Annotated in this window: 53 protein-coding genes and 1 pseudogene (2 of these 54 running past the window's edge); 38 read left to right on the top strand and 16 right to left on the bottom strand. The window is 67.0% G+C overall.

Translation table 11 applies throughout. The features are described 5' to 3' along the window. From H977_RS34260 to H977_RS0130865, 3 genes and pseudogenes are all read left to right on the top strand, one after another. Window positions 1-6,019: pseudogene (locus H977_RS34260) on the top strand (non-ribosomal peptide synthetase) (it extends 1,658 nt beyond the left edge of the window). A 68-nt stretch (window positions 6,020-6,087) separates the two neighbouring features. After that, on the top strand, window positions 6,088-6,441 hold the full coding sequence (locus tag H977_RS0130870) for a cupin domain-containing protein (protein WP_029111482.1): 354 nt from the start codon (window positions 6,088-6,090) through the stop codon (window positions 6,439-6,441). Between the two features lie 101 nt (window positions 6,442-6,542). Next, on the top strand, window positions 6,543-7,379 hold the full coding sequence (locus H977_RS0130865) for a GNAT family N-acetyltransferase (RefSeq protein ID WP_029111481.1): 837 nt from the start codon (window positions 6,543-6,545) through the stop codon (window positions 7,377-7,379). A 70-nt stretch (window positions 7,380-7,449) separates the two neighbouring features. On the opposite strand, the gene H977_RS0130860 is transcribed toward H977_RS0130865, so the two are convergent. Beyond that, window positions 7,450-8,628 (bottom strand): NAD(P)/FAD-dependent oxidoreductase, encoded by a 1,179-nt coding sequence (locus H977_RS0130860; RefSeq protein WP_029111480.1) that lies wholly within the window; start codon window positions 8,626-8,628, stop codon window positions 7,450-7,452. A 151-nt stretch (window positions 8,629-8,779) separates the two neighbouring features. Between H977_RS0130860 and H977_RS0130855 the strand changes: the two genes are divergently transcribed. From H977_RS0130855 to nrdF, 3 genes are all read left to right on the top strand, one after another. Next, window positions 8,780-9,520, top strand: coding sequence for a TetR/AcrR family transcriptional regulator (locus tag H977_RS0130855; protein WP_029111479.1), 741 nt, complete (start codon window positions 8,780-8,782; stop codon window positions 9,518-9,520). Between the two features lie 80 nt (window positions 9,521-9,600). Continuing rightward, window positions 9,601-11,142 carry a flavin-containing monooxygenase gene (locus tag H977_RS0130850; protein WP_029111478.1) on the top strand — a complete coding sequence of 514 codons (1,542 nt, stop codon included), beginning with the start codon at window positions 9,601-9,603 and terminating at the stop codon, window positions 11,140-11,142. A gap of 75 nt (window positions 11,143-11,217) precedes the next feature. Further along, on the top strand, window positions 11,218-12,180 hold the full coding sequence (nrdF, locus tag H977_RS0130845; protein WP_036477774.1) for a class 1b ribonucleoside-diphosphate reductase subunit beta: 963 nt from the start codon (window positions 11,218-11,220) through the stop codon (window positions 12,178-12,180). 52 nt (window positions 12,181-12,232) lie between these two features. On the opposite strand, the gene H977_RS0130840 is transcribed toward nrdF, so the two are convergent. Next, window positions 12,233-12,886 carry a response regulator gene (locus H977_RS0130840; RefSeq protein ID WP_029111476.1) on the bottom strand — a complete coding sequence of 218 codons (654 nt, stop codon included), beginning with the start codon at window positions 12,884-12,886 and terminating at the stop codon, window positions 12,233-12,235. Window positions 12,887-13,081: 195 nt separating this feature from the next. On the opposite strand from H977_RS0130840, the gene H977_RS0130835 reads away from it, so the two are divergent. Further along, window positions 13,082-14,143 (top strand): cupin domain-containing protein, encoded by a 1,062-nt coding sequence (locus H977_RS0130835; RefSeq protein WP_029111475.1) that lies wholly within the window; start codon window positions 13,082-13,084, stop codon window positions 14,141-14,143. Window positions 14,144-14,174: 31 nt separating this feature from the next. Here the strand turns inward: H977_RS0130835 and H977_RS0130830 are convergent, their stop codons facing one another. Continuing rightward, window positions 14,175-14,717, bottom strand: coding sequence for a hypothetical protein (locus H977_RS0130830; RefSeq protein WP_231396101.1), 543 nt, complete (start codon window positions 14,715-14,717; stop codon window positions 14,175-14,177). Between the two features lie 123 nt (window positions 14,718-14,840). Here H977_RS0130830 and H977_RS0130825 point away from each other — a divergent pair, with 123 nt between their 5' ends. Further along, window positions 14,841-16,214, top strand: a complete 1,374-nt coding sequence (locus tag H977_RS0130825; protein WP_029111473.1) for an alpha/beta hydrolase — start codon at window positions 14,841-14,843, stop codon at window positions 16,212-16,214. Between the two features lie 75 nt (window positions 16,215-16,289). Here H977_RS0130825 and H977_RS0130820 read toward each other — a convergent pair whose 3' ends face one another. After that, complete coding sequence (locus H977_RS0130820) at window positions 16,290-17,741, bottom strand: LLM class flavin-dependent oxidoreductase (protein ID WP_029111472.1); 1,452 nt, start codon at window positions 17,739-17,741, stop codon at window positions 16,290-16,292. Between the two features lie 143 nt (window positions 17,742-17,884). Between H977_RS0130820 and H977_RS0130815 the strand changes: the two genes are divergently transcribed. After that, window positions 17,885-18,235, top strand: coding sequence for a DUF3349 domain-containing protein (locus H977_RS0130815; RefSeq protein WP_029111471.1), 351 nt, complete (start codon window positions 17,885-17,887; stop codon window positions 18,233-18,235). Between the two features lie 63 nt (window positions 18,236-18,298). On the opposite strand, the gene H977_RS0130810 is transcribed toward H977_RS0130815, so the two are convergent. The 3 genes from H977_RS0130810 to H977_RS34255 all read right to left on the bottom strand — a co-directional run bounded on the left by H977_RS0130810 (window position 18,299) and on the right by H977_RS34255 (window position 20,480). Beyond that, the gene (locus tag H977_RS0130810; RefSeq protein ID WP_029111470.1) at window positions 18,299-19,351 is read right to left on the bottom strand and encodes an NAD(P)-dependent alcohol dehydrogenase; all 1,053 of its coding nucleotides are present in this window, start codon (window positions 19,349-19,351) and stop codon (window positions 18,299-18,301) included. Window positions 19,352-19,513: 162 nt separating this feature from the next. Next, window positions 19,514-19,789, bottom strand: a complete 276-nt coding sequence (locus H977_RS0130805; RefSeq protein ID WP_029111469.1) for a YciI family protein — start codon at window positions 19,787-19,789, stop codon at window positions 19,514-19,516. Between the two features lie 10 nt (window positions 19,790-19,799). Further along, window positions 19,800-20,480: a TetR/AcrR family transcriptional regulator gene (locus tag H977_RS34255; protein ID WP_502691234.1), complete on the bottom strand. Its 681-nt coding sequence runs from the start codon at window positions 20,478-20,480 to the stop codon at window positions 19,800-19,802. Between the two features lie 299 nt (window positions 20,481-20,779). On the opposite strand from H977_RS34255, the gene H977_RS0130795 reads away from it, so the two are divergent. Genes H977_RS0130795 through H977_RS0130750 form a run of 10 tightly spaced genes read left to right on the top strand, consistent with a single transcriptional unit; the run spans window position 20,780 to window position 31,658 of the window. Beyond that, window positions 20,780-22,756, top strand: coding sequence for an ABC transporter ATP-binding protein (locus H977_RS0130795; protein ID WP_036477970.1), 1,977 nt, complete (start codon window positions 20,780-20,782; stop codon window positions 22,754-22,756). After that, on the top strand, window positions 22,756-23,628 hold the full coding sequence (locus H977_RS0130790; protein ID WP_196808356.1) for an ABC transporter permease: 873 nt from the start codon (window positions 22,756-22,758) through the stop codon (window positions 23,626-23,628). The genes H977_RS0130795 and H977_RS0130790 overlap by 1 nt, the downstream gene beginning before the upstream one ends. 28 nt (window positions 23,629-23,656) lie before the next feature. After that, window positions 23,657-24,661: an ABC transporter permease gene (locus H977_RS0130785; RefSeq protein ID WP_029111466.1), complete on the top strand. Its 1,005-nt coding sequence runs from the start codon at window positions 23,657-23,659 to the stop codon at window positions 24,659-24,661. Then, on the top strand, window positions 24,662-25,297 hold the full coding sequence (locus H977_RS0130780; RefSeq protein ID WP_029111465.1) for a cysteine hydrolase family protein: 636 nt from the start codon (window positions 24,662-24,664) through the stop codon (window positions 25,295-25,297). Further along, entirely contained in the window at window positions 25,294-26,874 is a 1,581-nt protein-coding gene (locus tag H977_RS0130775; RefSeq protein ID WP_029111464.1) for an ABC transporter substrate-binding protein, read from the top strand. Before H977_RS0130780 ends, H977_RS0130775 begins: the two co-directional genes overlap by 4 nt. Continuing rightward, a complete protein-coding gene (locus H977_RS0130770; protein ID WP_029111463.1) occupies window positions 26,874-27,725 on the top strand; it encodes an N-acyl homoserine lactonase family protein in 852 nt (283 codons plus the stop codon). Before H977_RS0130775 ends, H977_RS0130770 begins: the two co-directional genes overlap by 1 nt. Further along, on the top strand, window positions 27,718-29,019 hold the full coding sequence (gene allB / locus H977_RS0130765) for an allantoinase AllB (protein ID WP_029111462.1): 1,302 nt from the start codon (window positions 27,718-27,720) through the stop codon (window positions 29,017-29,019). Before H977_RS0130770 ends, allB begins: the two co-directional genes overlap by 8 nt. A 25-nt stretch (window positions 29,020-29,044) precedes the next feature. After that, window positions 29,045-30,070: an allantoicase gene (gene alc, locus H977_RS0130760; RefSeq protein ID WP_029111461.1), complete on the top strand. Its 1,026-nt coding sequence runs from the start codon at window positions 29,045-29,047 to the stop codon at window positions 30,068-30,070. Further along, entirely contained in the window at window positions 30,067-30,600 is a 534-nt protein-coding gene (locus H977_RS0130755) for a hypothetical protein (protein ID WP_231396099.1), read from the top strand. Before alc ends, H977_RS0130755 begins: the two co-directional genes overlap by 4 nt. Next, the gene (locus H977_RS0130750; protein WP_029111459.1) at window positions 30,597-31,658 is read left to right on the top strand and encodes an isopenicillin N synthase family dioxygenase; all 1,062 of its coding nucleotides are present in this window, start codon (window positions 30,597-30,599) and stop codon (window positions 31,656-31,658) included. The genes H977_RS0130755 and H977_RS0130750 overlap by 4 nt, the downstream gene beginning before the upstream one ends. On the opposite strand, the gene H977_RS0130745 is transcribed toward H977_RS0130750, so the two are convergent. Beyond that, window positions 31,651-32,724, bottom strand: coding sequence for an iron-siderophore ABC transporter substrate-binding protein (locus H977_RS0130745; RefSeq protein WP_029111458.1), 1,074 nt, complete (start codon window positions 32,722-32,724; stop codon window positions 31,651-31,653). The genes H977_RS0130750 and H977_RS0130745 overlap by 8 nt on opposite strands. A 176-nt stretch (window positions 32,725-32,900) precedes the next feature. Here H977_RS0130745 and ctaD point away from each other — a divergent pair, with 176 nt between their 5' ends. The 3 genes from ctaD to H977_RS0130730 are packed head-to-tail and all read left to right on the top strand — an operon-like array spanning window position 32,901 to window position 36,259. Beyond that, complete coding sequence (gene ctaD, locus H977_RS0130740; RefSeq protein WP_029111457.1) at window positions 32,901-34,628, top strand: aa3-type cytochrome oxidase subunit I; 1,728 nt, start codon at window positions 32,901-32,903, stop codon at window positions 34,626-34,628. A gap of 42 nt (window positions 34,629-34,670) precedes the next feature. After that, window positions 34,671-35,915 (top strand): phosphoserine phosphatase SerB, encoded by a 1,245-nt coding sequence (gene serB, locus H977_RS0130735; protein ID WP_029111456.1) that lies wholly within the window; start codon window positions 34,671-34,673, stop codon window positions 35,913-35,915. Between the two features lie 38 nt (window positions 35,916-35,953). Then, window positions 35,954-36,259 (top strand): hypothetical protein, encoded by a 306-nt coding sequence (locus H977_RS0130730; protein ID WP_029111455.1) that lies wholly within the window; start codon window positions 35,954-35,956, stop codon window positions 36,257-36,259. A 9-nt stretch (window positions 36,260-36,268) separates the two neighbouring features. Here H977_RS0130730 and yczR read toward each other — a convergent pair whose 3' ends face one another. Further along, window positions 36,269-37,708 carry a MocR-like transcription factor YczR gene (gene yczR, locus H977_RS0130725; RefSeq protein ID WP_029111454.1) on the bottom strand — a complete coding sequence of 480 codons (1,440 nt, stop codon included), beginning with the start codon at window positions 37,706-37,708 and terminating at the stop codon, window positions 36,269-36,271. 64 nt (window positions 37,709-37,772) lie between these two features. Here yczR and H977_RS35720 point away from each other — a divergent pair, with 64 nt between their 5' ends. From H977_RS35720 to H977_RS0130685, 8 genes are all read left to right on the top strand, one after another. Beyond that, on the top strand, window positions 37,773-37,919 hold the full coding sequence (locus tag H977_RS35720; protein WP_196808355.1) for a hypothetical protein: 147 nt from the start codon (window positions 37,773-37,775) through the stop codon (window positions 37,917-37,919). Next, the gene (gene yczE, locus H977_RS0130715) at window positions 37,916-38,662 is read left to right on the top strand and encodes a membrane protein YczE (RefSeq protein ID WP_051289243.1); all 747 of its coding nucleotides are present in this window, start codon (window positions 37,916-37,918) and stop codon (window positions 38,660-38,662) included. Before H977_RS35720 ends, yczE begins: the two co-directional genes overlap by 4 nt. Further along, a complete protein-coding gene (locus H977_RS0130710; protein WP_036477769.1) occupies window positions 38,593-39,462 on the top strand; it encodes an ABC transporter ATP-binding protein in 870 nt (289 codons plus the stop codon). The genes yczE and H977_RS0130710 overlap by 70 nt, the downstream gene beginning before the upstream one ends. Next, on the top strand, window positions 39,459-40,337 hold the full coding sequence (locus H977_RS0130705; protein ID WP_036477767.1) for an NUDIX hydrolase: 879 nt from the start codon (window positions 39,459-39,461) through the stop codon (window positions 40,335-40,337). The genes H977_RS0130710 and H977_RS0130705 overlap by 4 nt, the downstream gene beginning before the upstream one ends. Further along, entirely contained in the window at window positions 40,334-41,005 is a 672-nt protein-coding gene (locus H977_RS0130700) for an enoyl-CoA hydratase (protein WP_029111450.1), read from the top strand. Before H977_RS0130705 ends, H977_RS0130700 begins: the two co-directional genes overlap by 4 nt. Before the next feature lie 91 nt (window positions 41,006-41,096). Continuing rightward, complete coding sequence (locus H977_RS0130695) at window positions 41,097-42,053, top strand: class I SAM-dependent methyltransferase (protein ID WP_155946913.1); 957 nt, start codon at window positions 41,097-41,099, stop codon at window positions 42,051-42,053. A gap of 12 nt (window positions 42,054-42,065) precedes the next feature. Beyond that, window positions 42,066-43,238: a THUMP-like domain-containing protein gene (locus H977_RS0130690; RefSeq protein ID WP_155946896.1), complete on the top strand. Its 1,173-nt coding sequence runs from the start codon at window positions 42,066-42,068 to the stop codon at window positions 43,236-43,238. Window positions 43,239-43,312: 74 nt separating this feature from the next. Further along, window positions 43,313-44,002, top strand: a complete 690-nt coding sequence (locus tag H977_RS0130685) for an esterase (RefSeq protein ID WP_029111447.1) — start codon at window positions 43,313-43,315, stop codon at window positions 44,000-44,002. A gap of 5 nt (window positions 44,003-44,007) precedes the next feature. Here the strand turns inward: H977_RS0130685 and H977_RS0130680 are convergent, their stop codons facing one another. Continuing rightward, on the bottom strand, window positions 44,008-45,291 hold the full coding sequence (locus tag H977_RS0130680) for an outer membrane protein assembly factor BamB family protein (RefSeq protein WP_029111446.1): 1,284 nt from the start codon (window positions 45,289-45,291) through the stop codon (window positions 44,008-44,010). A 164-nt stretch (window positions 45,292-45,455) separates the two neighbouring features. Between H977_RS0130680 and H977_RS0130675 the strand changes: the two genes are divergently transcribed. Next, window positions 45,456-46,199, top strand: coding sequence for an acyltransferase (locus H977_RS0130675; protein WP_029111445.1), 744 nt, complete (start codon window positions 45,456-45,458; stop codon window positions 46,197-46,199). A gap of 8 nt (window positions 46,200-46,207) precedes the next feature. On the opposite strand, the gene H977_RS0130670 is transcribed toward H977_RS0130675, so the two are convergent. The 6 genes from H977_RS0130670 to H977_RS0130645 all read right to left on the bottom strand — a co-directional run bounded on the left by H977_RS0130670 (window position 46,208) and on the right by H977_RS0130645 (window position 52,722). Then, window positions 46,208-46,807: a hypothetical protein gene (locus H977_RS0130670; protein WP_502691233.1), complete on the bottom strand. Its 600-nt coding sequence runs from the start codon at window positions 46,805-46,807 to the stop codon at window positions 46,208-46,210. A 63-nt stretch (window positions 46,808-46,870) separates the two neighbouring features. Then, on the bottom strand, window positions 46,871-47,629 hold the full coding sequence (locus H977_RS0130665; protein WP_029111443.1) for an ArsR/SmtB family transcription factor: 759 nt from the start codon (window positions 47,627-47,629) through the stop codon (window positions 46,871-46,873). Further along, window positions 47,622-49,016: an MFS transporter gene (locus H977_RS0130660; protein ID WP_029111442.1), complete on the bottom strand. Its 1,395-nt coding sequence runs from the start codon at window positions 49,014-49,016 to the stop codon at window positions 47,622-47,624. The genes H977_RS0130665 and H977_RS0130660 overlap by 8 nt, the downstream gene beginning before the upstream one ends. A 40-nt stretch (window positions 49,017-49,056) precedes the next feature. Next, window positions 49,057-50,298 (bottom strand): glycosyltransferase family 4 protein, encoded by a 1,242-nt coding sequence (locus H977_RS0130655; protein WP_029111441.1) that lies wholly within the window; start codon window positions 50,296-50,298, stop codon window positions 49,057-49,059. 100 nt (window positions 50,299-50,398) lie between these two features. Continuing rightward, the gene (locus tag H977_RS0130650; RefSeq protein WP_029111440.1) at window positions 50,399-51,940 is read right to left on the bottom strand and encodes a 1,4-alpha-glucan branching protein domain-containing protein; all 1,542 of its coding nucleotides are present in this window, start codon (window positions 51,938-51,940) and stop codon (window positions 50,399-50,401) included. Further along, window positions 51,937-52,722, bottom strand: coding sequence for a class I SAM-dependent methyltransferase (locus H977_RS0130645; protein WP_029111439.1), 786 nt, complete (start codon window positions 52,720-52,722; stop codon window positions 51,937-51,939). Before H977_RS0130645 ends, H977_RS0130650 begins: the two co-directional genes overlap by 4 nt. A 228-nt stretch (window positions 52,723-52,950) precedes the next feature. Between H977_RS0130645 and H977_RS0130640 the strand changes: the two genes are divergently transcribed. From H977_RS0130640 to H977_RS0130610, 7 genes are all read left to right on the top strand, one after another. Beyond that, window positions 52,951-53,742: an electron transfer flavoprotein subunit beta/FixA family protein gene (locus tag H977_RS0130640; RefSeq protein ID WP_029111438.1), complete on the top strand. Its 792-nt coding sequence runs from the start codon at window positions 52,951-52,953 to the stop codon at window positions 53,740-53,742. 46 nt (window positions 53,743-53,788) lie between these two features. Then, window positions 53,789-54,745: an electron transfer flavoprotein subunit alpha/FixB family protein gene (locus tag H977_RS0130635; protein ID WP_029111437.1), complete on the top strand. Its 957-nt coding sequence runs from the start codon at window positions 53,789-53,791 to the stop codon at window positions 54,743-54,745. 168 nt (window positions 54,746-54,913) lie between these two features. After that, window positions 54,914-55,657: an SDR family oxidoreductase gene (locus H977_RS0130630; protein WP_029111436.1), complete on the top strand. Its 744-nt coding sequence runs from the start codon at window positions 54,914-54,916 to the stop codon at window positions 55,655-55,657. Window position 55,658: 1 nt separating this feature from the next. After that, a complete protein-coding gene (locus H977_RS0130625) occupies window positions 55,659-56,069 on the top strand; it encodes a cupin domain-containing protein (protein ID WP_029111435.1) in 411 nt (136 codons plus the stop codon). Next, on the top strand, window positions 56,069-56,728 hold the full coding sequence (locus tag H977_RS0130620) for a nitroreductase (RefSeq protein WP_029111434.1): 660 nt from the start codon (window positions 56,069-56,071) through the stop codon (window positions 56,726-56,728). Before H977_RS0130625 ends, H977_RS0130620 begins: the two co-directional genes overlap by 1 nt. An 86-nt stretch (window positions 56,729-56,814) precedes the next feature. Beyond that, window positions 56,815-57,663 carry a GNAT family N-acetyltransferase gene (locus tag H977_RS0130615; protein WP_029111433.1) on the top strand — a complete coding sequence of 283 codons (849 nt, stop codon included), beginning with the start codon at window positions 56,815-56,817 and terminating at the stop codon, window positions 57,661-57,663. After that, a protein-coding gene (locus H977_RS0130610; RefSeq protein ID WP_029111432.1) for a lysophospholipid acyltransferase family protein crosses the window boundary here: on the top strand, window positions 57,660-57,671 show its 5' portion. Its footprint extends 843 nt past the window's final position; 12 of the gene's 855 nt are visible here — the first part of the coding sequence; it begins with the start codon at window positions 57,660-57,662; its stop codon lies off the right edge, out of view. The genes H977_RS0130615 and H977_RS0130610 overlap by 4 nt, the downstream gene beginning before the upstream one ends.

Here is a 57,671-nt window from a genome sequence, read left to right as displayed (position 1 = left end):
CAGCATCCTGTCGATGCAAGTGGTCGCGCTGGCCCGGGCGCATGGCGTGCAGTTGCGGCCGCGCGATGTGTTCGTCGAGCAGACCGTGGCCCGGCTGGCGGCGGTGTGCCGCACGGTCGGCGCCGACGACGTCGTCGACGAAGGCCTCGGTCCGGTGGCTGCGACCCCGATTATTCGATGGTTGCAAACCGTCAACGGCCCGGTCGGACAGTTCAATCAGACGGTGGTGCTGCAAGCTCCCGGGAAAGCGACGGAGGCCGATCTGATCGCGGTGCTCCAAGCCCTGCTGGACCGCCACGCGATGTTGCGGCTGCGGGTCCGGGTGGAAGCAGACGGTTGGTCGCTGAGCGTGCCCGATCCGGGTTCGGTAGATGCCCGCGACTGTTTGCGCACCGTCGAGACGCTGTCGTATGAGGTGTTGGCCGCGGCGAGGGATCGACTTGATCTGCCTGCGGGCCGAATGCTCTCGGCATTGTGGGTGCCGGGCACCGGGAAACTGACGCTGCTCGTCCATCATCTGGCAATTGACGGGGTGTCGTGGCGAATCGTGCTGGAAGACTTCAATATTGCCTGGGCACAATTGCAGCGTGGTGAGCCGGTGCGGTTGCCGGGCGGTGGTACGTCCTTCGCCCGGTGGTCCGCGGCGCTGAACGACTATGCCGCCGGCGCCGAGGTGGTCGAGTTGGCCGAGGCCTGGCGCCGGGTGATGTCGAGCCCCCCGACGTTGGCCCGCATCGACCCTGCGCGTGACACCTACGCCAGCGCCGGACAGCTGTCGGTCTCACTGGATCCCAAGACCACCCGCCAATTACTCGGTGCGGTGCCTGCGGCGTTTCACGCTGGGGTACAGGACATTCTGTTGATCGCATTCGGATTGGCATGGAACGAATTCCTGGGAACGGGCCTGGGACCCGTCGGGATCGATGTCGAAGGCCACGGCCGGTGCGAAGAGCTGGCCCCCGACATCGACCTGTCCCGCACCGTGGGATGGTTCACCGCCAGGTATCCGGTCGCGCTGTCGACCGGGAGGCTGCCTTGGCAGCAGGTTGTCTCCGGTGCGGCGGGTCTCGGACCGATCGTCAAAGACGCCAAGGAGCAGTTGCGTGCCGTACCGAACGGCCTCACCTACGGATTGCTGCGACATCTGAATCCTGAGGTGGATCTGGATGGTTCGGAGCCGACCATCGGGTTCAACTATCTGGGGCGTGTCGGCGCCGGTGGGGTGGAGGCGCCGGAAGGTCTATGGCGCATCGATCAGGACGGGCTGGCGATCGCCGGCGCGGCCTCGGCGGTGGCCATGCCCCTGATGCACACGGTGGATCTCAACGCGGGTACCGAGGACAGCGATGAGGGCCCGAGCCTGAGGGCCGCATGGACCTGGGCGCCGTCACTGGTGGACGAGGCGCAAGTGCTTCGACTGAGCCGGTTGTGGTTCGACGCGTTGACCGGAATCTGCGCGCACGTGTCCGCCGGAGGCGGTGGCCTGACTCCCTCGGACATCGTGCCCGCGAGGCTGAGTCAGCAGGAGATCGACGAACTGGAGCAGCAGTACCGGATCGCCGACGTGCTGCCGCTGACCCCGGTCCAGAAAGGCCTGATCTTCCACACCGGCCTCGGCCACGGGTCCGATGCCGCCGCAGCGGCTGACGTCTACACGGTGCAGCTGGATCTCACGGCCAGTGGGGTACTGGATCGCGATCGGTTGCGAGACGCACTGCACACGGTGGTGAGCCGGCACCCCAACCTGACAGCCAGATTCTGCGTCGATACGGGTGAGCCGGTACAGGTCATTCCCCGCGACCCGGTGATGGCCTGGCGGTACCTGGATCTTCGGGAAGATGACCGCAAGCCCGACGCGGAGATCGAGCGGCTGTGCGCGGCCGAACGGGCCGCCGTTTGCGATCTGCGCGCGCGTCCGGCATTCCGGGCGGCGCTGATCCGGACCAGGGGCAATGAGCACCGGATCGTGTTGACCTTCCACCACATCGTCATCGACGGCTGGTCGCTGCCGATCCTGATGCAGGAGATCTGTGCCGGCTACTTCGGGCAGCGTTTGCCCGCGACCGGCACCTACCGGGATTTCGTGAGCTGGCTGGCAGAAAGGGATCTCGACGCGGCGCGAGCGGCCTGGCGCCATGTACTGCACGGATTCGAACATCCCACACTGGTCGCCGCCCCGGCCGAGCCCGGAGCACGCGGTGTGCAGACCTACCGAGTTGCCGCTGATGTCACCAAAGCCGTTGGGGAACTGGCACGCTCGTGTCACACCACCGTCAACACCGTCCTGCAGGCGGCGTGGGCGCAGTTGCTGATGACGATGACCGGCCGGCACGACGTGGTCTTCGGCACTGCGGTCTCCGGCCGCCCGGCGGAGTTGGCCGGGTCCGACACGATCGTGGGCTTGCTGATCAACACCGTGCCGGTCCGAGCCCGCGCCACAGCCGACGACACCGTGGGTGATCTGTTGAGCCGGTTGCAGAATGCCCACAACGACACCGTCGAGCATGAACATCTGTCGCTGAGCGAGATCCATCAGCTCACCGGTCACGACCGGCTGTTCGACACGCTGTTCCTCTACGAGAACTACCCGATGTACACCAGTACCTTCTCCAGCGCCCACGAATTGGCGTTCACCGACTTCAGCACCCGTGAGTTCAACCACTACGCGCTGTCGGTGGTCGTAATTCCCGGTCACGAGCTCGGCATTCGGGTGGAGTTCGACTCGGGCGCGTTCGAGGTGGCCAGCATCGATGCGTTGATCGAGCGGTTCCGCCGACTGCTGGCCGCCATGACCGCGGAACCTGCTCGGCGGTTGTGCTCCATCAGTGTGCTCGATGCGGCCGAGCGCGAGCGCCTCGACGAGTGGGCGCACCGGGACGTGTTGGATCCGCCGGTGAGCGCACCCTCCGCCATTCCGCAGCGGTTTGCCGAGCAGGTGGCGCGGGCCCCGCAGGCACCCGCGGTGACGTTCCGAGACCGCTCCATGAGCTATCGAGAACTCGACGAGGCGGCTGACCGGTTGGCGAACCAGTTGGCGGCGCGCGGTGCGGGACCAGGCGAATTCGTGGCACTGATGGTTCCCCGCTGCGCCGAGGCCATCGTGGCGATGCTCGCGGTGCTGAAAACCGGGGCGGCCTACCTGCCGATCGACCCAGCGGTGCCGGCCGCCCGGTTGAGTTTCATGATCGCCGATGCCGCGCCCGTCGTCGCGGTGACCACGAGCGAACTACGTCCACGGTTGGACTGCGTGGACGTGGCGGTCGTCGAAGCCGACGTCCCGGCCGGTGTCGTCGGCCGCGCCGCCCGGCTGCGGGCGCCCGGGCCCGGCGACATCGCGTACGCGATCTACACCTCGGGCACCACCGGAAATCCCAAAGGCGTTGCCGTCACTCATCACAACGTCACCCGGCTGTTCGATTCACTGGACGTCGGCGTCACGTCGGCGCCGGGACAGGTGTGGACGCAGTGCCATTCCTACGGATTCGATTACTCGGTCTGGGAGATCTGGGGTGCCCTGTTGCACGGAGCGCGGCTGGTGGTGGTCGCCGACTCGGTCGTCGCGTCACCGCGCGAGATGCAAGAGCTGGTGGTCACCGAAGGAGTCACCGTTCTGAGTCAGACGCCCGCCGCACTGGCGGCGCTCGAACAAGGGGGTCTGGAGTCGGCGGCGCTGATGGTGGCCGGCGAGGAGTGCCCGTCTGAGGTGGTGGGCCGGTGGGCCCCGGGGCGGGTGATGATCAACGGCTACGGTCCGACCGAGACCACGATCTATGCCGCGATCAGTGCACCTTTGGCGGCGGACGCGGCCGTCGTCCCGATCGGCTCTCCGGTACCCGGGGCGGCGTTGTTCGTTCTGGACGACTGGCTGCGGCCGGTGCCGGCCGGTGTGGCGGGCGAACTGTACGTGGCCGGACTCGGTGTGGCTGTCGGATATGTCCGCAGGCCCGAGCTGACCGCATCGCGATTTGTGGCATGCCCGTTCGGCGGCTCAGGAACCCGGATGTATCGAACCGGCGATCTGGTGCAGTGGGGCGAGGACGGGCAGCTGCGGTACCTGGGGCGGGCTGACGAGCAGGTCAAGATCCGCGGTTACCGGATCGAGCTGGGCGAGATCCGGGCGGCTCTGGCCGAACTCGACGGGGTGGGCCAAGCCGCGGTGATCGCCCGTGACGACGGTCCCGGCGGCAAGCGTCTGGTCGGCTATGTCACCGAAACATCCACCGGTAGCGTCGATTCCGCCGCGCTACGAGATTCGTTGGCCGAAAGGCTCCCGGCGTACATGGTGCCCGCAGCCATCGTGGTCCTCGATACGCTGCCGCTCACGGTCAACGGCAAACTCGACAAGCGGGCCCTGCCCGCCCCGGAGTTCCAGAGCGCCGATCCGTACCGCGCACCGGCCACCGAGACCGAGGCGACAGTGGCAGCCATCTATGCCCAGGTTCTCGGAGTCGACCGGGTCGGGGTCGATGATTCCTTCTTCGAACTGGGCGGTGACTCGATCACGGCGATGCGGGTCGTCGCCGCGGTGAACACCGCGCTGAAGGCAGACCTCGCTGTACGCACGCTGTTCGAGGCGCCCTCGGTGAGTGGTTTGTGCCGGCAGTTGGATCGCGACGCAGAATCGCGTGCCCGGCCCGGTGCCGGCGACATCACTTTCGAATCCGTGCACGGCGCCGGACGCGACGAACTGCGGGCCGGTGACCTGAAGTTGGAGAAGTTCATCGACGGACCCACCTTGCGGACTGCCCCAACTTTGCCGCGTCCCAACGACAAGCCACACACCGTTCTGCTGACCGGAGCCACCGGATTCCTCGGCCGCTATCTGCTGCTGGACTGGCTCAACCGCCTGCGCCGAGCCGACGACACCGTGATCTGTCTGGTGCGTGCGGACTCGGATGCCGAGGCGCGACGGAGACTCGAGGCGACGTTCGACACCGACCCCGTCCTGTACCGCCATTTCCGCGAACTGACCGACGGACGACTCAAGGTGATCGCCGGGGACAAGGGCGAACGCAATCTCGGGTTGGACGAATCTACCTGGCGTCAGTTGGCCGAAACCGTCGACGTGATCGTCGATTCGGCGGCGTTCGTCAATGGAATCCTCTCTTACAACGAGTTTTTCAGACCCAATGTGGTGGGCACCGCAGAGCTGATCCGGTTCGCGATCACCACGAAGCTGAAGCCTTAAACGTTCGTGTCGACTGCCGACGTTCGCCATCAGATCGAGCCCTCGGCGTTCACCGAGCACGCGGACATCCGGACCATCAGTCCGGTGCGTGCGCTCGACGGAAGCTTCGCCAACGGGTACGGCAACAGCAAGTGGGCCGGGGAAGTGCTGCTGCGCGAGGCGCACGATCTGTGCGGCCTGCCAGTCGCGGTGTTCCGTTGCGACATGATTCTGGCCGACACCAGCTACGCGGGTCAGCTCAACGTCCCGGACAATTTCACCCGAATGGTGCTGAGCGTGGTGGCCACCGGTCTGGCGCCGGCATCGTTCTATCAACTCGACGCCGACGGCAACCGTCAACGAGCCCACTACGACGCACTGCCCGTCGGGTTCGTCGCCGAGGCGATCGCCACGCTGGGCTGGCAGCTGGCCCGTGCAGGCTCGCCCGACTTCGAGACGTATCACGTGATGAATCCGCACGACGACGGCATCGGCATCGACGAATACGTCGACTGGCTGATCGAGGCCGGCTACCGGATCGAACGCGTCGCCGATTTCGGGGAATGGTTGCGGCGCTTCGAAACTGCTCTACGCGCGTTACCCGAGCGGCAGCGCCGGCATTCGGTGCTACAGATCTTGGCGTCGCAGTTCACCAGGGATCTGAAAGCTCCGGAGCCCACTCACGGATCCTACGGACCGACCGACCGATTCCAGGCCGCGGTGCGAGAAGCCGGGATCGGCCCTGACAACGAAGACCCCGATATTCCCCACATCTCGCCATCCATCATCACCAAGTACGTCACGGATCTGGAGCGGTTCGGCCTGCTTGCGCCGCTGCAATCGTCGGCCTAGAGGATGGCGCCTGAGCTGGGACGCTGCGGTTCGGGAATCGAGAGCCGGTGCGCTCGGTTCGTGCTCACATGACAACTGATGGTGACCTGGCGTCGTTCGGCCCCAACGCGCCCGGATATGTATGGAAATCAACGGCGGACGTCGAACCGAGCGAAGTCTCTCCAGGCATCACCGTCCAACTGCTCTGGCGGGGCGCCAACGGTGCCAAGGCGGCGGTGACAACGATCGCACCGGGCGCGACCTGGGCCGGGGAAGACCTGCACGACCCAGGCCCCGAAGAGGTCTACGTTGTTTCCGGCGTCTTCAACGACGGCGTCAATGACTATGCCGCAGGCACATTCCTGCATGCCCCGGCGGGCTCATGGCATGTACCGCAATCCACGCAGGGTTGTGTGTTGTTCCTGTTCTACCCGGAAGGCTAGGCAGAGCTCCGGGCCGACACCGGGCCGCCCAGGAGTCAGCGCTAGGCCGCCGGCCGGGAAAATCAGTAGCGATCGCCCGATTGAGCCCGCACCCTTGAGGCATGGAGGCCCATCTGCATCAGTCCCCGGCCGACTTCGAACCCTTCGAGCGGACGGTGTACCGCCGGGACCCGGTGCTGTTCACCTTGGAGCTGACGGTTCTGCGCACGGCGCCCTGGCCCACAGAACGAATCTTGTTGTCGGTCACCGACAAAAATGGTGTGGCGGGCGCGGCTGTGCAGACCCGGGATTCGGTGCTGTTGGTGAATGGCCTGCCGGCCGAGACGGCGACGACGGCGGTCGAGGCGCTCGCAGCGGCGCGGGCGAACCTGTCGGGGGCGCGTGGAACACCGGCGACAGCAACAGCTTTCACGCAGGCGTGGCACAGGGTCACGGGTGTGCAGGCCGCCGAGTCATCACGCGACGTGCTCTATCGACTGGGGGAGCTGACCCCACCGAGCGGCGTCGCGGGTACATGGCGAACTGCCGGAACCCGAGACGAGGAGACCGTCGTGCCGTGGCTGAACGAATTCTTCGTCGAGGCATTCGACGAGCCGTCGAATCTCGAGGCGAGCAAGGCCATGCTCACCTCGATGGGCGACGCCGGTGACCACGTCCTGCTGTGGGCGGTGAACGGGGAACCGGTCAGCATGGCCCGGGTGCGCGCAGCCGCCGTCGGCACGTCCCGTATCGGGCCGGTCTATACCCCGCCCGAACACCGTGGCCACGGGTACGCCGCCGCGGTCACCGCCGCCGCTGTGCAATTCGCCCACCGGGAAGGGGCGAGCGAGGTCGTGTTGTTCGCCGACTCCGCCAATCCGGTGTCCAACCGGGTGTACAGGCGCATCGGTTTCGAACCTGTCGCCGAGGACGTGCGATACACGTTGAACGGAAACTGAGGGCGCGGCAAGAATGAAGCCTCCGCGGAAAGATGTCTTTCGCGGAGGCCTCATTCTTGATGTCCAGCGGCTACGTGTGCTGCGGGCTCTGCGCCTTCTTGTAGAGCGACTTGAGCAGCATGTCGCGGAACGTGTGGTTGTCCAACGCCTTCAGGCCCGCGCCCGCGACGGCGGGCATCCCGGCGAGCTTGTTGAAGAACCGGCCGCGCCGGTACTCACGACCCCACGCCGCGCGCATCCGCTGCTCGTAGTTCGTGAAGTCGTCGGGTCCGCCGTTGGTCAGCGCGGCAATCGCGCATTCGCCTGCGGTCAAACCGGATTCGAGCGCCTTGGAGATGCCCGCCCCGGACACCGGCTTGCCGGCACCCAGCGAATCCCCGACGAACAGCACGCCCGGACGCCACGGCGGCCAGGCCGTGAAGCCCATCGGCAATCGCCAGGCCCGCACGCTCTTGTTCTTCTTCAGCTCCTCGATCGGGGGCAGCTCCCATTCGGCGGGCAAGGTCCGCAGGAAGTCGCCGAGGAACTGGGTGGCGTTGATGGACTGCCAGTTCTTGTAGCTGTTGACGTAGCCGAGACCGATGTTGAACCGGCCCCCGCCCATCGGGAAGACCCAGCCGTAACCAGGCAGCTGATCACCCTGGAACAGCAGCTTGAGGTAGATCTCAAAGGCGTCGCTGTCGGGGCGGTTGGCGTGCATCTCGGAACGGATGGCGATGGCCGAGTAGCCGTTGTACTCCGAGTCGATCTTCAGTGCCCGCTTGATGGGGGAGTAGGCACCGTCAGCCGCGATGACCGCGTCGCCGTAGAACTTCTCACCGTTCTTGAGCACCACGCCGACCACGCGCCCCTTGGCGTCGAACTCCGGGCCGGCGACCTCGGAGCCCTGACGCACCTCGGCACCGGCGGACTCGGCGTGCTTGAGCAGCAGGGTGTCCAGTTCGGTGCGGCTCACCGTATGGCCGTGGTCGGGCATCCCGGGGCGCCGCGGGAACGACAATTCCCACTCACTGGGGCTGAACACGGTCACCTTGTTGACCCGATGGAACTTGGCGACCTCGTCGGCCAGCCCCATCTTCTGCAGGTAGCTCACCGCGCGGGCGGTGAGCCCGTCGCCACAGGGCTTGTCGCGGGGGAACTCCGCCTTGTCCAGCACCAAAACCTTGGCGCCGGTCTGGGCGGCCTGCCACGCCGCGGCCGACCCCGATGGGCCGCCACCTGCTATGACCAGGTCGTATCGCTGCGTCATGAGCCTCGTCTCATAGGTTGACTGTGGCTGCGATAGTACCCAAGCGCAGTGTCGGTGGCTTGACGGGCGAACGCCCGGGTCAAACGGCAAAACCGCGTGTTGTGGGGCGGTCTGGGCAGGTCAGCGCTATCAGGACAGGTACAGTGATCGCGTGCGGCGAACGTCGAGATCACATTCCAGCGATGGCCCGGGCGTCAAGGTAGACGCCCGGAGCGAGCGCTGGCGTGAGCACCGTAAGAAGGTGCGCTCCGAAATCGTCGACGCATCGTTCCGGGCGATCGACCGGTTGGGCCCCGAACTCAGCCTGCGAGAGATCGCGGAAGAGGCCGGTACGGCCAAGCCCAAGATCTACCGTCACTTCGCCGACAAATCCGATCTGTTCCAGGCGATCGGTGAGCGGCTGCGCGACATGCTGTGGTCGGCGATCTTCCCGGCGATCAACCTCGGCGCCGACCCGGCCCGAGAAGTCATCCGGCGCAGCGTCGAACAGTACGTGCGGCTGGTCGACGAGCACCCCAACGTGCTGCGCTTCCTGATCCAGGGCCGGTTCGCCGAACAGAGCGAATCGACCATGCGGGCACTCAACGAAGGACGCGGCATCACCCTGGCGATGGCCGACATGTTCTCCAACGAGCTGCGCGAAATGGAACTCGACGGGGCCGCGATCGAGCTGGCCGCTTTTGCCACCTTCGGCGCATGCGCCTCGGCCACCGACTGGTGGCTGGGCACCGACGAAGACAGCCCGCGCCGGATGCCGGCCGAGGAATTCGTCAACCACCTGACCACGATCATGGTCGGTTCCATCAACGGCACCTGCGAACTGCTCGGCATCTGGATCGACCCGGATCTGCCGCTTCACGAGGGCGTCCAGCGTCGCCAGCACGCCAGCTGACCATCTCGTTGACAGTCGGGTCCCAGGTCCGGAGACTGGGAAGTATCCGGTACCGCCGTTCCCAGAAAAGGACCTGAGCTATGACGGCTGCCCAACCCTCGCCGCAGGGCCAGCAACCAATCCAGACCCGTGCCCTGATCATCGGCAGCGGGTTCTCGGGAATGGGAATGGCGATCGAGCTGCAACGCCGAGGCGTCGATTTCCTCATCCTGGAGAAGGCCGGTGAATTCGGCGGCACGTGGCGCGACAACACCTATCCGGGGTGTGCCTGCGACATCCCGTCGCACATGTACTCGTTCTCGTTCGAGCCCAAGGCGGACTGGAGCCACATGTGGTCGTTCCAGCCCGAGATCCAGGACTACCTGTTGGGGGTGGCGTCCAAGTACGGGCTGCGCCGCTACACCCGGTTCAACACCCACGTGGACCGCGCGCACTGGGACGACCAGGAGCTGCGCTGGCACGTGTTCAGCGACACCGGGCAGGAGTTCATCGCCCAGTTCCTGGTGTCGGGCGCCGGCGGCCTGCACATCCCGCAGATCCCCGACATCGAAGGACGCGAGGAATTTGCCGGTGCGGCTTTCCATTCCGCGCAGTGGGACCACAGCGTCGACATCAAAGGCAAGCGCGTCGCTGTCATCGGCACCGGTGCCAGCGCCATCCAGATCGTGCCCGAGATCGTCAAGGACGTCGCGGAGCTCCACCTGTACCAGCGCACCCCACCGTGGGTCATGCCGCGGGTGAACAACAAGTTCCCGCAATGGATCCGGCGCACGTTCTCCTACGTGCCCGGCACCCGCGCGGCGATGCGCGCCGCCATCTACTGGATTCACGAAGGCGTCGGCTTCGCCATGACGCAGCAGCCCTGGCTGCTCAAGATCGGCGAGGCGATGGGCCGGTACAACATCAACCGCAGCATCAAAGATCCCGAGCTGCGCCGCAAACTCACGCCGAGCTACCGCGCCGGCTGTAAACGAATCCTCAACTCCGACACCTACTACCGCGGGATCGCCAACCCCAAGACCCAGGTGATCACCGAGTCCATCACCCGGATGACGCCGGCCGGCATCGTCACCGCCGACGGTGTCGAGCACCCAGCCGACGTCGTGGTGTTCGCCACCGGCTTCCACGTCACGGATTCCTATACCTACGTCGACATCAAGGGTGCCGGCGGCGAGGACCTGGTGGACCGGTGGAACCGCGAGGGGATGTCCGCACACCGCGGCGTCGCCGTATCGGGGATGCCCAACCTGTTCTTCCTGCTCGGTCCCAACACCGCACTCGGGCACAACTCGGTGGTGTTCATGATCGAGCAGCAGATCCGGTACGTGGGCCAGGCGATCGCCGCCGTCGACAAGGCCGGAGCCCAGGCCCTGTCGCCCAGTCCCCGCGCCCAGGCCGAGTTCAACGCTGAGCTGCAACACGATCTGGCCGACACGGTGTTCAACACCGGAGGTTGCCGGAGCTGGTACATGGACAACCACGGCGTCAACCGCACGCTGTGGAGCGGCATGACCTGGCAGTACTGGCTGGCAACGCGGAAGCTGGACCCGAAGGAGTTCGATTTCATCCATGAGGCGCGCGACACGAAAACACAAGGTGTTGCGGTCACCGCGGGTCATTAGCCCCAGGGGTAGTGTCGTGGATACTGTCCGGCAAACACAACGACCTGGTGAAATGGGGTTCCGGTGAGCGAAGGCATGAAGCTGATCGACCGCGTGTCAGCGATCAACTGGAACCGGCTCCAGGATGAGAAGGACGCCGAAGTCTGGGATCGGCTCACCGGCAATTTCTGGTTGCCGGAGAAGGTGCCGGTGTCCAACGACATCCCGTCGTGGGGCACGCTGACCGCGCACGAGAAGCAGCTCACCATGCGGGTGTTCACCGGCCTGACACTGCTGGACACCATCCAGGGCACCGTCGGGGCGGTCAGCTTGATCCCCGATGCACTGACCCCGCACGAGGAAGCCGTCTACACCAACATCGCCTTCATGGAGTCGGTGCACGCCCGCAGCTACTCCAACATCTTCTCCACGCTGTGCTCGACAGCCGAGATCGATGATGCGTTCCGCTGGTCGGAGGAGAACCCGAACCTGCAGCGCAAGGCCGAGATCGTCATGCAGTACTACAAGGGTGACGAGCCGCTGAAGCGCAAGGTGGCCTCCACCCTGCTGGAGAGCTTCCTGTTCTACTCGGGCTTCTACCTGCCGATGTACTGGAGCAGCCGAGCCAAGCTGACCAACACCGCCGACATGATCCGGCTGATCATCCGCGACGAGGCCGTGCACGGCTACTACATCGGCTACAAATACCAGCGTGGCCTGGCCCTGGTCGACGAGCAAAAGCGTACGGAGCTCAAGGATTACACCTATGAGCTGCTCTTCGAGCTCTACGACAACGAGGTCGAATACACCCAGGACCTCTACGACGAGGTCGGTCTGACCGAGGACGTCAAGAAGTTCCTGCGCTACAACGCCAACAAGGCGCTGATGAACCTCGGCTACGAGGCGCTGTTCCCCAAGGACGAGACCGACGTGAACCCGGCGATCCTGTCCGCACTCTCACCGAACGCCGACGAGAACCACGACTTCTTCTCGGGCTCGGGTTCGAGCTACGTGATCGGCAAGGCCGTCAACACCGAAGACGAGGACTGGGACTTCTAGCTTTCCGAAGGATTCCGGCTGGCGCAGGCATCGGCGCGAAGCGGGGAGATGCTCAGCGAGCCTCGAGAAACATGATGACGGCCCGGACCCGGCGGTGGTCATCGCCGGTCTCGGGAAGGTTCAGTTTGGTGAGGATCGCGCGCACATGCTTTTCGACGGTGCCCTCGGTTACCCAGAGGCGACGCCCGATCGCGGCATTGGACAGTCCCTCCGCCATCAGCGTCAGCACCTCCCGTTCCCGGGTGCTGAGCGCCGCCAGCGGGTCATGACGGCGCCGCGCCGACACCAACTCAGCTACCAGGGCCGGATCGACCACCGAGGCGCCGTTGGCGATCCGCTGCACGGTATCGACGAAATCGGCGACATCGGTGACGCGGCTCTTCAGTAGGTATCCGATGCTCTGCCCACCGGCCAGCAGTTCCATCGCATGGTCGACATCGACATGGGCCGACAGCACCAGGATGGCCGTCTGCGGCCACCGCTGTCGGATTGCCCTGGCGGCATCAAGGCCTTCGGTGTGGTGATCCGGCGGCATGCGGATGTCGACAAGCACCAGCTGTGGCTGAGTCTCCTCGACGAGGCGCAGTAGTTCGGTCGCATCCCCGGCCTGGCCGGCGATCTCGAATCCCTCCCGCTGCAGGAGACTGGCAAGCCCTTCCCGCAGCAGCACGTCATCGTCGGCGATGGCCACCCGCAGCGCGCACATGACTACCTCCTTCAGCGCGGCTGCATTGTCGCACCCCGGCGCGATACCCGCGCGGCGCGTCACGGGAATGGTGGCTAGCCGGTAGTCGGGCCTATGGGCAACCGCCCCCAGATATGGATGCCAGCGTCGAGGACAGTGCGGCCGCCGGTTGCGACGCTGGAATGCAGCCACCACCGAACCGAGGAGGACATCCGCATGACCGCAGCATCCGTCCGGAGCGCACACGTCGTCTCGCTTCTCGCCAGCACCGATGTCGAACAGTCCGACCTCGGATCCATCCACCGGGTCACCGCCGACAGCTTTCCGATACTGCGGGGCATGTCGATCAAGCGGCTGGTGCTCAACCCCGGCGCCATGAGGACACCGCACTGGCACGCCAACGCCAACGAACTCACCTACTGTGTGTCCGGGACGGCGCTGGTGTCGGTTCTCGATGACGGCAGTCGCTTTTCGTCGTTCACCATCGGCGCGGGTGAGATGTTCCACATCGATTCCGGTGCACTGCACCACATCGAGAACATCGGCACCGAACCGGCCGAGTTCATCATCACCTTCCGGAACGAACGCCCCGAGGATTTCGGGCTGGCCGCCTCGTTGGGTGCAATGACGGATGCGGTGCTGGGCAACACCTACGACCTGGACACCGGCGATCTGTCCACACTGCGCCGCAGCACCGTTGACCGCACCTTGGCCGCCCGCACCGGTGACGCGGTCATCCCGTCCTCGGCCAGGTTCGGGGACCCGCACAAGTTCGGAGTGGAGGCGATGAGTGCCCCGGTGGCCGCGGAGTACGGGTCGGCGCGCACGGCCCGCAAGCAGTTCTGGCCGGCACTCAAGGATCTTTCGATGTACTCGCTGCGCATCCGCGAGGACGGTATGCGGGAGCCGCACTGGCATCCGGTCACCGCCGAAATGGGTTATGTGCAATCGGGTTCCGCGCGGATGACGGTTATGAACCCCGATGGTTCCCTGGACACGTGGCACCTGCGCCGCGGTGACGTCTACTTCGTGCCGCGGGCCTACCCGCACCACATTGAAGTTGTCGATTCACCCGATCTGCATTTCCTGATTTTTTTCGACCAGCCCACCCCGGCCGACATCGGCTACCGGGCATCGATGAGCGCCTACTCGCGCGCGACCTTGGCGGCCGTCTTCGACTGCCACATCGAGGATCTACCCGAATTCCCCTTCACCGCGGCCGATCCGTTGATCGTTCGCCGGCGCAACCCGGTCGACTCCTACGCCGTCGGCCAATGACGCCGGCGAGGGTCGATCGTGGGACTTCTCACTAGTTGGCGTACGGGTTGCGCCCCTCGCCGGTATTGAGCAGCAGTGGGTTGTTCGGATCGAGGACGTGGCTACTCCCCGGGCTGAGGACGAATCCCGCCCCGTCAAAGGAGTTACTGCACATCGTCACCGTGCCGTCGGTCCCGCAGGTCACGTTGCGGAAGCTGATGCGTGAACCGGGTGCCAACCGGTTGGGCAGCCCGTCGAAGACGAACAGCGGCCGGTTGTCGCTCAAGAACGTGGGCGGCCCCTGCTGTGCGCCCGTAACCGCGTTGGCCCCGTCGGGTGCTGCGGGCAACGGGCCGCTGCAGCCGTACTTGCCTGATCCGCGGCTGATCGCGCATGCGATATCACCCGGCACCGCGAACGCGTAGTACTCGCCGTTCTGCATCGCGAAGTCTGACGGCTTCACGGGTGTGAGTGCGTTGAGATTGAGCGGCGGCGGGGGTGGCGGTGGCGGTGGATCGCCTGCGGCCATACCGGGGACGCCGGCGCCGGCCCCGAGAGCCACGCTCATCACAGCCACCAGCATCCTCATGCGCATCGCATTACCTTAAAGCGTGCCTCCCTGGCACGCTGAACCACTTGCAAGATGCCGCCGGTGTGCGGCCGGCCGCTCAGCGTTCGCCCAGCGAGCTGACAGTTGGCGTTGATAAGAAAAGAGCTGATGCACCGGCTCATCGCGCAGATCTCACTGATCCACGGCTGGTTCCCATTTGCCGTGCAGGCGATCGCCGCACTGCTGCTGGGAACCGCCGTGGGTTGGCGTTCGCAGCGGTGGCGCCGCCGGTTGTTGCCCGCACTGGTGGTCGTAGCGGCCGCATTGGCGGGCGTGACGTACTGGTACATCGACTCGATCGGAGTGGCGGGCAACGCCGGGCCGCCCGAGCTGTGGGCCTGGATCGCGTTGAGCATGCTGGCTGTCGGTGTCGCACTGCTGGGCTGGGTGAGTGCTCGATGGTGGCGCCGCACCGTGTCGGTGGCCGCCGTCGGGGTGTGCGGTTTGGCCTGTGCGCTGACGCTCAACAGCTGGGTCGGATACTTCCCGACGGTCGACGGCATGTGGAAGCAGCTCACCTCGAGTCCACTGCCGGGGCAGACGGACCGGTTGACGGTGACCAAGATGCAACTGGCCCACTTCCGCCCGCCCAGCGGTGTCCTGGTCCCGGTGACCATCGACTCGGCGGCTTCAGGTTTCAGCCACCGCGGTGAGCTCGTCTACCTTCCGCCGGCCTGGTTCGCCAGTAATCCGCCACCGCAACTTCCGGCGGTCATGATGATCGGCTCACAACTGAACACCCCGGCCGACTGGCTGCGGGCGGGCAACGTGCTCGGCATCATCGACGGATTCGCAGCCGCACACGACGGCAACGCCCCGGTGTTCGTATTCGTCGACGCCACCGGCTCATTCACCAACGACACCGAGTGCGTCAACGGCGCTCGCGGAAACTCCGCGGACCACCTCACCAAAGACGTTGTCCCGTACCTGATATCAAACTTCGGGGTGCGTCCTGACCGTGACGGCTGGGGGATCGCGGGCTGGTCGATGGGCGGCACCTGCGCGGTGGACCTGACCCTGATGCACCCTGACATGTTCCGGTCGTTCGTCGACATCGCCGGTGATCTGCGCCCGAATGCGGGGGACAAGACACAAACGATCAATCGCCTGTTCGGCGGGGACGCCGATGCCTGGGCGGCGTACGACCCGATCACCATCATGCGCCGCCACGGCCGGTACTCCGATGTGTCGGCGTGGTTCGAGGTGCCGCACCACGGTGGGGTAACCCATGACCCCACGGCCAATCCTGAAGCCCAAGACGTCGCGGCGACCACGCTGTGCGAGGAGGCCCGCGCCGACGCGGTCAACTGCTCGGTGACCACCGCGCCGGGCCGCCACGATTGGGCGTTCGCGGCCAACGCCTTTGGTGCCGCTTTACCGTGGCTGGCCGGTCAGCTGAACACGCCCGGCGTCGCGGAATCCCAACTGCCGCCGTCGACGTTGGGGCCGCAACCCACGAACGTCCAGGCTGCGCCGCGCTAGAGTTTCCCGCGCGAGCAGACGCAAAACTGTCTGAAATCACCGGATTTGGGGCTGTTTTACGTCTGCTCGGCGAGTTCAGCGGCCACGCGCGGGCTGGGCAGCCGTCGACGCGGACGAGGACGGCAGCGTCGACGGACGCTCGATGATGGTCGACTTCGGCCCTCCGACACGGTAACTGGCCCCGCGATGCTCGTCGGCCAGGCGATCGCCTTGCCCCAGCAGCTTGTTGCGCAGGCTGCCGGGCGCGTACTCCGTCTGGTAGGCGCCGCGCTCGGTGAGGACCGGAACGACGTGCTCGATGAACTCCTCGAAGGATCCGGGGGTGATCGCGTATGCCAGGTTGAAGCCGTCGACGTCGGTCTCGTCGACCCACTCCTGCAGGGTGTCGGCCACGTGTACACCGGACCCGACGATGCGCGGTCCCATGCCGCCGATCTCACCCCACTCGGCGATATCGCGGACATTCCACTCACCGCCCTTGTCCGAGGCGGACTGAAAGGCCTTGACGGCGGACAGGATTGCATTGGAGTCGACATTGCCGATCGGCTCGTCGAGGCCGTACTGGGCCAGGTCGACGCCCATCCACCCGGACATGAACACCAGCGCACCCTCGGGATCGCCGTAGGCCAGGTACTCGGCGTGCTTGGCGTGGGCGGCTTCGTCGGTGTCGGCGGTGACGATGGTGGTGAGATTGAAGACCTTGGCCGAGTACGGATCCCGGCCGGCGAGCTCAAGTTCGGCGCGGATGGTGGAAACCGTCTCGCGCAGAAGCGCTTTGGTGGGGGCGGCGGTGAAGATGGCCTCGGCGTTCTCCGCGGCGAATCGCACCCCGCGCGGAGATGAGCCGGCCTGATAGATGACCGGCGTGCGCTGCGGCGATGGTTCGGCCAGATGCACGCCGGGAACGCTGAAATGGGCGCCGGAATGACCGATGTGGTGCACCTTGGCCGGGTCGGTGAACACTCCGCGCTCGGCGTCACGCACCACCGCGCCGTCCTCCCAGGAGCCCTCCCACAGTTTGTAGAGCACCTCGAGGTACTCGTCGGCGTGGTCGTAGCGCGCGTCGTGGGCCGGCTGATCGGTCTGGCCCATGTTGCGCGCCGCGGCAGGCAGATATCCGGTGACGACGTTCCAGCCGACCCGGCCGTTGGTCAGATGATCCAGCGTCGACATCCGCCGCGCGAAGGGATAGGGATTTTCGAATCCGGTCCCGGTGGTGATGCCGAAGCCGAGGTTCTCGGTCACGAGCGCCATCGCCGACACCAGCAGCATCGGGTCGCCGACGGGTATCTGCGCGGCCTGACGGATCGCCGCCTCGTCACTGGCGCCGTACACGTCGTACGTACCGAGTACGTCGGCGATGAACAGTCCGTCAAAACGCCCGCGTTCCAACAGCTTTGCCAGCTCAGTCCAGTAGGTGATGTCTTTGTAGCGCCAGGACTGGTCCTCTGGATGACGCCACAAACCGGGCGACTGATGGGCGACACAGTTCATGTCGAAGGCATTGAAACGGATCACGCGGCTCACTGTGCCGAGGATGCCGGGCGGCCACCGGGCAGTCACCGGTTGCGCTCAGGGGGATTGTTTTGGCGGTGAATCAGGAATGAATGGCCATCCAACTGTGGCTCCTCCAGTGGAGGGTTCGCCGGGCAGCCGCGTAACTTAGCCGGGTGTCAACAAAGTCGCTGCTGATCTCGGTCCTGAACTGGCTGCGCGCCGGCTACCCGGAAGGGGTCCCGGGCACCGATCGGGTGCCCCTGCTCGCGCTCCTGCGGGCCACCCCGCTCACCGAAGAGCAGGTGGCCGAGGTGGTGCGCAACATCGCCGAGGCCGCAGCGCCCGCCGACATCGACGATCCCATCGAGCGCGACGACATCGCGGAGTTCATCGCCGAGGTCGCCCACCACGACGCCGGACCGGAGAACATTCAACGGGTGGCGGCCCGACTGGCCGCCGCGGGCTGGCCGCTTGCCGGCGTCGACCTCGAGGCCGACGCCACCCCCGACCCTGAGGGCCCATAACGCGTAACGCCGAGGGTTGCAGTCGGACGTGACTGCACCCCTCGGCGTTGACGTGGTTTTCGACTAGGCGCGCAGCGAGGCGGTGTCGATCACGAAGCGGTACCGCACGTCACTGGCCAGCACGCGCTCGTAGGCCTCATTGATGTAATCGGGCTGGATGACCTCGATCTCCGGAGTCACGTTGTGCTCGGCGCAGAAGTCGAGCATCTCCTGGGTTTCGGGGATGCCACCGATCATCGAACCGGAGATGCTGCGGCGTCCGCCGGCCAGCGGGAAGGCCGGCACCACGAGCGGATGCTCCGGGATACCGAGTTCGACCAGGGTGCCGTCGACCTTGAGCAGGCCCAGGTAGGCGCCGAGGTCCAGATTGGCCGACACGGTGTTGAGGATGAGGTCGAAACGGCCGGCCAGCTTGCTGAACGTGTCCGGGTCGCTGGTCGCGTAGTACTCGTCGGCGCCCAGGCGCAGCCCGTCTTCCATCTTCTTCAGCGACTGCGAGAGCACGGTGACGTGCGCGCCCATCGCGTGTGCGAGCTTGACGCCCATGTGGCCCAAACCGCCGAGGCCGATGATCGCGACCTGCTTGCCGGGGCCCGCGTTCCAGTGCCGCAGCGGAGAGAACAAGGTGACGCCGGCGCACAGCAGGGGAGCTGCCTTGTCCAGCGGGATGCTGTCCGGGATGCGCAGGACGTAGTTCTCGTCGACGACGATCGCGCCGCTGTAGCCGCCGTAGGTCGGGGAACCGTCGCGCTCGGTCGAGTTGTAGGTGCCGTGCATGCCGTAGTCACCGGTGCAGTACTGCTGCAGGCCGGCCTTGCAGTTGTCGCATTCACGGCAGGAGTCGATGAAACAACCGACCCCGACGTGGTCGCCCACCTGGTACTTGGTGACCTCGGAGCCCACCGCAGTGACGACGCCGGCGATCTCGTGACCTGCCACCACGGGGTAGTTGGGGGTGCCCCACTCGGCCTTCACGGTGTGGATGTCGGAATGGCAGATGCCGGCGAAGTGGATGTCGAACGCCACATCGTGGGGTCCTACCTCGCGGCGAGTGATGGTGGTCTTGGCCAGCGGCTCGGTGGCGGAATTCGCGGCATAGGCATAAACAGTGCTCATCAAAGCCCTCTTTGCTCGTCGTCTGTGCTTGTCCCGGAAAAGGTTAGTCCGGTTAACTGACTACTGCCTGAGAGGCAGTCCAGGACTTGCAACGACACCCGCCGCGGCCGTAATCCCGCGACCCGATGTGACATATATCCCGGATGGCCCTCCGGGGTCGGGTCACAGCTCGGGCGCGCGGACCGAACCGTTGAAGGACGTGCGTTCGCAGCGAATCAGCCCGGCCACGGTGTAGGGATCGCGGGCGATCACGTCCTCGACCTCCTCCTCGGTGAGGTCGCCGGTGATCAGCACAGCGCCGGTCGCCGACTCCAGACGGCCCGCCAACAGGATGCGCCCTGCGGCCACTTCGTCCTTGAGCCACGCGACGTGGGCGGGGCGGGTCTGATCGACGACATCGAGGGGTTGCAGGTAGGTCGTGGTGAGCACGTGGAACATGCACAGCACCCTACGGGGCGGCGGACGCGGTGCTCGTGTTGTGTCCTTCGATCACCAGGTGGCTGTGCGCCCGCAGAGCCGAGGCGGCATCATCGGGCACGCCCAGGACGCGCATACAGGCATCCGCGACGTGGAACGGCATCTCGGAGCGTTCCGGACCGGCAGGCATCGACCACACGTTGACCAACGATTCGACGAGCCGGAAAGGGAGGTCGGCGGCCGCTTCGTGAACGCCGGTCCGCTGGCTCAGCGCACGACTTACGGAAAGGTAGTGCAGCCGCAGCCGCTCCCGGTCGGACCAGAACGGCTCAAGCTTGGCTTCACGCAATTCAGGCAATAGATACAGCGCGCCGAGGTTCCACCGGCCCGACATCAGTTGGGCGCCGTCGAACGCCGCCAGAGCGTGCATGTGCTCTTCTGCGGTCAATGCGGGCTCGGTACCGAGCAGGCTCGGGATGAACTCCAGCGTCGGTGCGACCGTCTGCTCCAGCAGGGCGCACAGGATGTCGTCCTTGGTTCTGAAGTAGTGGTACAGGGAAGCCTGGCGGACGCCGACCGCTTCGGCGATCGCTCGTGTCGACGTTCCCGCGTAACCGGTTGTGGTGAACAATTCCCCTGCGGCGTCGAGGATTTCGTCGCGAGCGGTCAGCCCGTGCCGACGCTGGGCGTGCACCCGTGGTCTTCCTGCCATAGGGCCCATGGTTGGCCCTCCGGCCGCGAAGAGCCAGCGCAACGGGTACCGGTCACTCGATAGAAACGCGCGACACGTGACAGTTACCGGCCCCGTCAATTCCTTAACACCTCATTAACGCCTGTGACACCCGATGGCGCCGCCGCCGGTGAAAACTGTCGCTCGACAGGCTGCGGCACACGGTGGTGACGCGCAATCGCCAAATCGCTTCTGGGAGGCCCACGATGGCTGAGGCCACGATCGACGTCACCCTCCCCGCGGACCTCGACAGGGAAGACTCCGCGGCCGACGACTCGGTGATGCGCGCCGGGACGACGTCACTCTCACCGGCACAACCGATCGCGACCGTAGACAACCTGAGCGTGACTTTCCGTCGCAACGGGCGCAACATTCACGCGCTACGAGGTATCTCGCTCACCATCGCCCCTGGCGAGATAGTCGGCCTGGTCGGTGAATCTGGTTCCGGCAAAACCGTTCTGGGCTTCACCATGCTGGGCCTGCTGCCCGCCAGCGCCAAGATCGGCGGGTCGGTCCAGGTGGCGAACTCCGACATGGTCAACAGCGGGACCAAGGCGTTGCGCAAGGTACGCCGCCTCGACCTCGGTGCGGTATTCCAGGATCCGATGACCTCGCTGAACCCGACGATGCGGATCGGCAAGCAGGTGGCGGAGGCAGCCGGCAGCGAGCACGAGGCGCTGCGACTGCTCACCGCGGTCGGCATTCCGGAACCCGAGCGCCGGATGCGGGCATATCCGCACGAACTCTCCGGCGGATTGCGCCAGCGGGTGATGATCGCCATGGCGGTCGCCGGGGACCCCGAACTCGTCATCGCCGACGAACCGACCACCGCGCTCGATGTCACCGTTCAAGCTCAGGTGTTGCGGCTGTTGCAGCGGCTGCGCGACGAGATCGGTTGCAGCATCGTATTGATCACCCATGACCTGGGCGTAGCAGCGCAGATCTCCGACCGCATCGCGGTGCTCTACGCGGGCCGCATCGCCGAAATCGGCCCTGCCGCCGAGGTACTGGCCAACCCCGCCCATCCCTACACCAAAGGACTACTCGGCAGCCGGCTCACTCTGGATACCGCACGTGACCGGAAGCTCGCGGCGCTGCCCGGCGCGGTGCCCAGCCCGGCGTCGCCGTTGCCCGGATGTGCGTTCGAGCCGCGGTGCGCAGCGGCCGTCGGCGACTGTGCCACATCGCTACCGGAGCCCGTTGTGGTTGCGCCGCAACGAGTCAGCGCCTGCATCCGGCCGATACCGGACATCGCCGCCATGTCGGGCTCTTCGACGGCCGGCGCCGCGGGTCTGTTTCCGGCCAAGGAGCAGGGCAGCAGTGAGCAGCCACCGGCCGTGGCGCTGGCCAACATCACCAAGACGTTCTCGGTGTCGCGGCGATGGCTCGATCGTTCGGCCGACAATCACGGAAAGCTGCACGCCCTGCGAGGCGTGACGATGCGTGTGCGCCAGGGAGAATCCGTGGCGCTGGTGGGCGAGAGTGGTTCGGGCAAGTCGACACTGTTGCGAATCATCGCGGGGCTGGAAAGCCCGACCTCAGGATCTGTCCAGGTGGCCGGTGGTCAGCGTCCGCAGATGGTCTTCCAGGACGCGGGCGCTTCGCTGACGCCTTGGTTGTCGGTGGGTGAGCTGATCGCAGAACGGCTGCGCGGCAGGAAGATGTCGGCGGCTCAGCGCCGAACCGCGGTGAGCGACGTGCTCGAACGGGTCGGCCTCTCGGCCGAGGTGGGCAAAGCACGCTCAGGGGAGCTGTCCGGCGGTCAGCGGCAACGGGTTTCCTTGGCACGGGCGACTGTCGTGCCACCTTCGGTGCTGCTGTGTGACGAGCCGACCAGCGCGCTCGACGTGTCGCTGGCCGCTTCGGTCCTCAACCTCATCGGGGATCTACGCCGCACCCTGGACATGTCGGTCGTGTTCGTGACCCACGATCTGTCGGTTGCGCGGGTGGTGGCCGACCGGATCGCCGTGATGTATCTGGGCCGCATCGTCGAGATCGGACCCGCCGATCGCGTCATCGGCGACCCGGCGCATCCGTACACCCGGGCCCTCGTCGATGCGATCCCCGACCTGGGCCGCGAATCACGCGTGCTGTCCGGTGAACCCGCCAGCCCGCTGTCGCCGCCGGACGGCTGCGCATTCCACCCCCGATGCCTGATCGCGGTACCGGCATGCGCCGGTGACGAACTCGACGTCCGGCTGGAAGGCACACCGGGCAACCCCCATCTCGTGGCATGTATCGAAAGGCGGGCCGTCTGATGGCGATAGCGATCGCATTCCCCACGCCGGCCCGTGCCGGTGCCCAACGTCGGCTGTCATGGTCGTGGCCCCGATCCACCGTTGTGAACTGGGCCGGTTTCTCGATGGTGATCGTCCTGACCCTGCTCGTCGTCGCGGTACCGCTGCTCGCCCCGCACGACCCGCTCACCCCCGTGGGTATGCCGCTGCAGGCTCCGGGCAAGAACGGCTTCCTGCTGGGCACAGACAGCGTCGGCCGCGACATTCTGTCGCGGGTGCTCTACGGCGCGCGTTCGAGCTGGTTCGCGGCACTGGTGGTGGTGGCGGTCGGCCTGGCGATCGGCGGGCTGGTGGGCTTGATCGCCGGCACGGCGGGAGGCTGGATCGACTCGATCCTGATGCGCATCACCGACGCGTTTCTGTCACTGCCCGCGCCGGTGCTCGCGATCGCCGTCGTCGCCGCACTCGGACCCAGTTTCGTGCACACACTGATCGCGGTGTCGATCGTCTGGTGGCCGTTCTACGCCAGGCTGGTACGGGGCGAGATCACGCGGCTGGCCGCTCGCCCCCACGTCGAGGCCGCAAAGCTGGCCGGCGTGAGTCGTTTCCGGCTCGCCACCCGGCACCTGCTGCCCGGCGCGCTGCCGAACGCCTTCGTCGCCGCCAGCCTGGACCTGGGCACCCTGATCCTCACCGTGGCCGCACTGTCGTTCCTCGGTCTGGGACAGGCGGCGCCGGCACCGGAACTGGGTGCGGACTCGGCGCGCAACCTGAGTTATTTCCTGCAGCAGTGGTGGATACCGGTGATGCCGGGACTCGGTGTCCTGGTGCTCGCACTCGTCGGGAACATCGCGGGTGACTGCCTGCGGAACCTGATGAAGAGCGGCCGATGAGCGCTTGCGCGAAGAGAGGAGTACTTGGTTGAAGACTTTCGTGGCTTCCCGGGTGGGCGCGATGGTGGCGATCCTGGTCGCCCTTACCGGGGTGATGTTCGTGCTGCAGCACATCTCGCCGCTGGATCCGGTGAAGGCCCAGCTCGGCGCCCAGGCCTCGGCCCAAGCCGTCGCCGCCAGGCGCGAGGAACTCGGCTTGAACCAGCCGGTCCTCGTGCAGTTCTGGCACTACCTGACCAGCGCCGTCACCGGCGATCTCGGAACGTCCTACCGCACCCGCCACCCGGTGTTGACGGACCTCGGCAGTTTCCTGCCTGCCACATTGGAACTGGCGATCTTCGGGATCGTCATCGCGCTGGCGCTGGCAGCCCTGCTGGCATTCAGCACGACATTGAAATGGCCGGGCGCACAGGTTCTCCGGGCAGTCCTGTTCACCGGTGCCGCGGCGCCGATGTTCCTGCTCGGCATCCTCGGGCTGATCGTGTTCTACCAGAATCTGGGTTGGGTTCCGGCCAACGGCCGGATCGCCGTGGCGAACCCACCCAGCGGGCCGACCGGGCTGCTCACCGTCGACGGACTCGTTCACGGCCGGTTCGACGTGGTGGCCGACGCGGTGCACCACCTGATGCTGCCGGCTGTTGTGATCGCCATCGGTCCGGCCGTGGCGATCGGCCGGGTACTGCGCAGCAGCCTGATGACCGACATCGACAGTGACTACGCACGCACTGCCCGCGCGAAGGGCCTGTCGGAGGGACAGATCATGACGCGCCACGTTCTGCGAAACTCCGTGGGTTCGGCGTTGTCGATGACCGGACTTCAAGTGGGCCTGATGTTTTCGGGCGTGCTGGTGGTCGAGCAGGTGTTCGGATGGCCGGGTATCGGCCAGTACATCGCCCAGAGCATCCCGGTGGCCGACTTCCCGGCCATCGCGGGCGTGACCCTGATGTTGGGTGCGCTCTATGTAGTCATCAACACCGCCGTGGACCTACTCCAGGCGGCAGCAGATCCCCGTATCGCAGTCATAGGAGGTTAGGTGCCCAAACAGCCACTCATCGTGGGGAATCCAGTTCTTGTCGTGGTCGACATACAGGAAGGCGGGGCAATGTCGGCCGAGGATGCCGGGATTCCGGTGATGTCCGGTCATGCCGATCGCGTCATTGTCGCGGAAAAGCTGCTCGCCGCTGCGCGCGCAGCGGGCGTGCCGGTGGTGTTCTTCCAGGAGGTCCACCGGCCCAGCGGAATCGACTTCGGCCGTGAGCTCGACGGCACCGAGGGTGTTCACTGCGTCGAGGGGCAGCCCGGCACCGACCTGGAACCGACCCTGCGGCCACTGCCCGACGAGTTCCACATCGTGAAGCGGCGCTACTCCGGTTTCATCGGAACGGATTTCGAGATCGTGCTGTCCGGTCTCAAGGCGTCGACGCTCATTCTCATCGGCGGACTCACCGACGTGTGTGTGCATTACACCTTCGCCGACGCCCACCAGCGCGACTTCTATGTCCGCGTCGTCACCGACTGCGTCGGCGGGTCGTCGCAGTACCGGCACGACGCCGCGCTCGACGCCATGGAGTACCTGCAGACCGGCGCGCTCCGGACCTCCGATGAGATCCTCGCCGCCTTCGGCGAACTCGCCACATCCCAGCCCGTTCTCGAAGGAGTCGCCCGATGATCAAGCGATGGAGGACCATGGCCGCCGTGAGTGCGGTCGCCGCGCTGACGCTCAGCGCCTGCGGCGGTTCGGATTCGGGAAGTGGCACGCCCAGTGCGGCGCCGACCGACAAGGTGCTGCACCTGTCGTTCCTGCAAGATCCCGGTCAGCCACCAGACCCGGACATCTATTACGCCGGCCAAGGTCTGCTGCTCACTACCAATATCTACGAGGGGCTGTTGCAGTACAAGGCCGGAACCGACAAGCCCGAACTGGAACCGCTGCTGGCCACCGAGTGGAAAGCGTCGCCGGACAACAAGGTGTTCGATTTCACGCTGCGCCAAGGCGTGAAGTTCCATGACGGCACCCCGTTCACCGCGGAGGCCGTCAAGGCCTCCTTCGATCGCCGCCTGGCCGTCGACCAGGGCCCGGCATACATGGTCAAGGACGTGGAATCAGTTACCGCACATGGTGATTACAATGTCACCATCACCCTGAAGGCACCCAACGCAGCCTTTCTCGACTATCTCGCGTGCGCGTACGGGCCCAGGATGCTCAGCCCTGCGGGTCTGCAGCAGAATGCGGGAGCCGATCATGCGCAGAGCTACCTGACCAGCCATGACCTGGGAACCGGTCCGTACACACTCACCGCCGCCGATGTGGGATCCCGTTATGCGCTGGCGGCATTCCCGGAGTACTGGGGACCCAAGCCGTACTTCGAGAAGGTCGAGATGCCGGTGATCACCGACGTCTCGGCCCAGCAACTCCAGTTCAACAACGGGCAGCTCGCCGCCATCCTGCATGACCTGCCCTCGTCGGCGGTCCAGTCCTATCTGGACAACAAGGCATTCGCCAATTACTCGCTGCCGACCATGATGTCCAACTACCTCTACGTGAACCCGCACAAGGGCATGATGACCGACGCCCGGAACCGCACCGCGGTCCTCCAGGCGATCAATGTCGACGAGCTCGTCAAGCAGACGTACTTCGGACGGGGAGATGTGGCGGGACAGATCTATCCGCCCAACATGATGGCCTCGGACTTCGCCAAACAGGCGGTGGCTCACGATCCGTCGGTGCTCACCGGCATCGCCGGGGGACTGCCCGCCGACCAGAAGGCCATCACGATCGGCTACGACTCGAGTAACCCCGACAACCAACTGGTCAGCAATCTGCTTCAAACCCAGCTTGCCGCAGCGGGTTTGACGGCGAAGGTACAGGCCTACCCGACCTCGGAGATCTACGGCTGGGTCGGCACCGACGGTCAATCCGCTCCGGAAATCTTCACCGCCCTGGCCTGGCCCGACGCCCCGTCCCCGTACACCTGGGGCCACATCTCCTGGGATGCCGACGGTGGCTTGAACTACCTGGGCTGCTCGGCGCCGCCGGTCACCGACGCACTGGCGACTGGTCTGCCCACCGGAGATTCCGCCGTGTTCTCGCGGGCCGGACTGGAAGCGGTCAAGACCGGTTGCTGGCTCAACATCGCCGACGTCAACGACTTCGTGGTGGCCCAGCCGTGGCTCAAGGGCGTCGAACAGTCCCACGTGGTGACCAACCCCAACTCGCTGCGGCTCGCCGCGCTGTCGGTGGGCTGATGGCGACGCTGATCCGTAAAAGCGGAGTCCGCCACATCATCCTGCTCACGCTGGGCTGGGAGGAACTGCCCAAATCGGTGTCGGTGTACGGGGCGCCGGCCGAGCAGCGGATGCGCGAACCCGTTCCGGGCGTGCTGCTTCAGACCGACGGGGGGTGGGTGCTGCTCGACACGGGATTCAACACCGCGCTGGTGCGGGACCCGGCGTTGTATCGGCGATTCTTCCCGACAGTGGAGTATCGGCCGGTGCTGCCCGGTCCCGGCGAGCCGATCGAACAGCGGCTCGCCGAGGTCGGAGTCGCATTCGACGACATCCGTACCGTCGCGGTGAGCCACCTGCACCACGACCATGCCGGTGGACTCAAATTGTTCGCCGGCAAGGTTCCGGTTCATGCCCAGCGCCGGGAGCTCGACTACGGTCTGTCGAATCACCCAGAGCCGGAACGCAATGCGATCGTGCGAGTCGACTTCGACGATCCGAACATCGACTGGCGACTGGCCGACGGTGAGGCCGCCATCGCGCCCGGAATCACGGCGATCCCGACGTACGGACACACTCCCGGACATCAGAGTTTCGCGGTGGAGCTCGACGAGTCCGTGGGCGGTGGCGGCTTCGTGTTCGCGTTCGACGCAGCGGACCTGACGGAGAACATCGAGCATGAGCTCCCGATCGGCGGGTTCATCGACGTGGAGCCGGAGGAAACGGTCGAGCCGATCCGCAAGCTCAAGAAGCTGGCGCGCGACAAGGGGTATCAGTTGATACCCGGCCACGACCCGGAGGTGTGGCCCGGACTCACCGATCACTTTCACGAGCGCTTCGGGCCGGTCACCTCGGGAACACACCATGGCTGATCTGGTGATCCGAGCCGACCGGGTGCTTCTCGACGGTCAGCTACGGCCGGCGTCGCTGGTGATCGACGGTGGCATCATCACCGGTATCGGTGCGGTCGACGCTCACGTGCCGGCAGTCGACCACGTGAAGATCCCGTCGCATGCCGTGCTGTTGCCCGGTTTCGTCGACACCCACGTGCACGTCAACGACCCCGGCACCGACTGGGAGGGTTTCGGCACGGCAACGGCAGCGGCGGCTGCTGCCGGCATCACGACCATCGTCGACATGCCGCTCGATTGCAGTCCGGTGACCACGAGCGTCGCGGCCCTGTGTACCAAACAGGCGGCGGCCGAAGGGAACTGCCGTGTCGACGTCGCGTTCTGGGCGGGGGTGGTTCCGGAGAATCTCGGTGAGCTGGAAGCGTTGGCGGCATCGGGCGTGCGGGGGTTCAAGTGCTTTCTCGCCGATTCCGGCAACCCTGACTTCGGATACCTGACTCCCGCCCAGTTCCGTACCGCCATGAGCCGCATCGCCGAACTCGACTCGGTGCTGTTGGTGCATGCCGAGAGTCACCACGTGATCGCCGGCAGTTCACCGCCACGAGGACGACGCTACGGGTCGTTCCTGCGGTCCCGCCCCGACGCCGCCGAAGAGGATGCGGTGCGGCTCGTGATCGACACGGCGGCCGCGAGTGACGCACACGCCCACATCGTGCACGTATCCAGCGCGAACGTGCTTCCGATGCTGGCCGATGCCAGACGGTCGGGTGTTCCGGTGACAGCCGAGACGTGTCCGCACTACCTGACGTTCGCCGCGGAGACGATCCCCGACGGCGGCACGGAGTTCGCCGCATGCCCGCCGGTCCGAGACGCAGGCAACCGTGACCGACTGTGGGAGGGCCTGCTGGACGGGACTCTCGACATGGTGGTGTCCGACCACTCGCCGTGCGCTCCGAAGCTCAAGGCGGACGGGGATTTCGGGAGCGCCTTCGGCGGTGTCAGCTCACTGCAGGTCGGTCCGGCCGCGGTGTGGACCCATGCCGCGCAGCGCGGATTCGGGCTGCCCGAGCTGAGCCGGTGGATGGCGCAGCAGCCTGCGGCGCTGGCCGGCCTCACCGACCGGGGACGCATCGCGACGGGGCTGAGGGCCGACCTGTGTGCCTTCGACCCCGACGTCGAAACATGCGTGCACACCGAGGATCTGCACCACCGCCACCGGGTGAGCCCATACGCCGGGGTGACGATCCGCGGTGCGGCGGTGCACACCTGGGTGTCCGGCGTTGCGGTATCGGAGAAGGTGCGGCAACCGGCATGAGGATCGCACGCGCTGGGGCGGCCGGATGACCCCACCGATACCCGGAGTGGACCTTGCCTCTCGAGTCGTCGGAGGCAGTGTGGTGGCCGCCAGCGATGAATCGTTCGGCTTCAAGGAGCGGCTGGTCGTTCCGGCCGAGCCGGCGTTCGTGCCGGGTACCTACGACCTGCGAGGTGAGGTGGTGGACGGCTGGGAGACCCGCCGGCACGCGGGGACCGGCGGCGACTGGGCCATCGTGAGGCTGGGTGCACCCGGACGCCTGCGGACGGTCGACGTCGATACCCGGTCGTTCTCGGGCAACCATCCTCAGGCCTGCCGGGTGGACGCGGCCGTGCTCGATCCCGGAGCGGATGCGACAGATCCGTCCGTGAAATGGACCACCGTCGTGCAAACCACTGTGTTGAAGCCGGATTCGAACAACCTGATGACGGTCACCGATAGCCGTCGCTGGACGCATGTGCGGCTGTCGCTGACGACCGACGGCGGCGTGGCCCGGTTGCGGGCGTACGGCGACGTGATCCCCGATCCGGCGCTGTGGTCCGGCGTCACCGTCGAGGTGTCCGGATTGGAGCAGGGGGGATGTGTCGAATGGTGCAGCGATGCCTTCTATTCCGACGCCCGGGCGCTCGTCGCACCCGACCGGCCACGCCACATGGGCGATGGCTGGGAAACACGAAGACGCCGCGATATCGGTCCGGACACCCATGACGCGGTGATCATCTCGTTCGCGGTACCGACCGATGTGAAGCGAATCGAGATCGACACGTCCTACTTCGTGTTCAATGCCTCCCAAGAGGTAGCGGTACTGGGCGCGCACGTCCGTCCGTCCGTCGAACAGGGCTGGCCGGCAGTACCATTCGACACCCCGGTGCTGGGGCGCAGGCACCTGGCCGCCGACGCCCGGCAGGTGTTCGTCGTCGACGCCCGGGCTGTCACCGCGATACGCGTGAACGCCTATCCGGACGGCGGCATCGCCAGGGTGCGGGCCCTTGGCACGCCGACCGATGAAGGGCTGCAGCAGCTTCGGGATCTGTGGGAGGAATGTTCGTGAATCAGGTCATGGCCTCGGAATGTGCCGGACTGTGGCGGCGCACCTTGCTGATCGAGGCCGACGGGTCACGCGACACGAATACCGGCATCACGTGGCTACAGGCCGGCAGTGCCTACGTCGACTCCCGTGGCTTCGCTGGTGAGCTGATCCAGCGCGGCACCACCTTCGTCTGGCGGCGCGACGTCGAACTCCAACCTTCGGGCCCGTTCCCGGACGAGGGTGAGATGCGTTGGGAGGGAGACACCCTGGTCGAGACCGGGGTGCACGAGGACTACGTCGAGCACTGGGTACGCGATCTCGGGCCGACGGCACCGCAGGGTGGGCTGTTCCTGCGGGCGCCTGACGACAGCCGGGCCGTTCTGGTGCGCGTCGGGCCGGCCTTCGGCTGGCTGGGCGGTGACGATGTGGTGATCGACTCGGTGGGCGGCCCACAGTGGGCTGCGCTGGCAATCGATCTGGAAGGCAAGGAGATTCAGGCCAACGGCGTGCGCTGGGTCGTGGAACGAACCGAAGGGACAGTGGGACTGTGAGTGGCAATGCATCATCGTTGGCGGCCTTCAGCGCCGTGCCGGTCATCGACATCAGTGGGCTGCGGTCGGACCGCCGGGACGAGCGGGAGCGAGTGGCGGCCGAGATCGGCACCGCGGCGCGCGAGGTCGGCTTCTTCTACATCAGCGGCTCCGGGATCGACGAGGCGGTGTTCGAGCGGATGCTCACCGCCACAAAGGAATTCTTCGCGCTGCCGCACGAGGAGAAGATGCGCAGCTACATCGGATACTCACGGTGTCACCGCGGTTACGTCCCAGTGGGGGAGGAAGGCCTCGAATCCGACAGCCCGCCCGATCTGAAGGAAGCCTTCGACACCGCGCTGGATCTGCCGGCCGACGACCCGGACCATCTGGCCGGCAACCCGATGCTGGGACCCAACACGTGGCCCGACCTCGCCGGATTCGCCGAGGCGGTGACGTCGTACTACCAGGCCGTGATCGACGTGGGCCGCCAATTGCTGTGGGCGTTCGCCGTGGCGCTGGGGGAGGACCCCGAGGTGTTCTCCCGTCACGCCACCAAAACGCCCAGCCAGCTGCGGCTGATGCACTACCCGTACAACGCGGACGCGCAGGACGGGCAGGGCATCGGCGCGCACACCGACTACGAGTGCTTCACCTTGCTCAAGCCCACGGCGCCAGGCTTGGAGGTGCTCAACGGCGCCGGCGAGTGGATCGACGTGCCGCCGGTCGACGGCACATTCGTCGTCAACATCGGGGATCTGCTCGAACTGTGGACCAACGGGACGTTCGTGGCCACCAGCCACCGGGTGCGCCGCGTGGCCCAGGAGCGCTACTCATTCCCGCTGTTCTTCAATGTCGACTACCACACGGAGGTGAAACCGCTGCCGCGATTCGTCGGCGGTGGGGCGCAGCGCCCGGCGCTGCGAGCGGGTGAGCATCTGTTCGCCCAGACCGCGCAGACCTTCACGTATCTGCGTCGCCGCATGCAGGCCGGGGAACTCGTGCTACCCGACGGGGCGCTCGCAACCGGTCAATTCGGCCAGCAGGCCGTGCACGGGGTCGACGGACGGATCAGTTGATCGGGGCGTTCACCCAGCGCAGGTCATCGAGGATGCCGCGGGCCGCCACGATGTTCTGCCCGGTCTGCCACACCTCGTTGTTCACCACGAACACCCGGTTGTCCTTCGTTGCCGACAGAGCCCGCCAAGCCGGGCTCTCGAGGATCTTCGGTGCGTTGTCCTTGGCTGCCGGGGACGCGAACGAGACGTAGACGAGGTCCGCGTCGGCAATCCGGTAGTCGGCGTCGGTGGTGCCGAGCTCTTGGTATGGCTTGTCGGTAAAGCGTTGTGCGGCAGGGCGATCCAGTCCGACTGCGGCCAGCACGCTGCCGGAGAACGTATTGGCACCGTACACCCGGACGGTGTTCTCGGTCAGCTGCACCACCGAGGCCTGGAAGTGCGGGGCGTCGTTCTGCGCGCCGGTATCGCGAGCAGCGTCGTCGAATTTCGCGATCAGGTCGTCCGCGGCGTCCGCGCGACCCGTCGCCGCACCCACCGCACGCAGCGTGTCACGCCAGGCGGCGCCCGGTGCCCCGGTGAACACTGTCGGGGCGATGGCCGACAACGCCCCGAAAGAGGACGGCGTGGTCGATGCCGAACCCAGGATCAGCTCCGGGTTGGCGGCTTTGACAGCGTCGAGGTCGGGCGCCGTCCGCGAACCGGCGGGGGCGGCCCCGTGCACGACGGCACCCAGATAGGAGGGCTGCTCGGACGAACCGTCCGGCAGCGCGGCCGCGACGATGCGGGACTGCAGGCCCAGCGCGCACAGCGCATCCAGTTGGTCCCCGGACAGGGCGACGATGCGCTGCGGGTCGCCGCGCACCTCGGTGGACTCCGGAATGTCGGCGCCGTCGACGCGCGCGTTGCGGACCTCCCGCGCCGACTGATCGGCTGCGGCCGGTTCGGCCGCGCACGATTCGTCGGGGCGGCGCTCATTGCCCAGCACGCCGGCGCCGGCGATCTTGGTGACACTGGTGGTCATCGACGTCTGCGCCTGTTGCGTCTGCTCGGCGGAGCCGCAACCACCGGCGAGGGTCGCGGCCGCGGCGATCACCGCGACTGCGGCGCGAGGTCGGTTGGTCAGCACCGGGCGACCGTAACATTCACCGCTTAACAGCTGGTCAGAACCTCGCGGCGAAAAGAACCGACGCCGGGCCGGCACGCAGTACGACAGTTTGTAGGACCCACGGACGCAGAGGCCGCCGGGAGCGTTAGGATTCAGGGCGATAAGCGGGATTTCCCGACGAATCTTTGGAGGATCTCTTGGTAGCCGAAGCGCCCCCAATCGGAGAACTCGAGGCACGTCGTCCTTTTCCGGAACGGATGGGCCCCAAGGGCAACCTGATCTACAAGCTCATCACCACGACCGATCACAAGTTGATCGGCATCATGTACTGCGTCGCCTGCTTCGCCTTCTTCTTCATCGGCGGGCTGATGGCACTGTTCATGCGTACCGAATTGGCGATGCCCGGGTTGCAGTTCCTGAGCAATGAGCAGTTCAACCAGCTGTTCACCATGCACGGCACGGTGATGCTGCTGTTCTACGCCACCCCGATCGTGTTCGGGTTCGCCAACCTGGTGCTCCCGCTGCAGATCGGTGCGCCCGACGTGGCGTTCCCGCGGCTCAACGCCCTCTCGTTCTGGCTGTTCCTGTTCGGCGCGCTGATCGCCCTGGCCGGCTTCATCACGCCGGGCGGTGCCGCGGACTTCGGCTGGACGGCCTACTCGCCGCTGACCGACGCCATCCACTCGCCGGGCGCCGGCGGTGACCTGTGGATCCTGGGTCTGGCAGTCGGTGGTCTCGGCACCATCCTCGGTGGCGTCAACATGGTCACCACCATCGTGTGCATGCGTGCACCGGGCATGACGATGTTCCGCATGCCGATCTTCACCTGGAACATCCTGGTGACCTCGATCCTGGTGCTGATCGCCTTCCCGATCCTGACCGCCGCGCTGTTCGGCCTGGCCGCCGACCGCCACCTGGGCGCACACATCTACGACCCGTCCAACGGCGGCGTGCTGTTGTGGCAGCACCTGTTCTGGTTCTTCGGCCACCCCGAGGTGTACATCATCGCCCTGCCGTTCTTCGGCATCGTGAGTGAGATCTTCCCGGTGTTCAGCCGCAAGCCGATCTTCGGTTACACGACGCTGATCTACGCCACCATCAGCATCGCGGCCCTGTCGGTCGCGGTCTGGGCGCACCACATGTACGCCACCGGTGCCGTCCTGCTGCCGTTCTTCTCCTTCATGACGTTCCTGATCGCGGTCCCGACCGGCATCAAGTTCTTCAACTGGATCGGAACGATGTGGAAGGGCCAGCTGACGTTCGAGACGCCGATGCTGTTCTCGGTCGGCTTCCTGATCACCTTCCTGCTCGGTGGCCTGTCCGGCGTGCTGCTGGCCAGCCCGCCGATCGACTTCCACGTCACCGACAGCTACTTCGTCATCGCGCACTTCCACTACGTGCTCTTCGGCACCATCGTGTTCGCCACCTACGCGGGCATCTACTTCTGGTTCCCGAAGATGACCGGACGTCTGCTCGACGAGCGCCTGGGCAAGCTGCACTTCTGGCTCACGTTCATCGGCTTCCACACCACCTTCCTGGTGCAGCACTGGGTCGGTGACGAGGGCATGCCGCGTCGTTACGCCGACTACCTGCCCAGCGACGGCTTCACCACCCTGAACGTCGTCTCCACCATCGGCGCCTTCATCCTGGGCATCTCGACGCTGCCGTTCGTGTGGAACGTGTTCAAGAGCTGGCGTTACGGCGAGCCGGTGATGGTCGACGACCCGTGGGGTTACGGCAACTCGCTGGAGTGGGCGACCTCCTGCCCGCCGCCGCGGCACAACTTCACCGAGCTGCCCCGGATCCGTTCGGAGCGCCCGGCGTTCGAGCTGCACTACCCGCACATGGTCGAGCGGATGCGCGCCGAGGCCCACGTGGGCCGCGCGCATCACCCGGAGCTCGAGTCTGCGGACCGCTCCAGCTGACGGGTGGCAGCATCCGGGGGTGAGCACGTCGAGGATGTTTCGATGACCGGTGCTCCGCGACCGCGCTCGTCGGTGCTGATCACCGTCACCGGTGTCGACCAGCCCGGTGTCACATCGGCGCTGTTCGAGGTGCTCTCGCGCCATCAGGTGGAGCTGCGCAACGTCGAACAGGTCGTCGTCCGCGGCCGGCTCACCCTGGGTGTGCTGGTCGCGGCACCGCCCGATTCGGTCGACGGCGATGCGTTGCGTAGTGACGTCGAGACGGCGATCCACCGGCTCGGCCTGGACGTGACGATCGAGCGCAGCGACGACATGCCCGTCATGCGCGAGCCGTCCACCCACACGATCGTGGTGCTGGGCCGTCCGATCACCGCCGAGGCGTTCAGCGTGGTGGCCCGCGCGGTCGCGGGGCTCGGCGTCAACATCGACACCATCCGCGGGGTGTCCGACTATCCGGTGACCGGCCTGGAACTGCGCGTATCGGTGCCTGCGGGCGCTGCGTACAGCCAACTGCAGTCGGCGCTGGCCCAGGTGGCGGTCGACGAAGGCGTCGACATCGCGCTCGAGGACTACAGCCTGGCCCGGCGCGCCAAGCGGCTCATCGTCTTCGACGTCGACTCCACCCTGATCCAGGGCGAGGTCATCGAGATGCTGGCCGCACGGGCCGGCATGGAAGCACAGGTGGCCGCTGTCACCGAAGCCGCGATGCGCGGCGAACTGGACTTCGCCGAATCACTGCACCGCCGGGTCGCGACCCTGGCGGGCCTGCCCGCCTCGGTGCTCGACGATGTCGCCGAACAGGTCGAGCTGACGCCCGGCGCGCGGACCACGATCCGGACGCTGCGCCGGCTCGGCTTTCACTGCGGCGTGGTATCGGGCGGCTTCCGCCAGGTCATCGAGCCGCTGGCGCACGAACTCATGCTGGACTACGTGGCCGCCAACGAACTGGAGGTCGTCGACGGCAAGCTGACCGGGCGGGTCATCGGCCCGGTGATCGACCGGCCCGGTAAAGCCAAGGCGCTGCGCGATTTCGCCCAGCAGGTCGGCGTGCCCATGGAACAGACGGTGGCCGTCGGCGACGGCGCCAACGACATCGACATGCTGGCCGCAGCCGGCCTGGGCGTCGCGTTCAACGCCAAACCCGCGCTGCGCGAGGTGGCGGACGCATCGCTGAGTCATCCCTACCTGGACACCGTGCTGTTCATCCTCGGCGTCACCCGCGGGGAGATCGAGGCCGCCGACGCCCTGGACGGGGTGCTGCGTCGCGTCGAGATTCCCGACGACTAGACAACGCTGGCGAACCCGGTCTCAAGTAGGGTGTGGGCATGGCGAACCTGAAGCACACGGTCGTGGTTGGCGTGTTCGCCGTTGCCGCAGTCCTGGGACAGTTGGCGGTCGCGGCGCCTGCCGAGGCCAAGCGTTGCCCGTCGGGCACCAAGGCGACCAAGTTCGACGGCGTGTGCGTGGCCGGCTCGTCCGGCGGGATGGGCGCGGTGGCCCCGCCGGTGATGGCGCCCAGCACCGGGGGAGCCAACATCCAGAGCCAGCCCGGCCAGTTGCCGACGGTGAACGGAATTCCCTGCACCATCGAGCATTACAGCACCTGCTACGCGATGACGCAGCAGCCGTAAGGCCCGCGGCTAGACCACCAAAGTCCGGGGCTGTGCGCTGAGAGTGCCGGTGATGCTGTGCCAGGCTCGCGCCAAAAGTTGCACCGCCTCTTCGAGTTCGGGTTCCGGCAGCGCGTAGGGCAGCCGGATGAACCGCTCCAGCGTGCCGTCCACCCCGAACCGCGGGCCCGCGGGCACATCCAGACCGAGCCGCATCGCGGCAGCCGACAGCGCGGTACTCATCGGCGCAGGCAGCTTCACCCACAGCGACATTCCGCCCCGCCCGCGCCCGGGCTGCCAGTCCGGCAGTTCACGGGCCAGCAGCGCCACCAGGAACTCGCGACGGGCCAGCAGCGTCTCGCGCCGCTCCGGTAGCACCTCGTCGTGCATCGCGAGCAGCTTTGCCGCGGCGAGTTGTTCGAGGATCGGGGTCCCGAGATCCACCGAAGGGCGGATCGCGGCAATGGTGGCCAGCGTGGCGCGTTCGGCGCGAATCCAGCCGACCCGCAGACCACCCCAGAACGATTTCGACATCGAACCGATGGTCAGCACCAGATCGTTGCGCGATACCGAGGCCGCCAGCGGTTCGGGCGGCTCCGCATCGATCCACATGTCGACGATCGACTCGTCGACTATGGTACGGGTGCGAGTGTCGGAAATGATCTGCCCCAACCGTTTTCGTTCCGCGACAGGCAACGTGAACCCGGTCGGGTTGTGGCTGTCGGGAACCAGGTAGGCCAGGCTCGGGGCGAGTTGCCGCAAGGCGGCCTGAACCGCGTCGAGCTCCCAGCCGTCATCGGCGAGCGCGACCGGCACCGCCCGCGCACCCGCGGTCGAGATCGCCGACAGCGCGCCGTGATAGGTCGGTTGCTCGACAAGTACCCGGTCACCGGGCTGGGTGTGGCTGGCCAGGATCAGACCGATCGCATGCTGGGCCCCGCTGGTCACCATGATCTGGCTCGGGTCAGTGGGAAGCCCTCTGGTGCAATACCTTTCGGCTATCGCCGCTCGCAGCGGGCCGACGCCCATCAGTTCGTGGCCCGGCTCGCGGAGATACGGGGCAATGTCACGGGCGGCCTCGGCGAACGCCTCCAGCACAGCGGTGCCGGGTGCGGACAGCGCAGCGGCGGCCAGGCTGACCGTCGGGGTGGTCGCGTCGAGCTGGATGTGGCCGGCGTCCGGCAGGGCGGTGATGCTGCGGGCTCCCCGGCGGGCGTGAAGGTAACCGTCGTCGCGCAGCTGCGCGAAGGCCGCGGTGACTGTGGTGCGCGAGACCCGCAGTGCCTCGGCCAGCGCGCGTTCGCTGGGAATGCGTGACCCGACAGGAACCCGGCCGTCCACGATCAGCAGCCGGATGGCGTCGGCCAGGCCCAAGTAGGCAGGGCCACTTTGGCTGGAAGTACGCCAGTTGCCCAGTTCGCGAGCCAGCAGGTCCACATCGAGGGCTCTGGCCGCCATATCTGCTGACATAATAAGGCCAGTATGGGCTGACTGGATATTGAAAGGCAAGCCAGATCGCCGTGAAAATGACGTCATGCAACCGAAGTGGCTATCTCGATTGGCTGATTCACTGGCCCGGGCGTTCAGCTGGCAGGGACCGGACGGACACCTGGATCGCGACGAGGAACGGGTCCGGCGTGAGCTGGAGCTGATCCGGCTGCGATTCCAGCACCACTCATGACCGACAAGCGCTCGCGCGAGGAGCCGACCGGACACGCGCTGAAACGCGCCTGCCTGCTGCTGATCGGCCTGTGCGGCTACGGCGTATCGATGGCGATGATGGTGCGCGCCGGGCTGGGACTCGACCCGTGGGATGTCTTCCATCAGGGCCTGACCCGGCACACGCCCCTGTCCCTCGGGATGGCCTCGGCCGTCGTCGGCGTCGTCGTGCTACTGGCCTGGATCCCGCTGCGGAACCGGCCCGGTATCGGGACCGTCGCCAACGTGATCGTCATCGCCGTCACCGTCGACGCCGCGCTCGCGGTACTTCCGGCACCGGCGGCGCTGCCGGTACGCATCGCGATGATGATCGGCGCCGTCGTGCTCAACGCCATCAGCACCGTGCTCTACATCGGTGCCGGCCTGGGTCCCGGACCCCGGGACGGACTGATGACCGGACTCGTCGCCCGCACGGGGTTGTCGGTGCGGCTCGTGCGCACCGGAATCGAGGCGACCGTGCTGGCGGTGGGCTGGCTGATGGGTGGCACGGTCGGGATCGGCACGCTGGTCTACGCGTTCGGGATCGGGCCGCTCGTGCAGCTGTTCCTGCGGCTCACCCCGCGGTCGCTGTTGTTCCATGATTTCAGCGGCAGGCGTGCCCGAGCGGACCGCGACCCGGTCACTACGATGAGCGAGTGGCCTCAGGGGAACGCACCGACTCGACAATCAGCGATGACGGAGACGGAACCGACCCAGACCTGTTGATCGACTTCGCCAGGGTGACCCTGCGACGAGGCGGCAGCACGCTCGTCGGGCCCATCACCTGGACCGTCGAACTCGACGAACGCTGGGTGGTGATCGGCCCCAACGGAGCCGGTAAGACCTCACTGCTGCGGATCGCCGCCGCCACCGAACATCCCTCGTCGGGCACGGCCTACGTGCTCGGTGAACGGCTGGGCCGCACCGACATGGCCGAGTTGCGGGCCCGGGTCGGCCTCAGCAGTTCGGCGCTGTCACAGCGGATCCCCGACAGCGAGGTGGTGCGCGACCTCGTGGTGTCGGCCGGCTACGCCGTGCTGGGCCGGTGGCGTGAGGACTACGAGGATGTCGACTATGCCCAGGCCGTGGACATGCTGGAAAGCGTCGGCGCCGAACACCTCGCCGAGCGGACCTACGGAACGCTGTCAGAAGGCGAACGCAAACGCGTCCTGATCGCCAGGTCGCTGATGACCGACCCCGAACTACTGCTGCTCGACGAACCGGCAGCCGGCCTCGATCTCGGCGGCCGCGAAGACCTGGTGGCGCGGCTGACCGACCTGGCCGCCGACCCCGATGCGCCGGCGATGGTGCTGGTCACCCATCATGTCGAGGAGATTCCGGTCGGATTCAGCCATGCGCTGATCCTGTCGGAGGGCAAGGCGGTTGCCTCCGGTCTACTGACCGAGGTGTTGACTGCTGAGAACCTGTCCAAGGCGTTCGGTCAGTCGATCGCACTGGATGTCATCGACGGGCGCTACTTCGCCCGGCGGACCAGGAGCCGTGCGGCGCACAGGAGGCGTGAATGAGCAAGAGTGACGAGCGCTCGCGCGAGGAGCCGACTAGCACCGACGATCCACTGGTGCCCCGGCCGGCCGCGACGGTGATGCTGATCCGCGACGCCGCCGATTCGGTCGAAGTGTTCATGATGCGCAGGCACGCGGCGATGGAGTTCGTCGCCGGGGTGATGGTGTTCCCGGGCGGGGGAGTCGACGACCGCGACCGCAATGCCGACATCGCCTGGTTCGGTCCCGGACCGGACTGGTGGGCGCAGCGTCTCGGCGTGGACACCGGGCTGGCCGAGGCGCTGGTGTGCGCCGCGGCCCGGGAGACCTTCGAGGAGTCCGGGGTCCTGTTCGCCGGGCCCGCCAGCGGAACGGGAGACCCGGGCATCGTGTCCGATGCCTCCGTCTACGGCGAAGCGCGTGCCGCGCTGGCCAACCACTCGCTGTCGTTCGCCGACTTCCTGCGCGACGAGAAACTCGTGCTGCGCGCCGACCTGCTGCGGCCGTGGGACAACTGGATCACGCCCAAAGAGGAGCGCACTCGGCGCTACGACACCTTCTTCTTCGTCGGCGCACTGCCCGAGGGACAGCGGGCCGACGGCGAGAACACCGAAACCGACCGCGCCTTCTGGAGCACTCCGCAGGCCGGACTCGACGACTTCGAGCAGGGCAATTCGTTCCTGCTGCCACCCACCTGGACCCAGCTCAATTCACTCAGCGGGCGTTCCGTCGCCGACGTCCTGGCCACCGAACGCAAGATCGTCGCCACCGAACCGAACCTCTCCCTCGGCGAAGGGAGTTGGCAGATCGAGTTCTTCGACAGCGGCCGCTACAACGCCGCCAGGAACCATCGGGCGCCGCTGGGCAGGGGTGCGGCGACCGGGGAATCGAGCCAGTGAACGAGTTCGTCCGGGCGATCACCGGGGTGACGCCGGAGCAGGACCGCGTCGGCACCCTGATGCTGTCGCGACCTCCCACCAACGCGCTGACCCGGCAGATGTACCGCGAGATCATCGCGGCGGCCCACGAGCTCGGCGAGCGCACCGACATCTCGGCGGTCATCCTGTTCGGCGGGCACGAGATCTTCTGCGCCGGAGACGACGTTCCCGAGCTGCGCACACTGAACACCGGCGAGGCCGCCGCCGCTGACGCGGCGCTTCGCCAGTGCATCGAAGCGGTGGCCGCGATCCCCAAACCCACGGTGGCCGCCATCACCGGTTACGCGCTGGGCAGCGGACTGGGCCTGGCGATGGCCGCCGATTGGCGGGTCAGCGGCGACAACGTCAAATTCGGGGCCACCGAGATCCTGGCCGGGCTCGCGCCCCGGGCCGGGGGCGGTGCGCGGCTGGCCCAGGTCATCGGGGGCAGCAAGGCCAAGGAACTGGTGTACAGCGGCCGGTTCGTCGGCGCCGAGGAGGCACTGGAACTCGGCCTCATCGATCAGATGGTGGCGCCCGACCACGTCTACGACGAGGCGCTGGCCTGGGCCCGGCGATTCCTCGACCACCCGGTGGAGGTGCTGGCCGCGGCGAAGGCCGCCGTCGACGGACTGGTGGACCGGCCCTGACGCCCACCCCGCCCGGGCCGTTAGGCTGCCCTGCATGACTGACATCAAGGACTCCGGCGCCGACGTTGACGCGGCGGTCGATGTAGCTGGCATGCCGACTCCTAACCCGCACGCCACAGCCGAACAGGTCGAGGCGGCGATGCACGACAGCAAGCTGGCACAGGTGCTGTACCACGACTGGGAGGCCGAGACCTACGACGACAAGTGGTCGATCTCCTACGACCAGCGGTGCATCGATTACGCCCGCGGCCGGTTCGACGCCATCGTCCCCGAATCCGAGCAGCGCGAGCTGCCCTACGACCGGGCCTTGGAGCTGGGCTGCGGCACCGGGTTCTTCCTGCTCAACCTGGTCCAGTCCGGTGTCGCACGGCGCGGGTCGGTGACCGACCTGTCCCCGGGCATGGTCAAGGTCGCGACCCGCAACGGTCAGTCGCTGGGCCTGGACATCGACGGGCGGGTCGCCGACGCCGAGGGCATCCCGTACGAGGACAACACCTTCGACCTGGTAGTCGGGCACGCCGTGCTGCACCACATCCCGGACGTCGAACTGTCGTTGCGCGAGGTGGTCCGGGTGCTCAAGCCCGGCGGCCGTTTCGTGTTCGCCGGTGAGCCCACCACGGTCGGCAACAAATACGCCCGCGAACTCTCGACGCTCACCTGGCACGCCACCACCAGCCTGACCAAGCTGCCGTGGCTCAGCGGCTGGCGCCGGCCCCAGGCCGAACTCGACGAATCCTCCCGCGCCGCGGCGCTGGAAGCCGTCGTCGACCTCCACACCTTCGACCCCGCGGATCTGGAGCGGATGGCCGTCAATGCCGGTGCGGTCGAAGTACGCACCGCCAGCGAGGAATTCACCGCGGCGATGCTGGGCTGGCCGGTGCGTACCTTCGAGGCCGCGGTGCCGCCCGGGCGCCTGGGCTGGGGTTGGGCCAAGTTCGCATTCGGGAGCTGGACGACGCTGAGCTGGGTCGACGCCAACGTGTGGCGCCGCATGGTGCCCAAGGGCTGGTTCTACAACGTGATGGTCACGGGAGTTAAGCCTTCCTGAGGGGTGGGGTAGATTTTCGAACTCACCCACGTCGCGTACCTGCGATCTGAGGCGGGAACCCGAGCCTTGGGTGAGGTGGCCGAGCGCCGCCTCACCGGAGCCAGCCTGATCAACGACATCGCCTCTGTGCGAGCACAGTTCGGCGATCACGCGACGGTGCTCGTGGAAACCGTCCAACTGCGCAGGAGAGCGCGGGCCAAGTTCGACGACGCGGATCGATGGCTGTTCACCGACGAGGCGCTGCAACAGGCCACGGCCGCACCGGTGGCCGCGCACCGGGCCAGGAGACTGGCCGGGGCCAAGGTGCACGACGCCACCTGCTCGATCGGCACTGAGCTTGTGGCACTGCGTGATTGCACTGCACAGCTGGTCGGCAGCGACCTCGATCCGGTGCGGTTGGCGATGGCCGCGCACAATCTGGATGACGGCGGCCCCGGTGTCCCACTGTGCCGGGCCGACGCCCTCGCACCGGTCACCCGCGACACCGTGGTGATCATCGACCCGGCCCGCCGCTCCGGCGGGCGGCGCCGCTTCGACCCCCGTGCCTACACCCCGGCACTCGACGCCGTGCTGGACGTCTACCGCGACAGGGACCTCGTGGTGAAGTGTGCTCCTGGAATCGATTTCGACGAGCTGACCAAGATGGGGTTTGCCGGCGAGATCGAAGTGACATCGGCCGGCGGCAGCGTGCGCGAAGCCTGCCTGTGGTCTCCGGGCCTGACCGAACCCGGTGTGCTCCGGCGGGCCACGATGCTCGACACCGGGGAGCAGATCAGCGACGCCGAGACCGATGACTGTCCGGTCGCCGCAGCCGGGCGCTGGATCGTCGATCCCGACGGCGCGGTGGTGCGGGCCGGGCTGGTCCGCCACTACGCGGCGCGGCACGGCCTGTGGCAGCTCGACCCCGACATCGCCTACCTGTCCGGTGACGAGTTGCCCGCCGGGGTCCGCGGTTTCGAGGTGCTCGAACAGCTGCATTTCCAGGAGCGGCGGTTGCGGGCGGCGTTGACGGCCCGGTCGGTGGGAGCGCTGGAGATCCTGGTTCGTGGCCTCGACGTGGATCCCGATGCGTTGCGGGCCCGGATGCGGCTGCGCGGCACCGAGCACCTGGCGGTGGTGATCGCGCGGCTCGGTTCCGGGGCGTCCAGCCGGGCAACGGCATTCATTTGTCGCCCATCGCGATAACGGCCACGTACCCTGAACGAGACACGCCGGTGGATCCACCGGTGTGAGTTGATCGCCTGCGAGGACGACTGACGATGCGAATTCCCCCTGTGACAGCGCTGCTGGCGGCCGGTGCGCTGCTCGGCTGGCTCGGTATGCCGGTGGCAGCTGCGCAGTCGGCTTGCGCCGACCTCGGTGGCACCGTCGGCGCCGACCAGATCTGCCAGGTGCACACCGCCAATGCCACCTACACACTGGATTACACGTTCCCGACCGACTATCCCGATCAGCAGTCGGTCGCCGGATACCTGACCCAGACCCGCGACGGTTTCGTCAACGTCTCGGACATGCCCGGCTCACGCGATCAGCCCTACGTGCTGGATGCCAGGGGCACCGCCTACAGTTCCGGAACGCCGCCGCGTACCCAGAGCCTGGTGTTCGAGGTGTACCAGAATGTCGGCGGCGCGCATCCGCAGACCTGGTACAAGACGTTCAACTACAACGTGACCACGCGGGCGCCCATCACCTTCGACACTCTGTTCAAGCCGGGCTCCAAGCCGTTGGACGTGATCTTCCCGATCGTGCAGCGCGAATTGCAGAAGCAGTCGGGCGTCGAACAGGCCATCGCGCCGAGTATCGGCCTGGACCCCGCGCATTATCAGAACTTCGCGATCACCGACGACTCGGTGATCTTCTTCTTCGGGCAGGGTGAGCTGCTGCCGGAAGCCGCCGGAGCCAGCCAGGCCAACGTCCCGCGGTCCGCCGTGGCGGCGCTGCTGAGCTGACAGGATCAGGCCGGCGCGAACCCGTACACCTGACCGTCACTGGTCGCGGTGACGATCCGATGGTCGTCACCGATCGACACCCCGACCGGCCAGCCCGTGGCTTCCGGAACGGGATAGGCGTTGAGGGTGTGCCCGTCGGCTGCGTCGAACACCAACAGCGTCTGGCCGTGCCCGCCTTCGCGGGCCACCGCGTAGCCGACACCGCCGGCCCGGCTCGACGTGGTCAGCGGGACGACGTCGTCACGGGTCCAGGTCACCTCACCGTGGTCCCCGGCATCGCGCACCGCGGTCAGCTTGGCCTCCGGTCCACCGCCGGCCACGATCAGGCCGTCCGGCGACACCGATGGCGGGGTCTGCGCCAGATAGTTCAGTGGCACCGACCATTTCGGCGAGCCGTCGGCGGAATTGAGTGCCCAGAGATTCTGGTCGCGGCCGTTGACGTACACCGTCGAACCGTCGGCGGACAGCACCGGGCTGGCCAGCGGTCCGCGGCCCACGGCGTTGCTGGTCCATTCCTGCGTCAGCAACGTCTTCTCGCCGGGGTGGTAGCGCAACCCCATCAGCACCGGCGCCTCGGCCCCGGGCTGCCACACACTGAGCACCACGAGGCCCGCCTGCTGTGAGAACGCAGGAGCGGCAGCCACCGGGCACCGCGACCGGGCCGGCTGACAATCGCCCAGCCCGCGCTGCGAATCGGTCGGGTCCACACCGGAGACCAGGTCCAGCGGTGTTCCCTCGATCGTGCCGCGGTGCCCGTCGAACACCAGCACCTGGCCCAAATGGGTGACCACCAGCAACTGGCCGTCATCGAGGAGCCTCGGCGTGGTTGGCATGCCGATCACCGGCTGGCGCCAGCGGATCCACTGGGTCGGCGGGAAGGACAGAATGGTGCCCGGTTGGCCGACGTAGACGTTGTCGAACCCGTCGAACAGGGGACTGGACCAGCCACCGCCCAGCACCAGTCGCGTACACCAGCGCTGGCGGGCGTTGTTGTCGGCCTCCCACACCATCAACGAACAGCCGCCGGCGGTCTGGGCGTTGGCGGCCAGGCGGTTGTCGGAGCTCAGCGCCACCTGGGCGCCCAGCTCACCCTTCACCGATCGGCTCCATTCCAGGCGCAGCGCCTCGGGTCCGTGGGAGCGGGTGTAGCTGCTGTTGGCGGCGTCTCCGTATTGCGCCGACCAACCTTGTGCGGCGTGCGCGTCCACCCATGAATCGGTGTTCTCGCATCCGGCGAGCAGGCCTGTGAGCAGCACCGCGACCGCCAGTGCAAGGTATCGCCGGAACACGATGTCCTTTCGTCGCCCAACACGCATGGGACTGGTTTTCGGGGCCCAGGTGAGGTTACCCGGCCGCTCGGCGGGCATGACCGCAGCGACCCGGGAACCGGACGAGGCGGTGCAGTGGCGGCGAGCCGGAAGCGGTCGAGTGTCCTCGGCTAGGCTGTCCGGCCATGACGACGATGTGGGGCGCCCCGATTCACAAACGCTGGCGGGGCTCCCGGCTACGTGATCCGCGCCAGGCCGACTTCCTGACCAAGGCGTCGCTGAAATGGGTGATCGACAACCGCGCCTACACCCCGTGGTACCTGGTGCGGTACTGGCGGCTGCTGAAGTTCAAGCTGGCCAACCCGCACATCATCACCCGCGGCATGGTCTTTCTCGGCAAGGGCGTGGAGATCCAGTGCACCCCGGAACTGGCGCAGATGGAGATCGGCCGCTGGGTGCACATCGGCGACAAGAACACCATTCGCTGTCACGAGGGCTCGCTGCGGATCGGCGACAAAGTGGTACTGGGCCGCGACAACGTGATCAACACCTACCTCGACATCGAGCTCGGCGACTCCGCGCTCATGGCCGACTGGTGCTACGTGTGCGACTTCGACCACAAGATGGACAACATCGACATGCCCATCAAGGACCAGGGCATCATCAAGGGCCCGGTGCGGATCGGTCCGGACACCTGGATTGCCGCCAAGGTCACCATCCTGCGCAACACCTCGGTCGGCCGCGGATGTGTGCTGGGCGCCCATGCCGTGGTCAAGGGTGAGATCCCCGATTACTCGATCGCCGTCGGAGCGCCGGCCAAGGTGGTCAAGAACCGCAAGCTGGACTGGGAGACGTCGGCCGCAGAGCGCGCCGAACTGGCCGCCGCGTTGGCCGACATCGAGCGCAAGAAGGCGGCCAACAGCAACTGAGGGGCCGTTCAGGCCCCATTGCACACCCCGGAGTCGCGGATCACGTTCCCGTAGACGTTGGCGGTGGCGATGTTGGCGTTGATGACGCCGGCCGGCTGCCGCTTGGCGATCTTGTCGCTGATCTGGGTGAGCTGATACCACAGGTGATAGATCGAGTCACCGTTGTACAGCGGTGAATACTGGCTCTGGTCCGGGTAATTGGTGATGTACAGGGTGTGGGCCCGCGGATCCAGGAATGCCGCCGACTGATCGACGTTGGCCTTCACCGCATCGCCTGCGGCCTGCACGCCGGGAGCGGTCCAATCGTCGTGACGCCCGCCCAGGAAATTCTGGAAGCCCACGATCTGAGTCATCAGCGTGCCGTACTGGGCGTTGAACCACTGGCAGGACTCACGCTGCGCGTCGATCTGCTCGGGCGTGACGCGCACCTGCCACAGGTTGTAGGGGAACACCGTGTAGTCGGGCGACCAGTCCGAGGGATGGGGCACGAACGCGGGCAGGCTCGGGGCCGGCTCAGCGGTGGCCGGTGCGACCGGGCCGAGGATGAGCGATGCGCCGACAAGTGAGGCACACACCGAGCGTGCGCCGAGTCTCCAGATCCGGGTCACGGCTCGATTGTGCTTGCTGGACATCGCCGTCGACAGCGGTTCGGCGATTCTCGAACCGCTGCCTCAACCGGTCCAGTCGATGCCGAATCGATCGCCCAGGGCGGCGCGGCCGGACTCGGTCACGGTGAGGGCGCGGTGGCGCGGGGTGCGGCGTAGCCACCCCGCCGCCAGGAACTGATCGAGCAGCGCCCGGCCCAGCCCGCCGGCGATGTGGTGACGCTGCTCGGTCCAGTCCACGCAGTAGCGCACCAGTGGCCTTGGGCCGCTGGGCAATTCGATTCCCATCTGATGGAGCAGGTCGCCTCCGCCATCGGTGAGCCGATAGGGCACGTCGTGGCCCGGGCTGCTCAGCCGGTCGGTGCCGCCGGGGTGGAACCAGCCGTCCCCACCGGTGAGCACGCCGCGATCGAGCAGGCTGCCCATGAGCTGAACACCCAGCCGGCCGGCGATGTGGTCATAACAGGTTCGGGCCGAGCGCAGCCGCGCCGCGCGCGTGCCCTCCCGCAGCGAGGTGACCGGCCGGGCCGGCGCCAGCCGGCCGAGCTGCTCGATGAGCGCGCCGACCTCAGGGCCGGCCAGTCGGTAATAACGGTGGCGGCCCTGCGTGCGGACCGTGAGAAGCCCGGCATCGGCGAGTTTGGCCAGATGACTGCTGGCGGTGGCGCGGCTGATCCCGGCTTCCTCGGCCAGCACACCGGCCGGCAGCGCGCGGCCGTCATCGAGAGCCAGCAGCACCTTGCACCGCGCCGGGTCGGCCAGCAGCGCGGCCACCGCGGCGATGTCGACCTCGGATGCCGAGGCCAGTTCCTGCGCCTCACGCATGACACGACTCCTTCCCTGCGGTGCGGGTGCCCGGTTCTGCGGGTGCCCGTATGCGTCGCGTCAGCCGTAGGGCCAGTACCGCGCCCACCAACTGGCACGCGGCGCCCGCGAGCAGTGCGGCGCGCACGCCGGTGGCCCCGCCGACAACCGTCATGGCACTACCCAACACGGCGACCCCGACAGTGATACCCAACAGCCGGGCCAGATTCACCACGCCCGAGGCCAGGCCCGTCCGCGCCGGCGGGATCGCCGCCATCGCCAGCGTCACCGCAGGCCCGGTGTTGAGGGCCAGCCCAGCACCCGCGAGCACGAACGACAGCTCCAGCCACCCGATTGCGCCGAGCGGCCCCGCCGCGGCGTAGACCAGGGAACCCGCCGCCATCAGAGCCAGTCCGGCAGCCATCGGCGGGCGCGGTCCGGTGCGGCGAGCCAACATGTTGGCGGCGGGGATCAGCAGCAGGTAGACGATCGCCATCGGCAGGAACCACATGGCCGTCTCCAATGCGCTGAAGCCCCGGAGTTGTTGGAAGGCAAAGCTGTTCACCAGAAGCAGGCCGTAGATGCCGAATGTCATCGCGAACGTCGCCAGCAGCGCGCCGGCCAACTGGCGGTTGCCGAACAGGTCCAGCGGCAGCATCGGGTGCCGGCTGCGGCGCTGCACGCCCAGGAACGCCACGAAGGCGGCCAGCGCTGTCGCCGCGATCGCCACGGTCCGCTGCCAGCGCCAATCGTGTCCCTCGACCAGCACAAGCGTGGTGGCACCGAGCGCCACGATGGCCAGACACTGACCCGGCAGGTCGATGCGCCCAGCGTCCGGATCGCGCGAATCCGGCAGGTGCGTGGCGCTCGCCGCCAACGCCAGCAGGCCGACCGGCACGTTGACCCAGAAGATCCAGCGCCAGCCGATCGATTCGGCGAGCAATCCGCCCAGTAGCGGGCCCAGCGCGGTGCTGCCGGCTGCGGCCATCGCCCAGCCGGCGGTGGCGCGGGCGCGTCCGCGCGGGTCCGGAAAGGCCGCCGCGGCGATGGCCAGCCCCTGCGGCAACATCAATGCCGCACCGAGACCCTGTATCGCCCGCGCCACCAGCAGCAGGGTCAGTGACGGCGCCAGCGCACAGGCGATCGAGGCCCCGACGAACGTCACCAGCCCGATCCGCAGCACGCGGCGCCGGCTGAACCGGTCACCGAGCGATCCCGCGGTGAGCAGAAACGCCGCGAACGTCACGTTGTAGGCGTCGATGGTCCATTGCGCACCGGCCACCCCGCCGCCCAGGTCACCGGCGATCGCCGGCAGCGCCAGGTTGACGGCGTTCGCGTCGACCAGGCCGATGAACAACCCGAGGTACGCGGCGATCAGCGTGATCGCGGCAGAACGTTTGAGTGCCATATCCGCACGCTAAGTGCGGAATGATTCGACGCCGGTCGAATCAGCGGTCGGGCAGTGCGTGCTCGACGATCGGCTTGCGCGGATGCGGCTCCCGCTCGGCGCGTTTGGCGGCCAGGTAGACCTGGCTGGTCTCGGCGGCCACGGTGTGCCAGTCGAAGTCGGAGCTCAGGCGCTCGCGGGCCGCGAGCGCGCGGCGCTGGGCCGCCTCGGGATCGTCGAGCACCGCGCGTACCGCCGCGGCCAGGCCCGCCACATCGCGTGGCGCGAAAGACATCCCGGTCTGCCCGTCGATCACGGCCTCGCCCAGACCACCCACGTTGGAGGTCACCAGCGGCGTGCCGGTGGCTGCCGCCTCCAGCGCCACGATGCCGAACGGCTCGTAGTGGCTGGGCAGCACCGCGGCGTCGGCCCCCTGCAGCGCCTGCAGAAGTTCTTCGTGACCGAGCCGTCCGACGAATCGGGTTGCCTTGAGCACCTTGTGCTTTCGGGCCTGATCGACGAGCCACTGCTGCTGGGTTCCGTCACCGGCGATGGTCAGCGTGGTGCCAGGATGTGCGCGGCGGATGCGGGGTAGCGCCGCGATCGCATCGTGCACGCCCTTCTCGTACTCCAGCCGGCCGAGGTACAGCAACTCCGGCGGGCCCGTGCGGGGGCGTCGTGGCGCGAACGGCCAGAGATCGGCGTCGATCCCGTTGCGGATCACCCTGATCTCGGACAGCTCGGGTCCGAACAGTTCGGTGATCTCATCGCTCATGGAAGCCGAACATGTGATCAGCGAATCGGATTCGCGCACCAGCCAGGACTCCACGGCATGCACCTGGCGGCTGATCGGCCCGGATACCCATCCGGAGTGCCGGCCCGCCTCGGTCGCGTGGATGGTGGAAACCAGTGGCACATCGAAGTATTCGGCCAGTGCGATGGCGGGATGGGCCACCAGCCAATCGTGGGCGTGGACGATGTCGGGTACCCAGCGGTCACCCGAATTGCCTTTGACGGCAAGGCCTGTGCGGACCATCGCATGCCCCATGGCAAGCGTCCAGGCCATCATGTCGGTGCCGAAGTCGAACTCGTGCGGATCCTGGGCGGCGGCCACCACCCGCACGCCCTCGCTGATCTCGTCGGTGGACGGATGGGTGCTCGGATCGGTGTCGGTGGGCCGGCGGCTCAGGACGACGACCTCGTGGCCGGCTTCGGCCAGGGCGGTGGCCAGGTGGTGTACGTGGCGACCCAGACCGCCGACGACGACGGGCGGGTACTCCCATGACACCATCAGGATCTTCATGACTGCGTGCCTTCGTGCCGGTGCGAGCGACCGATAGATGCCGTGGTTTCGCGGCGTGTCGACGCGCAGACACGGGCGCTCGCGGAATGTGGGGTGAATGTCATTTTGGCAGACGCCGGGCGTCGAGGGCACCGAACAATCCGTCGGCCTTGTTCCAGCCGTCGGCGAGCCGCTCGGCATGGTCGTGGCGGCCCGAGGCCAGTGCGTCGGAAATCTCGCGCGTGGCGTGCGCATGCAGATGCGCGCGGTAGCGCGCATAGTCGGCGGCCGAGTCCTTGCTCACCATGAACGGCCAGTCACTGGACACGGTCAGCAGGGTCTCCCGCAGGATCTGATCGGCGACACGGTCGCGGGCAGTGGGTGCACCGACCGCGGCGTGCTGGGTGAGCGCCTTGTCCACGGTGCTCAGCGCGCCGTCGACCACCTCGTTGTTGAGCTGGACCAGATCGGCCACCTTCTCGCCGTTCCAGACCTGCCAGTCCTTACCGGAACCCCAAGAGCTGGGCGGCAATTCGACCGGGGTGCCGATGAAGCCGCCGGCCTTGGCGTCTGCCAGGGTGCCCACCCGGACACCGGCCGCGGGCAGCGCACGCAGCACCCGGCCGAGCCACTCCGGGCCCTCGTACCACCAATGCCCGAACAATTCGGTGTCGAAGGCTGCCACCACGTGCGCCGGGCGGCCGATCCGCTCGCTCTCGCTGATCAGCCGACGTCGGACCACCCCGACGAAGTCGGCGACATGCTCGTCGATCGCGCGGTCGGCGCGCTGCGGATCGTAGGGCGCCTTCTCTTCGGACGGGACGTTGCGACCGGTGACCCGCGCGGGCTTGAGTCCCGTGGTGTGGTCGTAGGTGTGGAAATCGCGGTAGGCGGCGTGGCCGGGATAGCCGGACTTGGGCGACCACACGCGGTAGCTGACCTTCAGGTCGCGCCCGAAGGCCACCACGGCGGAGTCGCCGACGGGCCGACCGAGCGCGGTGTCGCCGTGCAGGGACGGCCCGTCCACCATGAAGTGCCCGACACCGGCGGCGGCGTATCCGTTCTCCATGCCGGGGGCGTACGCGCACTCGGGTGCCCAGATGCCGACCGGGGTGTGGGCGAAGCGCTGCTGTGCGTCTGCCAGGCCCTCGCGCAGCGCGAACTCGCGCAGCCGCGGGTTGAGCAGTGGCTGGAACGGGTGCGCCAGCGGACCGCCGAGGAGCTCGATGGTCCCGGCGTCGATCAGTGAACGCAGCAGACCGCTGGCTCCGTGGCGCCAGTGGGTGGTGAACTCGTCGATGGCCGCCTCGGCCTCGGCGTACTCGCGAATTCCGAACTGCTGCAGGCCCTCTTGAGTGCGCAGCGTCGTCGCCTCCTGGGCGCGCAGCTGCCAGTTGGCCAGCCAGTGATGCATGCCCGTCAGGCAGTACGGGTCATCGAGCTGTGCGGTGACCACGGGCGTCATGCCGAGGGTGATCAGGTGACTGCGGTCCTCGGCGGCCAGGCCGCGCAGCACCCGCATCAGTGGCAGGTAGGCCGCGGCCCAGGACTGATAGAGCCATTCCTCGCCGACCGGCCAGCGGCCGTGGTGGGCCAGCCAGGGCAGGTGGGTGTGGAGGACGAGCGTGAATAAGCCCGGAGCCGGATCGGCGGACGGTGTCACGGCCGCACCGCGATTGCCACCAGATCGAGGCTGTCGTCGATGTCGCGCTCGTCGGCCGAGGTCAGGTCGAAGTCGTCGATGCCCACGGCGGCCACATCGGCGAGCAGTTGCTCGGGCCACGGTGCGTCGGCCACCGCACGCTGCACCTGCGCCTCGATGATCGAACCGCCGTGGCGGGCGTCCAGTTCGGCCAGCCCGGCACCGTGGAACACCCCGAGCATGGACTCGACGGTGAAGCCGGCGTCGTGCAGCAGTTCGGTCAGCTCCGCGGCATTGAGTTCACGGGTGTGGAACGGGTTGAGCGGGGTGTCCCGTCCGGGGGAGAAGGTGATCCGGTTGGGTGTGGAGACCAGGAACACGCCTCCTGGGCGCAGCACCCGGTAGCACTCGGAGACGAATTGCGCCTGATCCCACAAATGCTCGATGACCTGGAAGTTCACCACGACGTCGACCGAAGAATCGGCCAGCGGCAGTTCGGCGAGGTTGCCGTGCCGGATCTCCACTCGTGGGTAGCGGGCCCGCACGTGTGCCACCGTGGCCTCGTCGTAGTCGAGCGCTACCACCTTGCGCGCGACGTCGGCCAGTAGGTCTGCGCCGTAGCCCTCGCCGCAGCCGGCCTCCAGGACCTCGCGGTCGACGCACCGGCCGGCCAACCGCTGGTACACCACCTCATGACGGCGGAACCAGTAATTCTCCTCGGCCAGGCCTGGGATGGTCCGCTCGCCGGTCAGAGGTAGGGCTTGGGTGAGGGCACTATCCGAGCCCTCCGCGTGTGCGCTCATTGGAAGGCAGGCTAACCCAGGCTTACCCAGGTTGAAGGGTCGGTGGCGATTCAACCAACGGTTGCCCCACCTCGGGGGTGTGGTAGGGGAGGCCGGAATACAAAGTCCGACCAGCTATGGTGTTCGTGCGAACCATCAAAAGTTACCGACCGGTAACATGATGCTAGTTGCCTAGAACGTGATATGAGCCCGGGCCACCGGTCTCATCGAGGAGGACGAACCAGAGTCATGACGAACATCGTGGTCCTGATCAAACAGGTCCCAGACACTTGGTCGGAGCGCAAGCTGTCCGACGGCGATTTCACCCTCGACCGCGAGGCTGCCGATGCCGTGCTCGACGAGATCAACGAGCGCGCCGTCGAAGAGGCGCTGTTGATCAAGGAGCGTGAGGGCGGAGACAGCACTGTCACCGTGTTGACCGCCGGACCGGAGCGCGCCACCGAGGCCATCCGCAAGGCGCTGTCCATGGGCGCCGACAAGGCTGTGCACCTCAAGGACGACGGCCTGCACGGCTCCGACGTGATCCAGACGGGCTGGGCGCTGGCCCGCGCGCTGGGCACCATCGAGGGCACCGAGCTGGTCATCGCCGGTAACGAGGCGACCGACGGTGTCGGCGGCGCGGTCCCGGCCGTGATCGCCGAGTACCTGGGCCTGCCCCAGCTGACCCACGTGCGCAAGCTGAGCGTCGAGGGCGGCAAGGTCACCGCCGAGCGCGAGACCGACGACGGCGTTTTCAGCCTCGAGGCCTCGCTGCCGGCCGTGGTCAGCGTCAACGAGAAGATCAACGAGCCCCGCTTCCCCTCCTTCAAGGGCATCATGGCCGCGAAGAAGAAGGAAGTCACCGTGCTCACCCTCGCTGAGATCGGCGTGGAAGCCGATGAGGTCGGCGTTGCGAATGCCGGTTCCAAGGTGCTGTCTTCGACCCCGAAGCCGCCGAAGACCGCCGGTGAGAAGGTGACCGACGAAGGTGACGGCGGTACGAAGATCGCCGAGTACCTGGTCGCTCAGAAATTGATCTAGCAGCTGATCCCGAATACTCAACTCCCGAAAGACGTAACGAGAACTCATGGCTGAAGTACTTGTGCTCGTTGAGCACTCCGACGGCGCACTGAAGAAAGTCAGCGCCGAACTCATCACCGCAGCCCGTGCCCTGGGCGAGCCTGCCGCCGTCGTGGTGGGCAAGCCGGGCACCGCTGCCCCGCTGGTCGACGGCCTGAAGGCCGCCGGTGCGGCCAAGATCTACGTCGCCGAGTCCGACGACGCGGAGAACTACCTGGTCACCCCGGTTGTCGATGTGCTGGCCGGACTGGCCGAGTCGGCCACCCCGGCCGGCGTCGTCGTCGCCGCCAACGCCGACGGCAAGGAAATCGCCGCCCGCCTGGCCGCGCGTATCGGCTCGGGCCTGCTGGTCGACGTCGTCGAGGTCCGCGAAGGCGCCGTGGGCGTCCACAGCATCTTCGGTGGCGCCTTCACCGTCGAGGCCCAGGTCACCAGTGACACCCCGGTGATCACTGTGCGTCCGGGCTCGGTCGAGGCCGCGCCGGCCGACGGTGCCGGCGAGGTCGTCAACGTCGAGGTCCCGGCCCAGGCCGAGAACGCGACCAAGATCACCAAGCGCGAGCCCGCCGTCGCCGGTGACCGTCCCGAGCTCACCGAGGCCAGCGTCGTGGTCGCCGGTGGTCGCGGTGTCGGCAGCGCCGACAGCTTCTCGGTCGTCGAAGAGCTGGCCGACTCGCTGGGCGGTGCCGTCGGTGCCTCCCGCGCCGCGGTCGACTCGGGTTACTACCCGGGCCAGTTCCAGGTCGGCCAGACCGGTAAGACCGTGTCGCCGCAGCTGTACATCGCGCTGGGCATCTCCGGCGCGATCCAGCACCGCGCCGGCATGCAGACGTCGAAGACGATCATCGCGGTGAACAAAGACGAGGAAGCCCCGATCTTCGAGATCGCCGATCTCGGCATCGTCGGCGACCTGTTCAAGGTCAGCCCGCAGCTGACCGAGGCGGTCAAGGCCCGCAAGGGATAGATCCCCGCACGACAAGACACAAAACTGCCCCTTTTCGCACGAAAAGGGGCAGTTTTGTGTCTGCTGGGCAGCGGAGGCGCGTGCCGACTACGGACTTTCCAGGGTTTGCATCTCGGCATGCGGTGCCAGTGTTGGTCCTGTCAGCACGTCGAGAGAAGGATTCGCACAATGAAGATCACAGTCATAGGTGCCAGCGGCCAGATCGGATCGCGGGTCGTGCGGTTGCTCACCGAGGCCGGGCACGACGTAGTGGCCGCCTCCCTGTCGTCGGGCGCCGATGTCCTCACCGGTGCGGGCCTGGTGGACGCGCTCAGCGGGGCCGAGGTGTTGGTCGACGTGGTCAACTCGCCCTCGTTCGAAGACGGTCCCGTGATGGACTTCTTCACCAAGTCCTCACACAATCTGGCGGCCGCCGCGAAGGAGACCGGCGTCGGACACTACGTCGCGTTGTCGATCGTCGGCGCCGACGGTTTGCCGGACAGCGGCTATATGCGGGCCAAGGTGGCTCAGGAGAAGAACATCACCGACTCCGGCCTGCCCTACACGATCGTGCGGGCCACGCAGTTCCAGGAATTCGCCGAGGCCATCACCGCGTCGTTGGTGGTGGGCGACGAGGTCCGCGTCCCCGACGCGCGGATCCAGCTGATCTCCGTCGACGACGTCGCCGCCGAGGTGGCGAAGGTGGCGCAGGCCGCGCCGCGGAGCGGCATCGTCAACATCGGTGGGCCGGAAAAGCTCTCGTTCGCCGACATGGCGCGTGCGGTAGTGGCCAAACACGGTGACGGCAAGACGGTCGTGATCGATCCGCAGGCAACGTATTTCGGCACGGCGGTCGACGACAACAGCCTGGTGACCGGCGACGACGGAATCCTGGGTGAAATCCGTTTCGCCGACTCGATCGCGGCGAACTGACATGCCCGTCTCGGCTGAGCGCGAGCAGGCGCTACACGATGCGATGACGGTGATCGCCAGTGTGACACCGCCGTTCATCCCGCCGAACGCCGAGGTGATGACGACGATCATCGAGTGGCCCGCCGGGTCGCCCGGGGCGCCGCCACACCGGCATCCGGCCGGACCCGCCTTCGGCTATGTACTCGAGGGCGAGATGCTGTTCGAGTTGGAGGGTGAGGCTCCGCGGGTGGTCAAGGCGGGGGAGGCCTTCTGGGAACCGGGCGGTGATGTCATCCATTACTCGGATGCCAACAACCGCGACGATATTCCGCTGCGATTCCTTGTCAACATGCTGTGCGTGCCCGGTCAACCGATGCTCGTCATCGTCGATGACGAGGAGCTCGAAGCCCGCAAGGACCAGCGAGTCCGCTGATGGCCGAGTTCGCCGATGTCGTCCGGTCGCGTCGATCGTCACGAATGTTCTTGCCGGACAAGCCTGTTCCGCGTGAACTGCTGGACGAGGCGCTCGCACTGGCGATCCGGGCGCCGTCGAACTCGAACACACAGCCGTGGCACGTCTTTTTCGCCACCGGTGAGCGGCGCGTCCGATTGATCGACGCGCTGCTCGCCGCGGTCGAGGCGGCTCCGCCGGCGATCGGCTCCGCGGGCCTGCCGCCGCGGTTCGCTCACCTGCGCAGGGAGAGTGGCGCCCTGGTCTACGGGGCCATGGGGATCGCCCGCGATGACGCAGAGGGCCGCTGGGCGGCTCAGAAGCGCAACTGGGAGTTCTTCCACGCACCGGTCGCCGGCGTGGTCTGCATGCACCGGGATTTCACGAACGTCGACGCGCTGGGGGTCGGGATGTTCCTGCAGACTCTGCTGCTGGCGTTGAACGAACGGGGCCTCGGCAGTTGCGTGCAGGTGTCCATCTCGTTCTATCCAGACGTGCTGCGTGAACAACTCGACATCCCTGACGATCTGATGGTCCTGTGCGGGGTGTCGATCGGCTATGCCGACCCGGCGTTCCCGGCCAACAACCTGGACACGCCGCGCAACCCGATCGGCGAGAACATCGTGTTCCTCGACGACTGAGGACCGTCCAAAAAGTCACCTGGCGCTCACAGACATGTCATGCGGGCGATGCCGTACGGAGATGCGACTGGGCGACCGTGCTGGTTATGAGCACTGCATCTGTACTCATCGCCGCTGATCACACCGACAGCGCGGCGCCCGATGCGCCGCGCTACACCCTCCTGTTGTCCACCGATCCCGAGCTCATCGACGCCGCCCAGCAGCTCCGCCACGACGTGTTCACCTCCGAACCCGGGTTCGCGTTGAGCGAGAACGTCGACGGACGTGACGCCGACCGGTTCGACGAGCACTGCGACCACCTGCTCGTGCGTGAGGACCGCACCGGTGAGTTGGTGGGCTGCTACCGGATGCTGCCCCCGCCCGGCGCCATCGCCGCCGGCGGGCTCTACACCGCCACCGAATTCGATGTCCGAGGGCTCGACGCGCTGCGCCCGTCCTTGGTCGAGATGGGGCGTGCCGTGGTGCGCGCCGATCACCGAAATGGGGCTGTCGTCCTGCTGATGTGGGCGGGCATCCTGGCCTATCTCGACCGCTTCGGGTACGACTACGTCGCCGGCTGTGTCTCGGTACCGGTTGCGGGGAACGCCGACGGCCCGCCAGGAACCCACATCCGCGGGATCCGTGACTTCGTGCGGCGTCGCCACGCCGCACCCGCCGAACACACCGTGTACCCGTACCGGCCGGTGGTGCTGGACGGCAGGGGACTCGACGACATCGAACCGCCGTCGCGGACCACGGTGCCGCCCCTGATGCGTGGCTATCTGCGCCTCGGCGCGCAGGTGTGCGGAGAACCGGCCCACGATCCAGACTTCGGCGTGGGGGACTTCCCGGCCCTGCTGGACAAACGCCGCGCGGACGTGCGCTACCTCAAGCGCCTGCGTTCGGTCTCGGCGGCGGCAGACATGGCCGACGGGATGCCCGGAGGCGCGTCGTGACCACCGCC

Origin of the sequence: Mycobacterium sp. URHD0025 (assembly GCF_000426065.1) — a bacterium.
GTDB lineage: Bacteria > Actinomycetota > Actinomycetes > Mycobacteriales > Mycobacteriaceae > Mycobacterium.
The sequence above is the reverse complement of the archived record's forward strand: the minus strand, read 5'-3'. Positions and strand labels throughout refer to the sequence as shown.

Coding starts and splice junctions, on each gene's coding strand:
- H977_RS0130870 (WP_029111482.1), top strand. CDS start 6,088: ATGACAACTGATGGTGACCTGGCGTCGTTCGGCCCCAACGCGCCCGGA.
- H977_RS0130865 (WP_029111481.1), top strand. CDS start 6,543: ATGGAGGCCCATCTGCATCAGTCCCCGGCCGACTTCGAACCCTTCGAG.
- H977_RS0130860 (WP_029111480.1), bottom strand. CDS start 8,628: ATGACGCAGCGATACGACCTGGTCATAGCAGGTGGCGGCCCATCGGGG.
- H977_RS0130850 (WP_029111478.1), top strand. CDS start 9,601: ATGACGGCTGCCCAACCCTCGCCGCAGGGCCAGCAACCAATCCAGACC.
- nrdF (WP_036477774.1), top strand. CDS start 11,218: ATGAAGCTGATCGACCGCGTGTCAGCGATCAACTGGAACCGGCTCCAG.
- H977_RS0130840 (WP_029111476.1), bottom strand. CDS start 12,886: ATGTGCGCGCTGCGGGTGGCCATCGCCGACGATGACGTGCTGCTGCGG.
- H977_RS0130835 (WP_029111475.1), top strand. CDS start 13,082: ATGACCGCAGCATCCGTCCGGAGCGCACACGTCGTCTCGCTTCTCGCC.
- H977_RS0130830 (WP_231396101.1), bottom strand. CDS start 14,717: ATGCGCATGAGGATGCTGGTGGCTGTGATGAGCGTGGCTCTCGGGGCC.
- H977_RS0130825 (WP_029111473.1), top strand. CDS start 14,841: ATGCACCGGCTCATCGCGCAGATCTCACTGATCCACGGCTGGTTCCCA.
- H977_RS0130810 (WP_029111470.1), bottom strand. CDS start 19,351: ATGAGCACTGTTTATGCCTATGCCGCGAATTCCGCCACCGAGCCGCTG.
- H977_RS0130805 (WP_029111469.1), bottom strand. CDS start 19,789: ATGTTCCACGTGCTCACCACGACCTACCTGCAACCCCTCGATGTCGTC.
- H977_RS34255 (WP_502691234.1), bottom strand. CDS start 20,480: ATGGCAGGAAGACCACGGGTGCACGCCCAGCGTCGGCACGGGCTGACC.
- H977_RS0130795 (WP_036477970.1), top strand. CDS start 20,780: ATGCGCGCCGGGACGACGTCACTCTCACCGGCACAACCGATCGCGACC.
- H977_RS0130790 (WP_196808356.1), top strand. CDS start 22,756: ATGGCGATAGCGATCGCATTCCCCACGCCGGCCCGTGCCGGTGCCCAA.
- H977_RS0130775 (WP_029111464.1), top strand. CDS start 25,294: ATGATCAAGCGATGGAGGACCATGGCCGCCGTGAGTGCGGTCGCCGCG.
- H977_RS0130770 (WP_029111463.1), top strand. CDS start 26,874: ATGGCGACGCTGATCCGTAAAAGCGGAGTCCGCCACATCATCCTGCTC.
- allB (WP_029111462.1), top strand. CDS start 27,718: ATGGCTGATCTGGTGATCCGAGCCGACCGGGTGCTTCTCGACGGTCAG.
- alc (WP_029111461.1), top strand. CDS start 29,045: ATGACCCCACCGATACCCGGAGTGGACCTTGCCTCTCGAGTCGTCGGA.
- serB (WP_029111456.1), top strand. CDS start 34,671: ATGACCGGTGCTCCGCGACCGCGCTCGTCGGTGCTGATCACCGTCACC.
- H977_RS0130730 (WP_029111455.1), top strand. CDS start 35,954: ATGGCGAACCTGAAGCACACGGTCGTGGTTGGCGTGTTCGCCGTTGCC.
- yczR (WP_029111454.1), bottom strand. CDS start 37,708: ATGTCAGCAGATATGGCGGCCAGAGCCCTCGATGTGGACCTGCTGGCT.
- H977_RS35720 (WP_196808355.1), top strand. CDS start 37,773: ATGCAACCGAAGTGGCTATCTCGATTGGCTGATTCACTGGCCCGGGCG.
- yczE (WP_051289243.1), top strand. CDS start 37,916: ATGACCGACAAGCGCTCGCGCGAGGAGCCGACCGGACACGCGCTGAAA.
- H977_RS0130705 (WP_036477767.1), top strand. CDS start 39,459: ATGAGCAAGAGTGACGAGCGCTCGCGCGAGGAGCCGACTAGCACCGAC.
- H977_RS0130695 (WP_155946913.1), top strand. CDS start 41,097: ATGCCGACTCCTAACCCGCACGCCACAGCCGAACAGGTCGAGGCGGCG.
- H977_RS0130685 (WP_029111447.1), top strand. CDS start 43,313: ATGCGAATTCCCCCTGTGACAGCGCTGCTGGCGGCCGGTGCGCTGCTC.
- H977_RS0130675 (WP_029111445.1), top strand. CDS start 45,456: ATGACGACGATGTGGGGCGCCCCGATTCACAAACGCTGGCGGGGCTCC.
- H977_RS0130665 (WP_029111443.1), bottom strand. CDS start 47,629: ATGCGTGAGGCGCAGGAACTGGCCTCGGCATCCGAGGTCGACATCGCC.
- H977_RS0130660 (WP_029111442.1), bottom strand. CDS start 49,016: ATGGCACTCAAACGTTCTGCCGCGATCACGCTGATCGCCGCGTACCTC.
- H977_RS0130655 (WP_029111441.1), bottom strand. CDS start 50,298: ATGAAGATCCTGATGGTGTCATGGGAGTACCCGCCCGTCGTCGTCGGC.
- H977_RS0130645 (WP_029111439.1), bottom strand. CDS start 52,722: ATGAGCGCACACGCGGAGGGCTCGGATAGTGCCCTCACCCAAGCCCTA.
- H977_RS0130640 (WP_029111438.1), top strand. CDS start 52,951: ATGACGAACATCGTGGTCCTGATCAAACAGGTCCCAGACACTTGGTCG.
- H977_RS0130635 (WP_029111437.1), top strand. CDS start 53,789: ATGGCTGAAGTACTTGTGCTCGTTGAGCACTCCGACGGCGCACTGAAG.
- H977_RS0130630 (WP_029111436.1), top strand. CDS start 54,914: ATGAAGATCACAGTCATAGGTGCCAGCGGCCAGATCGGATCGCGGGTC.
- H977_RS0130625 (WP_029111435.1), top strand. CDS start 55,659: ATGCCCGTCTCGGCTGAGCGCGAGCAGGCGCTACACGATGCGATGACG.
- H977_RS0130620 (WP_029111434.1), top strand. CDS start 56,069: ATGGCCGAGTTCGCCGATGTCGTCCGGTCGCGTCGATCGTCACGAATG.
- H977_RS0130615 (WP_029111433.1), top strand. CDS start 56,815: ATGAGCACTGCATCTGTACTCATCGCCGCTGATCACACCGACAGCGCG.